The 45,817-nt window shown below is 74.4% G+C and carries 39 protein-coding genes, 1 other RNA gene, 1 pseudogene and 1 riboswitch (1 of these 42 running past the window's edge); of the genes and pseudogenes, 21 read left to right on the forward strand and 20 right to left on the reverse strand.

Translation table 11 applies throughout. The features are described from left to right. On the forward strand, positions 1 to 431 hold the final stretch of the coding sequence (locus AB0K65_RS17610) for a steroid 3-ketoacyl-CoA thiolase (RefSeq protein WP_365717354.1). It extends 739 nt beyond the left edge of the window; only the last 431 of its 1,170 coding nucleotides appear in the window; the start codon falls outside the window, past its left edge; it ends in the stop codon at positions 429 to 431. Positions 432 to 516: 85 nt separating this feature from the next. On the opposite strand, the gene AB0K65_RS17615 is transcribed toward AB0K65_RS17610, so the two are convergent. The 7 genes from AB0K65_RS17615 to AB0K65_RS17645 form a co-directional block, all read right to left on the reverse strand. Next, complete coding sequence (locus tag AB0K65_RS17615; RefSeq protein ID WP_365717356.1) at positions 517 to 918, reverse strand: transglycosylase SLT domain-containing protein; 402 nt, start codon at positions 916 to 918, stop codon at positions 517 to 519. Positions 919 to 1,205: 287 nt separating this feature from the next. Beyond that, a complete protein-coding gene (locus tag AB0K65_RS17620; protein WP_365717358.1) occupies positions 1,206 to 2,084 on the reverse strand; it encodes an ECF transporter S component in 879 nt (292 codons plus the stop codon). Next, positions 2,081 to 4,102: an ATP-binding cassette domain-containing protein gene (locus AB0K65_RS17625; RefSeq protein WP_365717360.1), complete on the reverse strand. Its 2,022-nt coding sequence runs from the start codon at positions 4,100 to 4,102 to the stop codon at positions 2,081 to 2,083. The genes AB0K65_RS17620 and AB0K65_RS17625 overlap by 4 nt, the downstream gene beginning before the upstream one ends. Continuing rightward, entirely contained in the window at positions 4,099 to 5,262 is a 1,164-nt protein-coding gene (locus AB0K65_RS17630) for an energy-coupling factor transporter transmembrane protein EcfT (RefSeq protein ID WP_365717362.1), read from the reverse strand. The genes AB0K65_RS17625 and AB0K65_RS17630 overlap by 4 nt, the downstream gene beginning before the upstream one ends. Continuing rightward, the gene (locus AB0K65_RS17635) at positions 5,259 to 5,909 is read right to left on the reverse strand and encodes an SCO2322 family protein (protein ID WP_365717441.1); all 651 of its coding nucleotides are present in this window, start codon (positions 5,907 to 5,909) and stop codon (positions 5,259 to 5,261) included. Before AB0K65_RS17635 ends, AB0K65_RS17630 begins: the two co-directional genes overlap by 4 nt. 41 nt (positions 5,910 to 5,950) lie before the next feature. After that, positions 5,951 to 7,213: a prenyltransferase/squalene oxidase repeat-containing protein gene (locus AB0K65_RS17640; protein WP_365717364.1), complete on the reverse strand. Its 1,263-nt coding sequence runs from the start codon at positions 7,211 to 7,213 to the stop codon at positions 5,951 to 5,953. Between the two features lie 97 nt (positions 7,214 to 7,310). Then, a riboswitch (cobalamin riboswitch) is annotated at positions 7,311 to 7,380 on the reverse strand. A gap of 309 nt (positions 7,381 to 7,689) precedes the next feature. Continuing rightward, the gene (locus tag AB0K65_RS17645) at positions 7,690 to 8,727 is read right to left on the reverse strand and encodes an MBL fold metallo-hydrolase (protein WP_365717366.1); all 1,038 of its coding nucleotides are present in this window, start codon (positions 8,725 to 8,727) and stop codon (positions 7,690 to 7,692) included. Between the two features lie 120 nt (positions 8,728 to 8,847). On the opposite strand from AB0K65_RS17645, the gene AB0K65_RS17650 reads away from it, so the two are divergent. Continuing rightward, the gene (locus AB0K65_RS17650) at positions 8,848 to 10,317 is read left to right on the forward strand and encodes an aldehyde dehydrogenase (RefSeq protein WP_365717368.1); all 1,470 of its coding nucleotides are present in this window, start codon (positions 8,848 to 8,850) and stop codon (positions 10,315 to 10,317) included. Further along, the gene (locus AB0K65_RS17655) at positions 10,317 to 10,550 is read left to right on the forward strand and encodes a ferredoxin (RefSeq protein ID WP_365717370.1); all 234 of its coding nucleotides are present in this window, start codon (positions 10,317 to 10,319) and stop codon (positions 10,548 to 10,550) included. The genes AB0K65_RS17650 and AB0K65_RS17655 overlap by 1 nt, the downstream gene beginning before the upstream one ends. Before the next feature lie 46 nt (positions 10,551 to 10,596). Here AB0K65_RS17655 and AB0K65_RS17660 read toward each other — a convergent pair whose 3' ends face one another. Next, positions 10,597 to 11,271: a TetR family transcriptional regulator gene (locus AB0K65_RS17660; RefSeq protein ID WP_365717372.1), complete on the reverse strand. Its 675-nt coding sequence runs from the start codon at positions 11,269 to 11,271 to the stop codon at positions 10,597 to 10,599. A 206-nt stretch (positions 11,272 to 11,477) separates the two neighbouring features. Here AB0K65_RS17660 and AB0K65_RS17665 point away from each other — a divergent pair, with 206 nt between their 5' ends. The 3 genes from AB0K65_RS17665 (at position 11,478) to AB0K65_RS17675 (ending at position 14,795) form a co-directional block, all read left to right on the forward strand. Beyond that, positions 11,478 to 12,806: a glycosyltransferase family 4 protein gene (locus AB0K65_RS17665; RefSeq protein WP_365717374.1), complete on the forward strand. Its 1,329-nt coding sequence runs from the start codon at positions 11,478 to 11,480 to the stop codon at positions 12,804 to 12,806. A gap of 160 nt (positions 12,807 to 12,966) precedes the next feature. Next, a complete protein-coding gene (locus tag AB0K65_RS17670) occupies positions 12,967 to 13,722 on the forward strand; it encodes a class I SAM-dependent methyltransferase (protein ID WP_365717376.1) in 756 nt (251 codons plus the stop codon). Beyond that, the gene (locus tag AB0K65_RS17675; protein ID WP_365717378.1) at positions 13,719 to 14,795 is read left to right on the forward strand and encodes a prenyltransferase; all 1,077 of its coding nucleotides are present in this window, start codon (positions 13,719 to 13,721) and stop codon (positions 14,793 to 14,795) included. Before AB0K65_RS17670 ends, AB0K65_RS17675 begins: the two co-directional genes overlap by 4 nt. 105 nt (positions 14,796 to 14,900) lie before the next feature. On the opposite strand, the gene AB0K65_RS17680 is transcribed toward AB0K65_RS17675, so the two are convergent. Then, positions 14,901 to 15,194 carry a hypothetical protein gene (locus tag AB0K65_RS17680; RefSeq protein ID WP_365717380.1) on the reverse strand — a complete coding sequence of 98 codons (294 nt, stop codon included), beginning with the start codon at positions 15,192 to 15,194 and terminating at the stop codon, positions 14,901 to 14,903. A 122-nt stretch (positions 15,195 to 15,316) separates the two neighbouring features. On the opposite strand from AB0K65_RS17680, the gene AB0K65_RS17685 reads away from it, so the two are divergent. Continuing rightward, positions 15,317 to 15,874 carry a hypothetical protein gene (locus AB0K65_RS17685; protein ID WP_365717382.1) on the forward strand — a complete coding sequence of 186 codons (558 nt, stop codon included), beginning with the start codon at positions 15,317 to 15,319 and terminating at the stop codon, positions 15,872 to 15,874. A 108-nt stretch (positions 15,875 to 15,982) separates the two neighbouring features. On the opposite strand, the gene AB0K65_RS17690 is transcribed toward AB0K65_RS17685, so the two are convergent. From AB0K65_RS17690 to AB0K65_RS17705, 4 genes are all read right to left on the reverse strand, one after another. Continuing rightward, positions 15,983 to 18,085 carry a pectinesterase family protein gene (locus AB0K65_RS17690; protein WP_365717443.1) on the reverse strand — a complete coding sequence of 701 codons (2,103 nt, stop codon included), beginning with the start codon at positions 18,083 to 18,085 and terminating at the stop codon, positions 15,983 to 15,985. A 102-nt stretch (positions 18,086 to 18,187) separates the two neighbouring features. Continuing rightward, on the reverse strand, positions 18,188 to 19,198 hold the full coding sequence (locus AB0K65_RS17695) for an LLM class F420-dependent oxidoreductase (RefSeq protein WP_365717384.1): 1,011 nt from the start codon (positions 19,196 to 19,198) through the stop codon (positions 18,188 to 18,190). A gap of 127 nt (positions 19,199 to 19,325) precedes the next feature. Next, on the reverse strand, positions 19,326 to 20,207 hold the full coding sequence (locus tag AB0K65_RS17700; RefSeq protein ID WP_365717386.1) for a DUF5336 domain-containing protein: 882 nt from the start codon (positions 20,205 to 20,207) through the stop codon (positions 19,326 to 19,328). Between the two features lie 90 nt (positions 20,208 to 20,297). Next, positions 20,298 to 21,164 (reverse strand): N-acetylmuramoyl-L-alanine amidase, encoded by an 867-nt coding sequence (locus tag AB0K65_RS17705; protein ID WP_365717388.1) that lies wholly within the window; start codon positions 21,162 to 21,164, stop codon positions 20,298 to 20,300. A 664-nt stretch (positions 21,165 to 21,828) separates the two neighbouring features. On the opposite strand from AB0K65_RS17705, the gene AB0K65_RS17710 reads away from it, so the two are divergent. Further along, a complete protein-coding gene (locus AB0K65_RS17710; RefSeq protein ID WP_365717390.1) occupies positions 21,829 to 23,376 on the forward strand; it encodes a hypothetical protein in 1,548 nt (515 codons plus the stop codon). A gap of 172 nt (positions 23,377 to 23,548) precedes the next feature. Here AB0K65_RS17710 and AB0K65_RS17715 read toward each other — a convergent pair whose 3' ends face one another. After that, complete coding sequence (locus AB0K65_RS17715; protein ID WP_365717392.1) at positions 23,549 to 24,181, reverse strand: class I SAM-dependent methyltransferase; 633 nt, start codon at positions 24,179 to 24,181, stop codon at positions 23,549 to 23,551. Between the two features lie 253 nt (positions 24,182 to 24,434). Here AB0K65_RS17715 and AB0K65_RS17720 point away from each other — a divergent pair, with 253 nt between their 5' ends. The 4 genes from AB0K65_RS17720 (at position 24,435) to AB0K65_RS17735 (ending at position 30,842) form a co-directional block, all read left to right on the forward strand. Continuing rightward, entirely contained in the window at positions 24,435 to 25,754 is a 1,320-nt protein-coding gene (locus AB0K65_RS17720; protein ID WP_365717394.1) for a phytase, read from the forward strand. Between the two features lie 92 nt (positions 25,755 to 25,846). After that, positions 25,847 to 28,015 carry an acyl-CoA dehydrogenase gene (locus tag AB0K65_RS17725; RefSeq protein WP_365717396.1) on the forward strand — a complete coding sequence of 723 codons (2,169 nt, stop codon included), beginning with the start codon at positions 25,847 to 25,849 and terminating at the stop codon, positions 28,013 to 28,015. An 18-nt stretch (positions 28,016 to 28,033) separates the two neighbouring features. After that, positions 28,034 to 29,227 (forward strand): lipid-transfer protein, encoded by a 1,194-nt coding sequence (locus tag AB0K65_RS17730; protein WP_365717398.1) that lies wholly within the window; start codon positions 28,034 to 28,036, stop codon positions 29,225 to 29,227. 145 nt (positions 29,228 to 29,372) lie between these two features. Then, positions 29,373 to 30,842 (forward strand): MFS transporter, encoded by a 1,470-nt coding sequence (locus AB0K65_RS17735; RefSeq protein WP_365717400.1) that lies wholly within the window; start codon positions 29,373 to 29,375, stop codon positions 30,840 to 30,842. A gap of 151 nt (positions 30,843 to 30,993) precedes the next feature. On the opposite strand, the pseudogene AB0K65_RS17740 reads toward AB0K65_RS17735, so the two are convergent. Next, positions 30,994 to 31,425 (reverse strand): annotated as a pseudogene (locus AB0K65_RS17740) (response regulator); the annotation flags it as partial. Between the two features lie 375 nt (positions 31,426 to 31,800). On the opposite strand from AB0K65_RS17740, the gene AB0K65_RS17745 reads away from it, so the two are divergent. From AB0K65_RS17745 to AB0K65_RS17755, 3 genes are read left to right on the forward strand one after another with little or no spacing between them, the layout of a single operon-like run. Next, positions 31,801 to 32,673 carry a MaoC/PaaZ C-terminal domain-containing protein gene (locus tag AB0K65_RS17745; RefSeq protein WP_365717402.1) on the forward strand — a complete coding sequence of 291 codons (873 nt, stop codon included), beginning with the start codon at positions 31,801 to 31,803 and terminating at the stop codon, positions 32,671 to 32,673. 23 nt (positions 32,674 to 32,696) lie between these two features. Beyond that, complete coding sequence (locus AB0K65_RS17750) at positions 32,697 to 33,773, forward strand: Zn-dependent alcohol dehydrogenase (protein WP_365717404.1); 1,077 nt, start codon at positions 32,697 to 32,699, stop codon at positions 33,771 to 33,773. 15 nt (positions 33,774 to 33,788) lie between these two features. Next, a complete protein-coding gene (locus tag AB0K65_RS17755; RefSeq protein ID WP_365717406.1) occupies positions 33,789 to 34,730 on the forward strand; it encodes a 3-oxoacyl-ACP reductase in 942 nt (313 codons plus the stop codon). A gap of 365 nt (positions 34,731 to 35,095) precedes the next feature. Here AB0K65_RS17755 and AB0K65_RS17760 read toward each other — a convergent pair whose 3' ends face one another. Continuing rightward, positions 35,096 to 36,199, reverse strand: a complete 1,104-nt coding sequence (locus AB0K65_RS17760) for a hypothetical protein (protein ID WP_365717408.1) — start codon at positions 36,197 to 36,199, stop codon at positions 35,096 to 35,098. 255 nt (positions 36,200 to 36,454) lie between these two features. Between AB0K65_RS17760 and AB0K65_RS17765 the strand changes: the two genes are divergently transcribed. The 3 genes from AB0K65_RS17765 to AB0K65_RS17775 are packed head-to-tail and all read left to right on the forward strand — an operon-like array spanning position 36,455 to position 39,494. Then, a complete protein-coding gene (locus AB0K65_RS17765) occupies positions 36,455 to 37,273 on the forward strand; it encodes a Nif3-like dinuclear metal center hexameric protein (protein WP_365717410.1) in 819 nt (272 codons plus the stop codon). After that, positions 37,270 to 38,013 (forward strand): C4-type zinc ribbon domain-containing protein, encoded by a 744-nt coding sequence (locus tag AB0K65_RS17770; protein ID WP_365717445.1) that lies wholly within the window; start codon positions 37,270 to 37,272, stop codon positions 38,011 to 38,013. The genes AB0K65_RS17765 and AB0K65_RS17770 overlap by 4 nt, the downstream gene beginning before the upstream one ends. A gap of 5 nt (positions 38,014 to 38,018) precedes the next feature. Beyond that, positions 38,019 to 39,494 carry a bifunctional RNase H/acid phosphatase gene (locus AB0K65_RS17775; protein WP_365717447.1) on the forward strand — a complete coding sequence of 492 codons (1,476 nt, stop codon included), beginning with the start codon at positions 38,019 to 38,021 and terminating at the stop codon, positions 39,492 to 39,494. A gap of 272 nt (positions 39,495 to 39,766) precedes the next feature. Here AB0K65_RS17775 and eda read toward each other — a convergent pair whose 3' ends face one another. Together eda and yaaA are read right to left on the reverse strand one after the other, a co-directional pair. Further along, complete coding sequence (eda, locus tag AB0K65_RS17780) at positions 39,767 to 40,414, reverse strand: bifunctional 4-hydroxy-2-oxoglutarate aldolase/2-dehydro-3-deoxy-phosphogluconate aldolase (protein WP_365717412.1); 648 nt, start codon at positions 40,412 to 40,414, stop codon at positions 39,767 to 39,769. Between the two features lie 86 nt (positions 40,415 to 40,500). Then, the gene (yaaA, locus tag AB0K65_RS17785) at positions 40,501 to 41,265 is read right to left on the reverse strand and encodes a peroxide stress protein YaaA (RefSeq protein ID WP_365717414.1); all 765 of its coding nucleotides are present in this window, start codon (positions 41,263 to 41,265) and stop codon (positions 40,501 to 40,503) included. 190 nt (positions 41,266 to 41,455) lie between these two features. On the opposite strand from yaaA, the gene AB0K65_RS17790 reads away from it, so the two are divergent. Then, positions 41,456 to 42,898 (forward strand): RNB domain-containing ribonuclease, encoded by a 1,443-nt coding sequence (locus tag AB0K65_RS17790; protein WP_365717416.1) that lies wholly within the window; start codon positions 41,456 to 41,458, stop codon positions 42,896 to 42,898. On the opposite strand, the gene AB0K65_RS17795 is transcribed toward AB0K65_RS17790, so the two are convergent. Both AB0K65_RS17795 and AB0K65_RS17800 read right to left on the reverse strand, forming a co-directional pair. Beyond that, on the reverse strand, positions 42,843 to 44,012 hold the full coding sequence (locus tag AB0K65_RS17795; protein WP_365717418.1) for a hypothetical protein: 1,170 nt from the start codon (positions 44,010 to 44,012) through the stop codon (positions 42,843 to 42,845). The genes AB0K65_RS17790 and AB0K65_RS17795 overlap by 56 nt on opposite strands. Then, the gene (locus tag AB0K65_RS17800) at positions 44,009 to 44,773 is read right to left on the reverse strand and encodes a MerR family transcriptional regulator (protein WP_365717420.1); all 765 of its coding nucleotides are present in this window, start codon (positions 44,771 to 44,773) and stop codon (positions 44,009 to 44,011) included. Before AB0K65_RS17800 ends, AB0K65_RS17795 begins: the two co-directional genes overlap by 4 nt. A 77-nt stretch (positions 44,774 to 44,850) precedes the next feature. On the opposite strand from AB0K65_RS17800, the gene rnpB reads away from it, so the two are divergent. Then, an RNA gene (gene rnpB, locus AB0K65_RS17805) (RNase P RNA component class A) lies at positions 44,851 to 45,251 on the forward strand. A gap of 149 nt (positions 45,252 to 45,400) precedes the next feature. Continuing rightward, positions 45,401 to 45,724 (forward strand): nuclear transport factor 2 family protein, encoded by a 324-nt coding sequence (locus AB0K65_RS17810; RefSeq protein WP_365717422.1) that lies wholly within the window; start codon positions 45,401 to 45,403, stop codon positions 45,722 to 45,724. Positions 45,725 to 45,817: the final 93 nt, after the last annotated feature.

Consider the following 45,817-nt stretch of genomic DNA (forward strand, 5'->3'; position numbering starts at 1 on the left):
CCGACGGCGCCTGCGCGCTGATGTGGGCCTCCAAGCGGATGGCCCGCGCCCTCAAGCTCCGGCCCCGGGCCCGGATCGTCGCCCAGGCACTCGTCGGATCCGACCCGCACTTCCACCTCGACGGGCCGATCGACGCCACCCGTGCCGTGCTGGGGAAGGCCGGGATGTCGCTCAAGGACATCGACCTCGTCGAGATCAACGAGGCCTTCGCCTCGGTGGTGCTGAGCTGGGCGCAGGTGTTCGACCAGGACCTGGAGAAGGTGAACGTGAACGGGGGAGCGATCGCGCTCGGTCACCCCGTCGGGGCCACCGGCGCGCGGCTCATCACGACCGCCCTGCACGAGCTGGAGCGGACGGACAAGGAGTTCGCGCTGGTCACGATGTGCGCGGGCGGAGCCTTGGCGACCGGCACCATCATCCAGCGGTTGTAGCGGACACGGGCAGACGCGGCAGGCCCCGCCCCTCCTTCGCGGAGGGCGGGGCCGTGCGGGACGCCGTCGTGGCGGCGGCGGTGGCTCAGTACCAGCCGTTGGCCTGCCAGAACGCCCAGGCGGCGTTCGGGCTGCCGTAGCGGTCGTTCATGTAGTCGAGGCCCCACTTGATCTGGGTGGCCGGGTTGGTCTTCCAGTCGGAGCCGGCGGACGACATCTTCGAGGCGGGCAGGGCCTGCACCAGGCCGTAGGCGCCGCTGGAGGAGTTCGTCGCGGTGTAGTTCCAGCCGGACTCGTGCGACACGATCTTGCTGAACGCCTGGTACTGCGAGGCGGGCACGATCTGCTTGGCGATCTCCTGCGGAGACGCAGCGGAGGCCGTGGCCGTCGTGCCCAGCACCGCTCCCGAGGCTCCCAGCAGCACGGCTGCGGAGACGGCGACGGTCTTCTTGCGGGCGGAGACACGAGTGGAGAGGGAGCGGAACAACGGAAGACACCTCACGTCGGGGACATGGTCCGCGCCGGGCGTTTCAGGCAAGCCGGAACCAGAGCCCGGGAAACCGGGAACCGGGGTAATCGGCTCGTCCGAGGAGCTGCGCTGAGCGCCGGCTGCCTGGCGACGTCCACCAGACAAGCAGGGCCGGCTCGGGCCGGCAACGACCCCCTGTACTACCCCCGATCGCACGTCCGGCGAACGTCCCGGGCCGACCGACCCGCACGTTTCCGCAGGTCGAAAGGGGCGTATGGGGTGAGGCGGGCGATCGCGCCCGTCTCCTATTCCGGGCCGTACGTGACGTAGGTCCTGTGGGGCGCCTCACGCTCGCGGGACCCGGAAGGGGCCTCGAACGTGACCTGGGCCTCGAAGTTCGCGCGTCTCGTCGCCCGCCGGAGCGCCTTGAGGAGGGTCCCGCCGACCGTGAGGGTGAGGACCACGGTCAGCGCGGCGCGGCCGAGGTCCCAGCCGAGCGAGGTGGCCAGGACGTAGACGACGAACCTCGCCAGGTTCTCGTGCACCGGATCCCCGGCGACGAAGGAGGCTCCCGAAGGCCCCGCCACGATCGGCCAGCCGTACAGGTTCATGACGGTGCCGTACGCGAACGCCGCCACGAACCCGTACGCGCAGAGCATCAGCAGCTCGCCGCGCCCCCGGAGGCGGTCCGGGCCCGGCAGCAGGCCCGCGCCCATCGCGAACCAGCCCATCGACAGCATCTGGAACGGCATCCAGGGGCCGACACCGCCCGTGAGCAGGGCGGACGCGAACATCGTCACCGAGCCGAGGACGAAGCCGAAGCCGGGCCCGAGGACCCGGCCGCTCAGCACCATCAGGAAGAACATCGGCTCCAGACCGGCCGTACCGGCGCCCAGCGGCCGCAGGGCCGCCCCGACCGCGGCCAGGACGCCCAGCATCGCGACCGCCTTCGCGTCCATCCCGCTGTCGGCGATGGTCGCGACCACGACCGCGACGAGGAGCGGCAGCAGGGCGGCGAAGAGCCAGGGGGCGTCGGCGGAGTGGGAGGTCACGGCAGCCGAGGAGTCGGCGAGCAGCGGCCAGCCGAACGCCAGGACGCCCACGACGGAGATCAGGACGAGCGCGGCGATCGCGCGGGGGCCGAGCCGCAGGGGGCGGGCGGGGGCCGCCCTCCGGGCGCTCACCTGGCCTCCCTCAGGTGCGGGGCGACCTGCTCGACCGTGAGCCACGGCTGGGGGGCGAGGATCTTCGCGACCTGCGGGGAGAAGGCGGGGGACGAGACCACGACCTCGGCCGTCGGGCCGTCCGCGACGACCTCGCCGCCCGCCAGGATCACCACCCGGTGCGCCAGCTCGGCGGCGAGCTCCACGTCGTGCGTGGCGAGGACGAGGGCGTGCCCCTCGGCGGCCAGCATCCGCAGGTGGGCGACCAGGCGGGCCTTGGCCGCGTAGTCGAGACCGCGGGTCGGCTCGTCGAGCAGCAGCAGCGGGGGGCGTCCGGTGAGGACCACGGCCAGGGCGAGCGCCAGGCGCTGCCCCTCGGACAGGTCGCGGGGATGCGTGTCGTCGGCCACGCCCGGCAGCAGCCCGGAGACCAGCTCGCGGCAGGTCCCCGGCGGGGCGCCCGCGTCCGCGTCGGCGGCGGCGCACTCGGCGGCGACGGTGTCGGCGTACAGCAGGTCACGCGGCTCCTGCGGTACGAGTCCGACCCGGCGGATCAGCTCGCCGGGCTCCGTCCTGTGCGGGACCAGACCGCCGACGCGCACGCTGCCCGACGTCGGCGGGACCATCCCCACGAGGCTTCCGAGGAGGGTGGACTTGCCGGCGCCGTTACGCCCCATGAGCGCGACGGTCTCCCCGGCGGTGACGCGCAGGTCGACGCGGCGCAGGGCCTCGACCCGGCCACGGCGGACGCCGAGCCCGTCGGCCTCGACGAGCAGCTCCCCGGGCCGCTTGCCGTGAGGGCCGACCGGGCCGGCCGCCCGCGCGCGACGCCTCCGCGAGAGGGGGAACACTCCATCCCACCACCCCCGGGCGGCCCCGGCCGCCTCGGGAACGGCGGCCGCCCCGGCTGCTCGCGGGGGCGGGATCCGGCGGATCGCTCGCGCACCAGTCGCCTCACCGGCCGTAGGCGTGACGGCTGTGTCGCCGGTCGCTCGCGCACCGGCCGTTCCGCTGGTCGCCGCGTTACCAGCCGCCTCCCCGGCCGCCACCGCACCAGCCGCCCCGTCTGCCGCCCGCGCCGCGGTCGTCTGCCCGCCAGTCGTCTCACCGGCCTCCCGCGCGACAGGCTCGTCCGCTGCCGCTGCCGCTGCCGCTGCCGCTGCCGCTGCCGCTGCCGCTGTCGCTCCCGGCGGGGCGAGCGCGGCAGCCGGTGCGCAGGGCGTCTCGGGGGCGCGGCCCTCCAGGCGGGTGCGCAGGTCGGCCGCGCGGCGGCGCGCGTCGCGGACCGTCAGCGGCAGGGGGGACCACCCCGCGAGGCGGCCCAGGGCCACCACCGGCGGGTGGACGGGGGACACGGCCATGATCTCGGCGGGCGGGCCCATGATCCCTTCCGGCAGCAGCAGGACCCGGTCGGCGTACTGCACCACCCGCTCCAGGCGGTGCTCGGCCATGAGGACCGTCGTCCCCAGGTCGTGGACCAGACGCTGGAGCACCGCCAGCACGTCCTCGGCCGCCGCCGGGTCCAGTGCCGAGGTCGGCTCGTCCAGGACCAGCACCTGGGGGTGCGGGGTGAGCACCGAGCCGATCGCCACCCGCTGGCGCTGCCCGCCAGAGAGCGTGGCGATCGGGCGGTCGCGCAGTTCCGCGAGCCCGAGCAGGTCAAGCGTCTCCTCCACCCGGCGCCGCATCACCGCCGGAGCCAGGCCCAGGGACTCCATCCCGTACGCCAGCTCGTCCTCGACCGTGTCGGTGACGAAGTGCGCGAGCGGGTCCTGGCCGACGGTGCCGACCACGTCCGCCAGCTCACGCGGCTTGTGGGTCCGGCTGTCGCGGCCCGCGACGGTGACCCGGCCACTGAGCGTTCCGCCCGTGAAGTGCGGGACGAGCCCCGACACCGCGCCGAGCAGTGTCGACTTGCCGACCCCGGAGGGGCCGACGAGCAGCACCAGCTCCCCCTCGGGGACCGTCACGTCCAGGTTCCGGAGGGTGGGAGCGTCGGCGTCCCCGTACGTCACCGAGACGTTCTCGAAGCGGATCACGGAACTCGGGACTCCTCGGACGCAGACACAGAGACGGGCGGGGACGCGGAAACGGGCGCGGAGTCGGGCGGGGACACGGAGGCGGGCACCGGGGCGACGAACGCCGGAACCAGACCCACCAGCACCGACAGCGCCGGCCACACCGGCAGGTACGGCGCCACGAGCGGGACGACCCCGGGGCGCAGCGCGTCGGGCGCGTAGGTGTCGGCGACGATCATCAGCGCCGCCACCACCGCTCCCGAACCGGCGACCAGCCAGGCGCGCGCCCCCCAGCGGTCGGGCCGGTAGCGGGTCCGTACGGTCCGCCGTCCGCCCAGCCACAGACCGGCCGCGGCCGCGGCGAGACCGACACCGACGAGCGGCAGCCCGTACCCCGCGCCCTCCGCCGCCAGCAGGCCGTACGAACCGGCGCACACCCCGAGCAGGCCGCCCAGCGTCAGCACGTTCGTCGTCCGCCGCACCGCCGCCGGGACCCGCGCCGTACGCCCGTACCCGCGCGCGTCCATCGACGCCGCCACGGCGACCGACCGTTCCAGCGCGCCTTCGAGGACGGGCAGCCCGATCTGGAGCACCGCCCGCGAGCCGCCGGTCGGGCGGCCGCGCAGCCGTCGGGCCGTCCGCAGCCGGACCACGTCGGCGACCATGTTCGGCGCGAACGTCATCGCCACGACGACGGCCACCCCGGCCTCGTACAGCGCGCCGGGCAGCGACTTGAGGAGCCGGGCCGGGTTGGCGAGCGCGTTCGCGGCGCCGACGCAGATGAGCAGGGCCGCCAGCTTCGCCCCGTCGTACACCGCGAAGACCAGCTGTTCGGCGGTGACCCGGCCGCCGATCCGTACGCCCTGGGCCCAGTCCGGCAGGGGCAGTTCGGGCAAGGTGACCAGCTCGTGGGTGCCGGGGATCGGCGAGCCGAGGACGACCGAGAACACCACCCGGACGAAGACCACGAACAGGCCGAGCTTCACGAAGGCGCCGTACGAGCGGGCCCAGGGCGCGTCGGTGCGGCGCGCCGCGACGACATAGCCGGCGACGGCGACGATCAGTCCGAGGAGCAGGGGATTGGTGGTGCGGGAGGCGGCCACGGCGAGGCCGAGCGCCCAGAGCCACCAGGCGCCCGCGTGCAGGGCGTTGGACCGGTTCGCCTCGGGGGCACGGATCATGCGCGGCGGCGAGCCTTCCAGACCGCCGCGCCGCCGAGGACGAGCACGGCCGCCCCGCCCGCGGCGATCCCGAGGGCGGGACCGCCGTCGCCGTCCTCCCCGCCGTCTCCGGCGGCCGTGGCCGTCGGGCCGCGCCCGTCCGGCTTCGCGGTCCCGGACGGCTCGGTCTGCGCCACCTGCTCGCCGCAGCCCTTCGCGGGGTAGCCGGCGATGCCGCAGAGCATCGCCGCGCTGTCGTACCGCAGCGGCTTCGCCACCGCCGCCAGCGCCTCCGCCCCCGTCGCGTCCTCGCGCACCTGCGCGCAGCCGACCGTGAGGGCGGGTACCGGGGGTGTCTCGCCGGGCGGGGCGTCCGACGGGCCGCCGAAGTCGACGACGACCGCGACCCGCTTGGTGCCGCGCTTCTCCGGCGTACCGGAGCAGACCGCCGCGAAGTCGGGGGCCGCGGAGGGCCGGGTGGCGTCCTTCGTGTCCTGGCTGACCGCGAAGCGGAAGCCGATCGCCTCCCCGTCGCCGGGCCTGGCGGTCGCCGGGCCCAGGCTCGCGTACGTCCACCGGTCGGCGCCTTCGCCCTCCCAGAAGGACCAGTACCGGTATCCGGCGGCCTGGGCGGGGCCGGCGGCGGCCGCGGTCAGGACGGCGGCCACCGCGGCGGTGGCCGCCGCGGCCGCGGAGAGACGCCAGGACCTCACTTCTTGCGGCCGCTCAGCAGGATGCCGATGCCGACGCCGACGACGGTGCCGATGCCGATGATCCACCAGATGCCGAACGAGCCGGAGTCCTCGCCGTCCTCGGCCTTCGCGTCGCTCGCCGATGCCGTGGCGGACGGCGAGGACTGCGGCGCCGGGCCGGTGGCGGCGAGCAGGCCGAGGAGGTCGGCGGAGCCGAAGGCGGTCGGGTCGACACCCATGGCGTTGGCGGCGAAGACCAGCTGGGCGTAGGCGGCCGGGCCGTTCTCCCGCGCCCAGGCGGCGGAGTTCTTCTCCAGCCAGGTCAGCGCCCCGGCCGCTTCCTCGGTGGCGCCGGTCGCCGCGAGGGCGACGACGGCGTCGGCGGTGTTGCCGTAGTCCGGCAGCGGGGCCGACTCGGCGGCGCCGGGCATGGGCGGCGTGTTCAGGTGGCCGGTCTTCGCCAGCGCGCCCGCCAGGTAGGAGGCGCCGTTGAGGGCGGCCCGCTCGACCGTCCGCTTGGGCAGGTCGGTACAGGTGGGCGTCTGCGCGGGCTTCACGCCGCGCGCGGTGATGCCCTTGCCGAGCCCGGCGAGCGTGGCGGCCGCGGTGGCGTCGGCGTTCGCGAGGAGCGTGCCGGTCTTGTCGGGCTGGTAGGCGAACGCGCCCGCCCCGTCCTTGGTGGCGCAGGGGACGGCGAAGCCGAGCAGCGCGTCGTACGGCGTCCTGCCGTCGGCGGACGTCACCTCGCCCGGCTTCTCGCCGAGCGCGGCGAGGGCGCCGATCACGATCGAGGTCGAGTTGGCGTCGCTGGGGCTGCCGGGGTTGTAGCCCCAGCCGCCGTCCTTGTTCTGGACGCCCTTCAGCCAGCCCGCGCCCGCCTTGGCGGCCTTGGCGAGCGCCTCGGGGTCGGCGCTGTCGCGCTTGACGCCGAAGAGGGCCTGGACGGCGACGGCGGTGGCGTTGGTGTCCAGCATGGTGGCCGGGGCGCACGGCTTGGCGGGGTCCGGGCGGTACGAGGAGAAGGCGCCGCTGTCGCACTGCTGCCGCTGGAGCCAGGTCACGGCCTGCTCGGCGGGCTGGATGCCGTTCGTGCGCTGGGCGATGAAGGCGAGCGACTGGCGCCAGACTCCGTCGTACGTCGGGTCCTTGGTGCCGTAGAGGCCGGAGGGGATCACCGGCGTGGGGGTGGGGGAGGGCGCGGCGGATGCGACGGAAGCCGTTCCGGTGCAGAGCAGCGCGGCGGCTGCGAACGCGGCGGCGCCGCGGCGGACGGTGGTCATGCGTGCTGGCCTCTCCTGCGGCCGGGCACCGGCACGCGCAAGGGCACCAGGCTCGGCTCCGTATTCCTCGACGGTGCCGGCGTTCACGTCCCGGACGGGGCATTCCGACTCACCACGCGGGGTGGCTCACGGTTGCGGGTCAGTGCCGGATTTCCACCGGCTTCCCCCCGTACGGGCATGATGACGACGGGCACACTCTACCGGCCCGTAGCCCGGGCGGCCGGGGAGTGCGAGGTGCCTCACACCCCGCGACCCCGGGGCGCGGCCGGCGGCGGAACCGCGAGGCGCCGGAGTGCCCGCCCACCGGCCTCGTGAGAGGGCCGGCGGCGGAACCGCGAGGCGCCGGCGTGCCCGATCGGGACGTACGGGCGACCGCCTTCCGCAGCCCCCGGCCGGCCGCCGGCTGCGCCAGGGGTGCGGTGGAACCCGCGGACGGCCGACCGGCCCCCGGTCAGACCGCCGCACCGGGACCCCGGTCAGACCGCCACGTACGCCACCGGGTCCGTGCCGGCCGCCGGTTCCGCGCGGCCCAGTTTCACCAGTCGGCGCAGATGCGCCTCGGCCTCGCTGACCGCGATGGTCCGGGAGCCGTACGGGATCCGTTCCCAGGGGCGGTTCCACTCCATCCGTTCGGCGAGCTGCCACGGGGTGAGAGGGGTGGCCAGCAGGGCGAGGAGGCCCGTCAGCCGCTCCTCGTGATGGTCGAGGAGCTCGCGGACCCGGCCGGCCGCGTCGGCGAAGGCGTACTGATGGGCGGGGAGCACCTCCGCGACGCCGAGGCGGCCGATCCGCTCCAGCGAGTCCAGGTAGTCGCCCAGCGGGTCGGTGACGGTGTCGTCGTCCGGGTCCTCGTAGAGACCGATGTGCGGCGAGATCCCGGGCAGCAGGTGGTCGCCGGAGAACAGCCGGCCGTGCCCAGGCAGCCCGGCCGGGTGGGCCTCCTCCAGATGCAGGCAGACGTGGCCGGGGGTGTGACCGGGGGTCCAGACGGCGCGCAGGCGCCGCCCCGCGAGGTCGAGGAGCTCTCCGGGGACGATCTCGCGGTCGGGCAGGGCCGAGCGCAGCCCGGGCAGGGTCCGCATCCGGCCGTTCCCCCGGGCGGCGAAAAGCGGGGCGGTGTGCTCCTCGGGGGCGCCGACGGCGGCGAGTTTGCGGGCGAGGTAGTCGAGCCACACCCCGGGCTCGGACGCGCGGGTGCGGCGGACGACGGCGGTGTCGGCGGCGTGCATCGCGATCCACGCGCCGGAGGCCTCGCGGACCCGGCCGGACAGGCCGTGGTGGTCGGGGTGGTGGTGGGTGATGACGACGCCGTGGACGTCGCGGACGGACGTGCCGAGCGCGGTGAGCCCGGCGGCGAGTTCGTCCCAGGAGGCCGGGTCGTCCCAGCCGGTGTCGATGAGGACGGGGCCGCGGTCCGTGTCGACGACATGGACCAGGGTGTGGCCGAGCGGGTTGTCCGGGATGGGGACGCGGAGGGACCAGACGCCTCCGCCGTGCTCGGTCACCTGGGTCATGGATCCTCATCTCTCCGCGACGGCACGGCATCCGTTCGAGCATTGCCGATGATAAGTAGAACTGGTATCAGTTCTGAAACACAGTCAGGTAACGTCGCGGGTTCCGGGAGGCAGTCGGTCATGACCGAGCTTGTGGAGCACGGAAAGCTGTACGTCGGCGGCCGGTTGACCGATCCCCTCGGCAGTGAGGTCATCGAGGTGATCTCACCCCACACCGAGGAGGTCGTCGGCCGCGTGCCGCACGCCTCCCGGGCCGATGTCGACCGGGCCGTCGCCGCCGCCCGCGAGGCGTTCGACCACGGACCCTGGCCCCGGGCGACGCTCGAGGAGCGGATCGGGGTCGTCACCCGGATCAAGGACGCCATCGCCGTCCGGCACGAGGAGATCGCCCGCTCGATCAGTACGCAGAACGGCTCCCCGTACTCCTGGAGCGTGCTGGCCCAGGCGCTCGGCGCGATGATGGTCTGGGACGCCGCGATCACCGTCGCCCGCGACTTCACGTACGAGTCCCGGCGTGACGGAGTCCTCGGGCCGATCATGGTGCGGCGCGAACCGGTGGGGGTGGTCGCGGCCGTCGTGCCGTGGAACGTCCCGCAGTTCACGGCGGCGGCGAAGCTGGGCCCGGCGCTGCTGGCCGGCTGCACGGTGGTGCTGAAGCCGTCGCCGGAAAGTCCGCTCGACTCCTACATCCTGGGCGAGATCGCGGCGGAGGCCGGGCTGCCCGAGGGGGTCCTGAGCATCCTGCCGGCCGACCGGGAGGTCAGCGAATACCTGGTCGGGCACCCGGGCGTCGACAAGGTCTCCTTCACGGGGTCGGTCGCGGCCGGGAAGCGCGTGATGGAGGTCGCCTCCCGCAACCTCACCCGCGTCACCCTCGAACTCGGCGGCAAGTCCGCCGCCGTCGTCCTGCCGGACGCGGACGTGGCGGCCGCCGTCGCCGGGATCGTCCCGGCCGCCTGGATGAACAACGGGCAGGCGTGCGTCGCCCAGACCCGCATCCTCGCCCCGCGCAGCCGCTACGACGAGATCGCCGAGGCGCTCGCCGCGGCCGCCGGCGCCCTCGTCGTCGGCGACCCGCTCGACCCGGCGACCCAGGTCGGCCCGCTCGTCGCCCGCCGCCAGCAGCGGCGCTCCCTCGACTACATCGGCATCGGCCAGGAGGAGGGCGCCAAGGTCCTCGCGGGCGGCGGCCGTCCCGCGGGCCGGGAGCGCGGCTGGTACGTCGAGCCGACGCTCTTCGGCGACGTCGACAACTCCATGCGGATCGCCCGAGAGGAGATCTTCGGACCCGTCGTCTGCCTCCTCCCGTACGGGGACGAGAGCGAGGCGCTCCGGATCGCCGACGACTCCGACTACGGGCTCAGCGGCAGCGTCTGGACCGGGGACGTCGAGCACGGCATCGACTTCGCCCGGCGGGTGCGCACCGGCACCTTCAACGTGAACACCTTCAGCCTGGACATGCTCGGCCCGTTCGGCGGCTACAAGAACTCCGGCCTGGGGCGGGAGTTCGGTCCCGAGGGCTTCGGCGAGTACCTGGAGCACAAGATGATCCATCTGCCGGCCGGGTACGAGGGGCCGGGTGGGGCGTGATGGGCGACCGCTGGCACGTCGAGGTCGACCGGGGGGTGTGCATCGGCTCGGCCATGTGCGTGAACCACGCCCCGGACGGCTTCCGGCTCGACTCGGCCCGTCAGTCGCATCCCACGCGGCCGGATGCGGACGCGAACGAGAGCGTGCTCGCGGCGGCCGAGGGCTGCCCCGTGGAGGCGATCCTGATCACCCTGCTCGACGGCGGAGAGCCGGTCTTCCCTCCGGAGGAGTAGGCGTCCCTCCCTGGCGGCCCTTCGGCGTGCCGCCGGGGGAAGGGCCTCAGCGCGCCGTCCCGGCCCGCCCGCGCGCCTTCGTGGCCGCGGGCGCGGCCGGGCCGCCCGCGGGGGCGGCGCCGCTCGGCGCGGTCAGGTCGATCAGCCGGCAGACCGTCTCGATGTCGATCTTCACCTGGGCGATCGAGGCCCGCCCGGACAGCCACGTGATCAGCGCCGAGTGCCAGGTGTGCTCGATCACCCGGACCGCCGAGAGCTGCTCCGGGGTCGGGTGCTCCAGCTCCATCGCGTCCAGGATGATCGCCGTCGTGAGCCGCGACACCGTGTCCACCTCGGGACTCACGCTCCGGTCCGCGAACGTCAGGGCCCGTACCATCGCGTCCGCGAGCTGTGGTTCCCGCTGGAGCGCCCGGAAGGCGCGCATCAGCGTCTCCGCTACCCGCTCCGCCGAGCTGTCCCCGGCCGGCGGCCGCTTCCGCAGGGTCGTGTGCATGTGCTGGAGCTGGTCCTGCATCGTCGCGACCAGCAGATGGATCTTGGAGGGGAAATAGCGGTACAGCGTGCCCAGGGCCACCCCGGCGGCCTCGGCGACCTCACGCATCTGTACGGCGTCGAAACCGCCCCGCCCGGCCAGCTGCGCGCTGGCGTGCAGGATGCGCCGGCGGCGCGCCTCCTGGCGTTCCGTCAGGGGCGGCGAGTCGGGTCTGTCTTCCGCGGTCATGGAGTCCCGTTCCGTGCGGTGGGGAGCGACAGTATGGCGGGGGCCCCGCCGTGGCGCGAATCACCTGATCCGGTTCTTACAGCGGGGCTACCTGCCGGTAGATTCAGTGCACCTTGAACGATCAAGAGCGATCAAGTCTGTAACTTGTTCTAGATTAGCGCGAGCGGTTACGCTCCCGCGAAACGCACGCTCGAAGGGGGCAGCGAGTGACCGCTGAGGCCATAGAGTCAGGCCCCCGCCAGGGCCTCACCGGCGACGGTGACCGTCCGTTGCGGATCGCTCTCCTCACGTACAAGGGCAACCCGTTCTGCGGAGGCCAGGGCGTCTACGTCCGGCACCTCTCCCGCGAACTCGCCCGGCTCGGGCACACCGTGGAGGTCATCGGCTCCCAGCCGTACCCGGTCCTCGACGAGGGACTGCCCGGGCTCACCCTCACCGAGCTGGCGAGCCTGGACCTGTACCGGTCGCCGGACCCCTTCCGCACGCCCCGGCGCGACGAGTACCGGGACTGGATCGACGCCCTCGAGGTCGCCACCATGTGGACCGGCGGCTTCCCCGAGCCCCTCACGTTCTCGCTCCGGGCCCGGCGCACGCTCGCCGCCCGCCGCGGCGACTTCGACGTCGTCCACGACAACCAGACCCTCGGATACGGACTCCTCGGCGGCCCGGACGCGATCGGCGCCCCGCTCGTCACCACGATCCACCACCCCATCACCGTCGACCGGCAGCTCGACCTCGACGCCGCCGACGACTGGAAACGGCGCGCCTCCGTCCGCCGCTGGTACGGCTTCACACGCATGCAGAAGCGGGTCGCCCGCCGGCTGCCGTCCGTGCTGACCGTCTCCGGAACCTCCCGCCGGGAGATCGTCGAGCACCTCGGCGTACGCGAGGACCGCATCCGGGTCGTCCACATCGGCGCCGACACCGCCCTGTGGTCCCCGGACCCGTCCGTCGCCGAGGTCCCCGGCCGGATCGTCACCACCTCCAGCGCGGACGTGCCGCTCAAGGGGCTCGTCCACCTCGTCGAGGCGCTCGCCAAGCTCCGTACCGGCAACCCCGCCGCGCACCTCGTCGTCGTCGGCAAGCGCGCCGAGGACGGGCCGGTCGCCCAGGCCATCGAGCGGCACGGGCTCCAGGACGCCGTCGAGTTCGTCAAGGGCATCACCGACGCCGAACTCGTCGACCTGGTCCGCTCCGCCCAGGTCTCCTGCGTGCCGTCGCTGTACGAGGGGTTCTCGCTGCCGGCCGCCGAGGCCATGGCCACCGGGACCCCGCTCGTCGCCACCACCGGCGGGGCGATCCCCGAAGTCGCCGGCCGCGACGGCGAGACCTGTCTCGCCGTGCCCCCGGCCGACCCGGACGCGCTGGCCGAGGCCCTGCGCCGGGTCCTCGGGGACGCGGAGCTGAGGGCCCGCCTGGGCGCCGCCGGGCGCCGTCGCGTCCTGCAGAACTTCACCTGGGCGCGGGCCGCCCAGGGCACCGCGGAGCTGTACCGCGAGGCGATCGCCCGGCAGGGCCGGACGGCCCGCAGGTGACCGGACTCCGGCGCCGCCCCCGGGCGCATCCGCGCGCCCGAGGAGCGGCGCAGCCCCCCGCCCGCCGCGCGGCACACCTCCGTGCCCGCCGCGCGGGCACGACTCACGGCCGCCCAGCGGCCCCATCCGTGGACCACCCCGACCGCGAAGGCAGGCACTCGTGCTGACCGTCGACTTCACCCGCTTCCCGCTCGCCCCCGGCGACCGCGTGCTCGACCTGGGCTGCGGTGCGGGCCGGCACGCCTTCGAGTGCTACCGGCGCGGCGCCCAGGTCGTGGCCCTCGACCAGAACGGCGAGGAGATCCGCGAGGTCGCCACCTGGTTCGCCGCGATGAAGGAGGCCGGCGAGGCCCCCGTCGGCGCGACCGCCACCGCGATGGAGGGCGACGCGCTCAACCTGCCCTTCCCCGACGAGTCCTTCGACGTCGTCATCATCTCCGAGGTGATGGAGCACATCCCGGACGACAAGGGCGTGCTCGCCGAGATGGTGCGCGTCCTCAAGCCGGGCGGACGCATCGCGATCACCGTCCCGCGCTACGGCCCCGAGAAGGTGTGCTGGACCCTGTCCGACGCCTACCACGAGGTCGAGGGCGGCCACATCCGTATCTACAAGGCAGACGAGCTGCTCGGCAAGATCCGGCAGGCGGGCCTCAAGCCGTACGGCACCCACCACGCGCACGCCCTGCACTCCCCGTACTGGTGGCTGAAGTGCGCCTTCGGCGTGGACAACGACAAGGCGCTGCCGGTCCGCGCCTACCACAAGCTCCTGGTCTGGGACATCATGAAGAAGCCCGCGCTCACCCGGGTCGCCGAGCAGCTCCTCAACCCGGTCGTCGGCAAGAGCTTCGTCGTCTACTCGACCAAGCCCCATCTGCCCAAGGCGGATGCCGGGACCTCCGCGGACGTCGCCAAGTGACCTCTCCCGAAAGCATCGCCGAGCACCTGCTGCTGCCCGGTGTCCTCACCGCGGATCAGGCCGCCCGGACCGTCGCCGGGATCCTCGCCGTCCAGCGCGAGGACGGGGCGATCCCCTGGTTCCGCGGCCACCACCTCGACCCGTGGGACCACACCGAGGCCGCCATGGCCCTCGACACGGCCGGCGAACACGCCGCCGCGGCCCGCGCCTACGAGTGGCTGGCCCGCCACCAGAGCGGCGACGGCTCCTGGTACGCCGCCTACCAGGACGGCGACCCGCACGACGTCACCGACCGCGGCCGGGAGTCCAACTTCGTCGCGTACGTCGCCGTCGGCGTCTGGCACCACTACCTCTCGACCGGCGACGACGCCTTCCTCGACCGGATGTGGCCCGTCGTCTTCGCCGCCGTCGAGTTCGTCCTCGCCCTCCAGCAGCCGGGCGGGCAGATCGGCTGGAAGCGCGAGGCCGACGGCACGGCCGTCGAGGACGCGCTGCTCACCGGCAGCTCCTCGATCCACCAGGCGCTGCGCTGCGCGCTCGCCATCGCCGAGGAGCGCGAGGAGCCGCAGCCCGACTGGGAGCTGGCGGCGGGCGCGCTCGGCCACGCCATCCGCAGCCACCCCGAGCGCTTCCTCGACAAGTCGCGCTACTCCATGGACTGGTACTACCCCGTCCTCGGCGGCGCCGTGACGGGTGAAGCCGCCAGGGCCCGGATCCAGGCGCGCTGGGACGACTTCGTCGTGCCGGGCCTCGGCGTGCGCTGCGTGCTGCCCAATCCCTGGGTGACCGGCGGCGAGAGCTGCGAACTCGCCCTCGCGCTCTGGGCGATCGGCGAGTCCGACCGCGCCCTGGAGATCCTCCAGTCCATCCAGCACCTGCGCGCCGAGGACGGCATGTACTGGACGGGGTACGTCTTCGGGGGCGAGCGCGCCGTCTGGCCTGAGGAGCTGACGTCCTGGACCGCCGGCTCGCTGCTGCTCGCCGTCGCGGCCCTGGGCGGCGACGAGGCGACGGTGGCGGTCTTCGGCGGCGAGCGGCTGCCCCGGGGCCTGGAGCCCGACTGCTGCGCCTGACGGGAGACCGCCGCGCCTGACGGGAGACCTGGAGCCCGACGCCGCGCCTGAGGAGGTCGGAACGGGGCCGCCGCGCCGGAGCGGCCCCGTCGCGCCCGAACGACGTCAGTGGCGGCGCAGCAGCCGCCCCGCCACGGCGTGTCCGACGACGAGGTAGACCACGGCGGCGAGACCGTAACCGGCCACCACCCGGGCCCAGGCCTCGTCGAAGGTGAAGAGGTCGTGCGACCAGCCGGCCAGCCAGCGGGCCGCGTCCTGGACGAACTCCACCAGGCCGTTGCCGCGGTTGGCGCCGAGCAGGTACATCAGGATCCAGAGGCCGATGATCGCGGCCATGACATCGGCGACGACACTGATCACCCTCGCCGCCTGCGTGGTGTTGCTCCGTCCGGAAGTCATAGGCTCCGCGTTACCCCGCGTGGCCGTTCGAAACCCGTTCGGAGTCGGTCGGCTGGCGGAGTGTCGGACCGGGGGCGAGGCTGACGCCCGTGGACTCGCCCGAGTCCCAGGGAGGTCCGGCCGTGTCCCCACCCGTCCCGGCGCGCCTGCGCCGCGCCGTCGTCGCCCTTCTCCTGTCCTGCGCGCTCCTGGCGACCACGGCCGCCTGCGGCGGTGACGACACCCCGAGCGCGAGCGGCAGCGCGAGCCCGACGAGCAGCGGCACCTTCGAACAGCAGCGGCTCGCCAAGACCCGGTTCGTCGCCAACGCGGGCCTCGCGGCCGGTGCCACGTACCAGTGGATCGTCAAGCCGTACCGCGAGGGCAGGTTCACGAAGGGCGCGGACGGTCGGACCTTCGCCCTGGTCAAGGCGGGCCTCGCGGGCACGTTCGCGTACAACAGGCTCAAGGCGGCGGTGAACAACGCCAAGGGCGACCCGCTGCTCTCGAAGGCGGTGGCCCCGCTGACGGCCGGCATCGAATCGCTGAGGGAACTCGGGACGAAGCTGCGGAAGGGCGAGGCGAGCGACGCCGACGTCGGCACCTTCGAGGACGTCATCACCAGCGTCAAGGACGCCGGCCGGAGCGCGGGCGCCGAGGTGACCGACCAGGTGCCCAGCACCTCCCAGCTCGGCGGCTGAGCCGGCCCCGGCCCCGCACGACGGCGTCCGCGCTCCGGACCGCGCGCCGGCTTCCGACCGCCTCACGGACGCGGGCTCCTCACCCCGCGACGGCGCCCGCGGTCGTCGTCAGGAGAGGGCGGGCACCCAGTCGCCGAGCCAGTCCCGCACCTCCTGGTCAGCCGCCTGCGCGTCCGTCAGCTGCGGGCGGTCGCCGCTCGCGCCGCCCGCGCCGGGGCCGGTGTTCCGGTACTCCGCGAACCGGTCGCCCTTCCACGAGAAGCCGCCCATGTCGGTCCAGGGCGTGCTCCTGACCGCCGCGCTCAGGCTGGTGTCGCGGACCGTGGTCTGCGGGTCGACGGCCGGGTCGCCTCCGGGGTGCCAGTTCCGGCCGAGGAAGAAGCTGCCCGCCGCCACGTCACCGGTGACGGCCGAGCGGTGGATCAGGATGCCCTTGCGGCCGGCGGGGGTGCTCGGTGCCGTGACGTAGCCGGCGGAGGTGCCGTTCCAGCGCTTCTTGACCGTGATGACCGACCTGTCGATGACGGCCGTCGCCCGGCCGAAGACGAAGTCGACGTTCCCCGTGACGTACGAGTTCGTGACGTAGACGCGGCCGGGCCTGTCCTTGGCGGCGGTCTCCAGCTCCAGGGTGTCCTGATCGCCGTTGACGATCACTCCGTCCAGGACGATCCGGTCGGCCGCGGTCAGCAGGGCCACCGCCTGCTGGGCGATGTCCTGGTGGCGCGCCTCGTCGAAGTCGTTGGTGACGGTCAGGTTGCGGACCTGCGAGTCGTCGGACCGGACGGCGAGGGTGGCGCTGCCCGGGGTGCCGTAGGGGCCCGAGCCGTCGGGCCTGGTCATCCCTGCCGCGTTGCCGTACACGATGACCGTGTCCTTGCGGCTCGCGCCCGCACCCTGCAGCGTGACGTGCGGCTTGTCCGCCGGGATGACGACCGTCTCGCGGTACGTGCCGGGCCGCACGGAGACGACGACCCGGGCGGGGTTGTCCGCCGGGACGGCGTCCACGGCCGCCTGGACGGTGCGGTACGCGCCGGAGCCGTCCTTGGCCACCGTCAGGGTCGTCACGGCCGCCCCCGCCCGCGGCGCCGTCGCCGTCGCCGTCGTGCCGAGCGAGGCGCGCGGCCCCGCGCCCGACCTGAGCAGGGCGGGGACGTCCGCGGCCCTGTCGGGGGTGTAGGGGTAGGACGACCGTGGGTCGAAGGCCGTGCCGCCGCTCTCGTTGCGCCCGCGGGTGCCGGAGAAGACGTTGCCGCGCTGGACGAGGGACGCGGTGGCGTCCTTGACGACGGGGTTGTTCACGCCCTGGAAGTAGCTGTTCTCCAGGAGCATCCTCGTCGCGCCCCGGGAGTAGTTGCCGTACGCGGACGTGACGGCGGTCCCCGGGTCGTCCTGGAGGTAGTTGTTGTAGAGATGCGCCCGCGCCGCGTTGTCGGTGGACGGGTTGCGCTGCTCGGTCTCGCGTAGCCAGTTGTGGTGGATCGTGATGTCGGTGACGACCTGGGGGGTCCAGCCGATGCCGAACGCCTTGTTGCCGTTGCTCAGCCGGTTCCAGGACACCGTCACGTAGGTGCTGTCCTTGCGGACGTCGATGAGCCCGTCGGCCATGTGCCGCAGATCGTTGTGGTCGATCCACACATGGTGGGCGCCGTCCATCTGCACGGCGTCGAAGTCGTGCTCCTTGTCGTTCCAGACGCCTTGGTACGTGTCACGGATGGTCAGGTTCCGGATGATCACGTTGTGGACGCCCGGCCCGAGGAAGAAGCCGCCCCCGACGATGTGTCCGGCCGTCCCCGAGCCGATGATCGTCTTGTCGGAGGCGACCTTGATCTCCCTGCCGACGGGGTTCACGGTGATGGTCCCGGCGACCACGATGACGTACGGCTCCGGGGCGGTGGCGTACTTCTCCAGGTCGGCGAGGGTCCGCACGGTGACGGTCCGGCCGTCCCGGCCTCCGTAGGTGCCCTTCTGGCCCAGGGCGTCGACGGACGCGAAGCCGTCGGCGACGGCGGTGGCCCAGGCCGGCGCGGCGGCGGGCGCGGCGGCGGGCGCGGGGGCGCCGGCGGCGGACGCCTGGGGGCGCGCGGCCTCGCCCGGCAGGCCGAAGGCGGTGCCGTACGCCATGACTCCGGCGGCGGTCAGGGCCAGCGGGACTCCGACGGTCCACGCCGTCCGCCGCCTGCGGTGCCGTGCCGTGCTGCGGCTGCGGTTCATGCTCACGGGTGCGTCCGTTCGTGTGGGGGATCCTTACGCACCCCGGTCGCCGCCGCGCGGGGAAAGGTTGCCGTCGCGCCCGACGCGCCCCCGGAGGAACCGTCAGATGACGAGTTCCGCGAGGACCCGCAGGGTGGCCGGGTCCGGCGCCGTGACCAGCAGGTCGGTGACCGGACCCGCGCGCCACAGCTCCAGACGTTCGGCGATCCGCGCCTTCGGCCCGACCAGCGAGACCTCGTCCGCGAAGGAGTCCGGCACGGCGAGCACGGCCTCCTGCCGACGGCCGGCCGCGAACAGTTCCTGGATGCGCCGGGCTTCGTCCGCGTACCCCATGCGCCCCATCAGGCCGGCGTGGAAGTTGCGGGCCGCGTGTCCCATGCCGCCGATGTAGAAGCCGAGCATCGCCTTGACGGGCAGCAGCCCTTCGGCGGGATCGTCGCAGAGCCGGGCGTGCACCATCGGGGCGACGAGGAAGCCTTCCGGGAGCCGCTCCGGCAGCGCGTACACCTCGGTGTGGCGCGTCGGCGACCAGTAGAGGGGCAGCCAGCCGTCGGCGATCCGCAGTGTCTGGGCGATGTTCTTGGGTCCCTCGGCGCCGAGGAGCACCGGCAGGTCGGGGCGCAGGGGGTGGGTGATCGGCTTGAGCGCCTTGCCGAGTCCCGTGCCGTCGGCGCCCGTGTACGGATGGGAGTGGAACCGCCCGTCGAGCGTGACGGGCCCCTCGCGGCGCAGCACCTGACGGATCACGTCCACGTACTCGCGGGTCGCGGTCAGCGGGCTGCGCGGGAAGGGGCGGCCGTACCAGCCCTCCACGACCTGCGGCCCGGAGAGACCGAGGCCGAGCATCATCCGGCCGCCGGAGAGGTGGTCGAGCGTGAGCGCGTGCATGGCGGTGGCGGTCGGGGTCCGCGCGGCCATCTGCGCGACGGCGGTGCCCAGCCTGATCCTGGTGGTGTGCGCGGCGATCCAGGTCAGCGCCGTGAACGCGTCGGAGCCCCACGCCTCGGCGGTCCACACGGAGTCGTAGCCGAGCCGCTCGGCCTCCCGGGCGAGGTCGAGATGGGTGGGTGAGGGGCCGCGCCCCCAGTAGCCGAGGGCGAGTCCGAGCCGCATGGCCCCCACCAACCTTTCTGACGAATCGTCAGTTATGGATGGGGGGACTGTACGCCGACGGCCCCTCGCCCGGAAGGGATCCCGGGGGAGGGGCCGCTGGAACGGTGCCGGTGCGCGGGCCGGGCGGTCAGCCGCGCTGGATGCCGGTCGTGTCCTGGAGGACGCCGCGACGGCCGTCCTGCGTCTGGGCGACGAGGCCGGGGCCCCGCTGCTCGACCGCCAGGTACCAGGTGCCGGGGGCCAGTTCGGCGATCGGCGTGGGGGAGCCGTCCTCGGCGTACAGGGGGCGGGCGACCGGGACCGCGAACCAGAACGGCGCGAAGTCGGACGCGGGCTGCTGGCCCTGCCCCTGTGCGGGAGCCTGACCCTGCGCCGGTGCCTGCGCCTGGGCCTGACCCTGCGCCGGCCCGGGCTGCGGGGCGTGCCCGGCGGCCTGGGGGTCGGGCTGCTGCTGTCCGCCGAACGGCTGGTGGGGCTGCGCGCCGTATCCCTGCTGGGCGCCCGGGTAGCCGTAGCCGCCGGGGACGCCCGGCTGGCCGTGCTGGCCGGGCTGCATGCCGTACGGCTGCGCGGTCTGCGGCTTCGGCGCGCTGAGCAGCGGGGCCTTGAGCGCCGGCACCAGCGGAGCGGCGACGGCGGCGCCGGCCAGGACCAGCGCGGCGATCAGGCCGAGGATGAGGCCCGCACCGGCGTTGTTGGACTCGAACATCCACATCAGGAGGTTCCAGGCGGAGGCGATGGCGAACGCGGCGCCGACCTGCCCCAGCTCGAGGCCGGCGACCTTCCGCGGCTGCGGAAGCAGGTGGGAGAGGACGACCAGGGCGCCACCCGCGATGCCGAGGAGGAACGCGCCCCAGCCCAGGGGCGAGAGCTCCCACGAGTTCGTGGATTCGATGTTGTCGCAGAAGTCGCCTTCACAGCCGGCGATGCCGAGGAACGAGGCGATGAACAGCACCACCGCTGCACCGATCACCACGCCATCGCCTCGAGTGAGGGAGCGGATATTCACGTAAGAGTCCTTCGTCGGGTCGTCTCGTAGGGGTGGCGCGAAGCACGGGGGCGGCCCCATCGTACGGAGCGAATCTATCGCCCGCGGGTTCTACCCCTTGAGGTAGGTCCTGATGCCGTCCGCGATTCCGCGCGCCGCTTTCTGTCGCCACGCCGCGTCGGTGAGCAGTGCGGCGTCCTTCGGGTCACGCATATTGCCGCATTCGACGAAGACCTTGGGGACGGTTGAGAGATTGAGTCCGCCGAGATCGTCGCGGACGTCCAACCCCGTGCCCGCGCCGAGGTAGTTGGCGGGCGCGGTCCCGGTCGAGCGGGCGAAGTGCCGGGCGATGCCCTCGCCGAGGGTACGGGAGGGCCCGACGATCTTCGTGGTGTCGGCCCCGCCGGCGCTCACCCGGGCGGGCAGGATCACGTGGAACCCGCGGTTGCCGGTCGCCGAGCCGTCGGCGTGCACGGAGACGACGGCGTCCGCGCGGGCGGCGTTGCCGGTCCTCGCGCGCTCGTCGATGCAGGGGCCGAAGGGGCGGTCGGCGTCGTGGGTGAGGACGACGCGTGCCCCCTGGGCCGCGAGGAGATCGCGGAGACGGTGTGAAACATCGAGGGTGAACGCGGCCTCGGTGTATCCGGCGTTCGTGGACGTCCCGGTGGTGTCGCATTCCTTGCGGTTCGTCCCGATGTCGACCTTCTGGTTGATCTCCCGGGCGTGACGGAAGTTGCCCGGGTTGTGCCCGGGGTCGATGACCACGGTCCGCCCGGAGAGGGGCAGCGTCCCGCCGGCGGCCGACGGAGCGGGGGTGGCGCCGGCCCCGTCGCCCGGCCGCGCCGACCCGGGCGGGGCGGCCTGCCCGTGCCGCGTGGGCGGCGCCGCGCTCCCGGCGGTGGCGCCGCACCCCGCGAGCGTGACGCATCCGAGCAGGGCGAGGGCGGGGGCGAGGATCTTGCGGTGGTCGTACGGCACGTCGCGACTCTAGTGCGAGGCGGGGCGGACTCAGGCCGAATAGTCCGTTGACGCGGAGAGTCTGTGTGGGGAGTGTGGCGGGTAGGGAGAGAGTGCGCCGGTGACCAGACACCGCGCACGGACCACGGGGGGCACTGTGGCGGGGCAGGAACCGAACGACGCGCCGAACCGCGCGGGGCACGACGATCCACGGGACGCGGGGGACGGAGCGGCGCACGAGGACCCGCGGGGCGGGACGCGTGCAGCGGGCCCCGACGGCCGTCCGGGCGCTCAGGCGCCGGGCCGGGGCGCCGGAGCACCCCCGGGCTTCGGACCGCCCGCGGACCCCAGGGTGACCGAGACGCCCTGGGCGTACGGCGGACCTGGAACGACTCCGGGGGCGCCGGGAGGACCTGCTTCCGGGGGGCCGGGTGCCGCCGGAGGACCTGCCGCCGCGGGGCCCGGTGCGCCCGAGGCTCATGGGCCCTCCGGGGGCCCCGGAGCTTCCGGGGGACCGGCTGCTTCCGCGGGACCGGGCGCCTCCGCAGGGTCGGGCGCGTCCGCCGGCCCCGGTGCGGACGGTGCCTTCGGTCCGGCGGCCGGCGCTCCGGCCCCGCCGTACGGTGCTCCCGAGGCGCCGTACAGCGCCCCCACCCCGGCGTACGGCGCGTGGGGCGGGGGGCCGGTGCCGCCGCCGCCCGTCGGGCCGCCGCGGGTTCCCCCGCCGCCCGCCGAGGCACACCCGGCGCAGGCCGCGCTGGCCGGACTGCTGAACCTCTCCTGCCTGGGCCTCGGGTACGTCCTGCTCAGGCAGTGGGCCCTGGCCGCCGTCTGCTGGGGCGCGACGGCCGCCCTGCTCTTCGTCGCCCTCCCGGCCGACGTCGACGGCGTGCCCACCGGCTTCCTCGTCGGCTACGGCGTGTTCCTGCTGGCCGCCGCCGCGGACGGTGCCCGGCGCGGACTGCGTGCCCCCCGGCGCGCCCTCGCGCTCCCGGCGGCGCTCCCCGTGGCGCTCGCCCTGGCCCTGCTGGTCGTGCCCGTGGGCGGCACGCTCGCCTACGGCTCGGCCCGCGACGAGGCCGTGGAGCAGTCGCTCCTCGACCGCCTCGCCGCCGCCGACGCCTTGGTGAAGTCGGCCGAGGGCCAGAGCTTCAGCAGCGCCGAGGCCGACTACCGCGAGGCGCTCCTCACCTACCAGGACCTCGGTTCCCGCCGGGCCGGCTCCCGCGCCGGGCGCCTCGTTCCCGACCGCCTCGACGCCTACTACGCGGCCGTCTCCGCGCCCTACGACGCCAAGAACTACTGCGAAGCCGTTCCCCGCCTCCAGCACCTGCGCGGCCTGCCGGGGACCGTGGACCGCTCGCTCCTCGGCGACCTGGCCGGCAAGGCCGACGAGCCGCTGGCCCACTCCTGGTACGAGTGCGGCACGAGCCGTATCGGCGTCGCCGGCGCCGAGACGACCGCGGGGGAGCACCTCAACGCCCTGCTGTCGACGTTCCCCCAGTCCCCGCACGCCCAGAAGATCGAGGCCGCCGTCAAGGAGACGATCCGCAGCCGCGAGGCCGCGCTGACCGGCGCCGGAGCCGACCCGTGCGGCAAGGTGACCGAGCTGCGCCGCGTCGGCACCACCGTCGACCTGCTGCCCAAGCCCGCCTTCGCCGCCGTCTCGCGGGCGAACGGCGACGCGGTGCGCAAGGGCGACTTCGCCTGCGGGGTCCGGCACTTCGAGGACAAGGAGTACACCGACGCCGTCCGGACGATGACGGAGTACGCCACGCAGTACCCGAACAGCCCGCAGCTGGCCCACGCGCGCTCCATAGCGATCGCCGCCGAGATCGCCGAGGAGGAGCCGGCGGCGGGGAAGCGACTTCCCCCGGCCACCGCGCCGGGCGGCTCGCGCATGGTGATGGTGGTCTCGAACGACGGCCCCGGAGAGGTCGAACTCCTCTACACCGGGCCGGTGACCGGACGCGTCACGATCAAGGCGTGCGGCACCTGCAAGGCCTACCCGGGCAGCCTCGCCCGCAACGCGCCGAAGATCAAGGCGTGCTCCGGACCGTCGTCGAAGTACCCCAAGACGACGATCACGCTCCCCGCCGGTAATTACCACTTCCTGCAGAAGCGGGACGGGACGGGCTCGTCCTCCGCCGTGAACAAGTCGAGCACGGCGAAGATCGAACCCGGCTACAGCTATACGAACTGCCTCTACGTCACCTCGGGCTTCGGCCTCTAGGGCGTGTTTCGAAAGTCCCGCCTGCCCCGCGACGCCTGGCACGCACGCTCGCCGCGTTGTCGGGATCGTCCACGTGCGTCCAGTACGAGGGCGACCCTCCGCCCTGCGATCGCACACAGGATCCGCCGCGGGGCCCGCCCTCCGGGCGGACGGCGGGACTTTCGCACCACCCTCAGCGGCGCCGCAGGACCCGGAGGGAGTCGGTGACGGAGATCTCCTCGAAGTCGCCGGACTCCAGGGCCCGGAGATAGATGCGGTACGGAGCCTGGCCGCCGTCCTCCGGGTTCGGGAAGACGTCGTGGATCACGAGGACGCCGCCGGCGGCGACCTTGGGGGCCCAGCCCTCGAAGTCCGCCGTCGCGTGCTCGTCGGTGTGACCGCCGTCGATGAAGACGAGGCCGAGCGGGCCCGCCCACACCTTCGCGACCTGGGGGGAGCGCCCGACCACCGCGACGACGTGCTCCTCCAGGCCGGCGGCGTGCAGGGTCCGGCGGAACGTCGGCAGCGTGTCCATCCGGCCGACCTCGGGGTCGACGACCGTCGGGTCGTGGTACTCCCACCCCGGCTGCTGCTCCTCGCTGCCCCGGTGATGGTCCACGGTCACGGCGACGGTCCCGGCCGCGCGGGCGGCGTCCGCCAGCAGGATCGTGGAGCGCCCGCAGTACGTGCCGACCTCCAGGAGGGGCAGCCCGAGGCCGGCGGCCCCGGCGGCGGCCTCGTACAGCGCGAGCCCTTCCTTGACGGGCATGAAGCCCTTGGCGGCCTCGAAGGCGGCAAGGATCTCGGGGGCGGGCTCGGCGGCCATGGGCGGGTCCTCCTACTGGCGGGTACGTTCGTGCGAGCGCCATCGTGCCCTACGCGCCCGGTACGGACCACACCGTCCGCCCGGCGCCCGACCACACCGTCCGCCCGTCCGCCCGTCCGCGCGGACCGCCCCACCGCGCCGATCGCTGAACCCGTTCAGCTGACGGGTCATCCGATGTTCACGGCACTGTCCGTCCCCGCTCACCCCCGGGGTCTAACGTCGCGCGGGTCCGCTTCCCTGACCGAGGAGAACCGTGAGCGCATCCGCCGTGTCGGCCCTGGCCGCCGCGTTCCTGCTGGTGTCCGGCGCCCCCGCCCAGCCCGGGCCGGTGACCGTCACCGCATCCGTCGAGACACCCGCCGTCTACGACGACGAGGCGGGCGGCAACGCCGACGCCGACGACCCGGCGGTGTGGGTCGACCCCACGCGCCCGGGCCGCAGCATCGTGATCGGCACGCTGAAGGAGGCCGGCCTCGATGTCTACGGTCTCGACGGCCGCCGCCTCCAGCACATAGCCGCGCCGGCGGCGCCCGGTGAGGACGCCGCCCCGGGCCGCTTCAACAACGTCGACATCGTCTACGGCTTCGAACTGAGGGGCAGGAAGACGGACCTGGCGCTCGTCAGCGACCGGGGCCGCGACCGGGTCCGCGCCTTCGCGATCGACCCCGCCGCCGTCGCGGCCGGAAGGCCGCCCCTCACGGACGTGACGGCGCCCGACGTCAGGCCGGTCTTCGCCGCCGACGAGGGCGCGGTGGACGACCAGCGCACGGCGTACGGGCTCGCCGCGTACAGCGACGGCGACGAGGCGTACGTCGTGGTGTCCCAGCGGGAGGAGACCCGTCTGCGGCTGCTCGAACTCGAGGACCGGGGCGGGAAGGTGGGGTACCGGACCAAGGACACCCTCGACCTGCCCGGGGCCTTCGCGCTGCCCGACGGGACGACCTGGTCGCCGTGCGCCGATCCCGGGGAGCGCCCGCAGGTCGAGGGCATGGCCGTGGACCAGGAGGAGCACGTCCTCTACGCGGCCCAGGAGGCCGTGGGGCTGTGGCGCGTCGACCTCGACGACGAGGAGTTCGGGCGGCCCGAGTCGATCGACCGCGTCCGCGAGTACGGCACGCCGTGGACGTACGACCCCGCCGAGGAGGAGTGCGTCCTCGACACCGCCGCCGACCCCGGCTTCGGCGGTGAGCACCTGAGCGCGGACGCCGAGGGCGTCACGGTCTACCACGCGGCGGACGGCGCCGGCTATGTGCTCGCCTCCAGCCAGGGGGACGACGCCTTCGCGGTGTACGGGCGCGAGGGAGACAACGACTACATCGGCTCCTTCACCATCGCCGACGGCCCCGCCGTCGACGGCGTGCAGCACTCCGACGGTTCCACCGTGGTCAACGTCCCCCTGGGGCGGGCCTTCCCACAGGGCCTGCTGGTCACCCACGACGGCGAGACGACCCCGGCGGACGGGGAGCGTGAGGGCACCGGCTTCAAGCTGACGCCGTGGGAGGCGGTGGCCACCGCGTTCCCGGAGCCGCTCACGGTCGACACGCGGTCGTTCGACCCGCGCGACACGGACTGACCCTCCCGGCCGCGTTCTCCAGCCGGCCCCGGACGCATCCGGCCTCCATCTGACCTTCCGTCAGATTGAAACGTGTTCTAGTGTGCCCTGTCATGGGCATCGCCATCACGCAAGAACAGCGGGAGCTCGCCCGATCCGTCCGTGGCTGGCTCGCACGGGCCGTCCCGCCCCAGGGGGTCCGCAAACACCTCGACGTCCCCGGCGCCGCCGCCGGGCGCCCGGACTACTGGGACGCCGCCGCCGGACAAGGACTCCTCGGCGTGCATCTGCCCGAGGAGTGCGGCGGCGGGGGCGGCGGCCTCGTCGATCTCGCCGTCGTGCTGGAGGAGGCCGCGCGGGCGTCGCTGCCGGGGCCGTATCTGCCGACCGTCCTCGCCGCGGAACTCCTGGTCCGCGCCGGGCGGCTCCCGCTCGCCGGCGAGCTCGCCGCGGGACGCCGCGTCGCGGCCGTCGGCCTCGCGCCCGGCGGGCTCACCGGCGTCGAGACCTCCGGCGGGCTCGTCCTCGACGGCAGCGCCCCGCCCGTGCTCGGCGGCGCCCAGGCGGATCTGCTGATCCTGGCGGCCACCACCGCCCGCGGTGACGTCTGGGCGGCCGTCGACGCCGACGCCCTGTCCGTCCGGCTCCACGAGAGCGCCGACCCCACCCGTCCGACCGCCGAGGTCACCGCCGCCGGGGTCCGGATCCCCGCCGAACGGGTCCTGGGCGTCGACTCCGCGCTCGTCCACGACCTCGCCGCCGTGCTCTTCGCCGCCGACGCCTGCGGCACCGCCGCCCGCGCCCTGGAGAGCGCCGCCGAACACGCCCGGACGCGCGAACAGTTCGGGCAGCCGATCGGACGGTTCCAGGGGATCAAGCACCTCTGCGCCGACATGCTCGTACGCGTCGAGCAGGCCCGGGCCCTCACCTGGGACGCCGCCCGCGTGACGGCCGGCGAACCCGACGACGTACGGTCCCTGGCCGCCGCGCTCGCGGCCGCCACCGCCCTGGACGCGGCCTACGGCTGCGCCAAGGACTGCGTCCAGATCCTCGGCGGCATCGGCTTCACCTGGGAGCACGACGCCCACCTGTGGCTGCGCCGCGCCCTCGTCGCCCGCCAGCTCCTCGGCCCGGGCGACCACCACCGGGCCCGCGCCGTCCGGCTCGCCGTCGGCGGCACCCGGCGCGAACTCCGCCTCGAACCGCCCCCGGAGGCGGACGCCCACCGGGCCCGGGCCCGCGAGGCCGTCGCCCCCGCCGCGGGGCTCGACCCCGCCGCCGCCCGCCGCCTGCTGGCCCCCACCGGCTACGCCGCCCCGCACCTCCCACCGCCCTACGGACTCGGTGCCGGGCCGCTCCACCAGCTCGCCGTCCAGCGGGAGACCGCCGACGCGGGCGTGCGGCTCTCCGGACTCGGCATCGCCACCTGGGTCGTCCCGTCCCTGCTCGCGTACGGGACCCCCGGGCAGCAGGCCCGCTTCCTCGGTCCCACCCTGCGCGGGGACCTGCTGTGGTGCCAGCTGTTCTCCGAGCCGGACGCCGGCTCCGACCTCGCCTCCCTGCGGACCAGGGCCGAGCGCACCGACGACGGCGGCTGGCGGATCAACGGCCAGAAGGTGTGGACGAGCGCCGCCCAGTGGGCCGACTTCGGCATCCTCCTCGCCCGCACCGACCCCGACGCCCCCAAGCACCAGGGGCTGACGTACTTCGTCGTCGACATGAAGAACACCCCCGGGATCGACATCCGGCCGCTGAGGGAGATCACCGGCGACTCGCTCTTCAACGAGGTCTATCTCGACGACGTGCCGCTGCCCGCCGACGCCGTCGTCGGCGAGGTGAACGACGGCTGGCGGGTCGCCCGCAACACCCTCGGCAACGAACGGGTGCACATGGCCGACCAGGTCGCCTTCGACAGCGGCCTCGAAGCGCTGATCGCGCGGGCGGCCGACGCCGACGGCGACGTACGGGTCCGGATCGGGGCGCTCGCCGCCGAGGCCCACGCCCTGGCCTGCATCGGCCTGCGGACCACGATGCTCCAGGTCTCGGGGCTCGAACCGGGTGCGGGAGCCAGCGTTCGCAAGCTCGTGCAGACCGTCCACCAGCAGAAGGTCGCGGAGCTGACCCTCGAACTGCTGGGCCCGGCGGGCGCGGTACGGGAGGGGGCGGGGGAGCGGGCCGTGCACGGGCTGCTGATGTCCCGCTGCCTGACCATCGCCGGAGGCACCACACAGGTCCAGCTCAATGTCGTCGCCGAGCGCCTGCTCGGCCTGCCGCGGGACTGAACCGAAGGGAACGTGACCATGGGGAAGGCGTACATCGTCGGCGTCGGGATGACGAGGTTCGAGAAGCCGCAGACGCGTGACTGGCAGTACTGGGACATGGCGCGGGAAGCGGGGACGGCCGCCCTCACCGACGCGGGGATCCCCTACGGGCGGGTGGAGCAGGTGTCCGCCGGCTACTGCTTCCAGCCGTCGACGGCCGGACAGCGCGCCGTCTACGAACTCGGCCTGACGGGCGTGCCCGTCTACAACGTCAACAACAACTGCGCCACGGCGTCGACGGCCCTGATGACGGCGCGCCAGTTCGTGGAGGGCGGGGTGTCCGACTGCGTGCTCGCGCTCGGCTTCGAGAAGATGGCGCGCGGCGCGCTGGGCGGCGGCTCCGGGGCGGCCGACCTCAGCACCTCCCCGGTGGCCCGGCACTACGGCGTCATGGCCGCCGCCCACGGCTTCGAGATGTCCCCGCCCACCGCGCAGATCTTCGGCAACGCCGCCCGCGAGCACATGGACCGCTACGGCACGACCGAGGCGCAGCTCGCGGCCGTCGGCGCCAAGAACCACCGCCACTCGGCGGACAACCCGAACGCCCAGTTCCGCGACGTGTACTCGGTCGAGGAGATCCTCGCCGCCAAGACCGTGCACCGGCCGCTGACCCGGCTCCAGTGCTCGCCCACCTCCGACGGCTCGGCGGCCGCCGTGGTCGTCTCGGAGCGGTTCCTGGTCGAACACGGGCTGCACGACAAGGCCGTGGAGATAGCCGGGCAGGCGATGACGACCGACACCGAGGAATCCTTCGCCTCCGGCTCCTGCATCGACGCGGTGGGCCTGCCCATGTCCCGGGCGGCGGCCCGGCAGGCGTACGAGCGTTCCGGTCTCGGCATCGAGGACGTGGACGTGGTCGAGCTGCACGACTGCTTCTCCGTCAACGAACTGCTGACGTACGAGGCCCTCGGCATGTGCGAGGAGGGCGCGAGCGGGAAGCTCGTCGAGTCGGGGGCGACGACCTACGGCGGCCGGTGGGTCGTGAACCCCTCGGGCGGTCTGATCTCGAAGGGGCACCCGCTGGGCGCCACCGGTCTCGCCCAGGCCGCCGAACTGGTCTGGCAGCTGCGGGGCGAGGCCGGCCCCCGTCAGGTGCCGGGCGCGCGGGTCGGCCTCGCGCACAACATCGGCCTGGGCGGCGCGGCCGTCGTGACGATGCTGCGGAGGCCGTGAGCGCCCCCGAGCGCGAGCGCGGGGGCCGGGTGGGAGGCAGCGGGTGGGGGTGTGCGGACGGCGGTCGGGCGGCAGGTCGTAGGACCCGGGTCCGGGAGTCCGTACATCCCTCGCAGCATGTACGGACCACTGCGGCTCTGCGACCATGACATGCATGGTTCACACCGAGTCGGTCGCCGAACAGTCCGCGCCCCTACGATCCGACCGCCGCGCCTGGCTCGTCGTGCTGGCCGCGTGCGCGGGCCAGTTCCTCGTCGTCCTCGACGTGTCGGTGGTGAACGTGGCCCTGCCGTCGATGCGGGCCGACCTCGGGCTCTCCTCCACCGGTCTGCAATGGGTCCTCAACGCGTACTCGATCGCCTTCGCCGGCTTCATGCTGCTCGGCGGACGGGCGGCCGACCTCTTCGGCCGGAAGCGCATGTTCCTCCTGGGGCTCGGTCTCTTCACCGCCGCCTCCATAGCCGGCGGCCTCGCGCAGGAGGGGTGGCAGCTGGTCGCCGCCCGCGCCGTTCAGGGCCTCGGCGCCGCAGTCCTCGCGCCCGCGACGCTCACCCTCGTCACCGCGGCCGTCCCCGAGGGGCCCGCGCGGACCCGGGCCATCGGCACCTGGACGGCGGTCGGCGCGGCCGGCGGCGCGGCGGGCGGGTTCGTCGGCGGTGTCCTGGTGGACCTGCTCTCCTGGCGCTGGGTGCTCCTCATCAACGTGCCCGTCGGCGTCCTGGTCCTCGCGGGCGCCCTGGTGTGGCTGAGCGAGAGCCGGGCCCCGGGCGGCCGCCGGCTCGACCTGCCCGGCGCGGTGCTCGTCACCGGCGGCCTGGCGTCCGTGGCGTACGGCATCGTGCAGACGGAGGAGGCGGGCTGGGGCGACCCGGTCACCCTGGCCCCCCTGCTCGGCGGCGTCGCGGTCCTCGGCCTCTTCGTCGCCGTCGAGGCCCGTACGGCGGCCCCGCTGATGCCGCTGAAGGTCTTCCGGTCGCGGGCGGTCACCTCCGCCAACGTCACGCTGCTGCTGTGCGCCTCGACCTCGTTCGGCATGTGGTTCTTCATGACCGTGTACGCCCAGAACGTCCTCGGCTACACCCCGCTCCAGGCCGGTCTCGCCCTCGTCCCCAGCTCGATCAGCGTGATCGTGGGCTCCAAGCTGGCGCCCCGTCTGATGCCCGTGGCCGGCGCCCGCAACCTCGCCGTCATCGGCGCCCTCGTCGCCGCGACCGGCTTCGGCTGGCAGTCGGCCATGACCACCGACGGGACCTTCCTGTCGATCATCCTCGGCCCCGGCATCCTGATGATGGCCGGCATGGGCCTGCTGATGCCCCCGCTCGCCACCCTCGCCACCTCCGGCGCCGCGCCCGGCGACGCGGGCCTGGTCTCCGGCCTCGTCAACACCTCCCGCACCATGGGTGGCGCGCTGGGCCTGGCCGTCCTGTCCACCGTCGCGGCGGCGCGGACGGCGGGCGGCACCACCCCGGAGGCCCTGACGGAGGGGTACGCCTCCGCGTTCCGCACGGCGGCCGGCGTCCTCGTGGCGGCCGCGGTCCTCATGCTGCTGTGGCTCCCGAGGCCGGAGCGCCGGAAGGGCGAGGAGTCGCTCCCGGGCGCCGTCGGGACGCCGTAGGGAGGGCCGTCGGGACGCCGTAGGGAGCGCCGTCGGCTCGTCTCCGGGGCCGCGGGGCCGGGCCTCGCGCCGAGAGCCGTATGCGTCGGACGCCACGGGCCGGGGGGAGACCCGCCCGCAGGCCCTACAGAGCCGTGTCCGGGTCGGGGTCGGCCGCCGCCAGGGCCGGGTCGATCACCGTCTCGCCGCGCAGAGCCCGGCGGACCGCCTCCGCGAGGTCCTCGACGGGGCCGTCCCTGAGCAGCAGTCCGGCCGCGCCCGCCTCCCTCGCGCGGCGCAGCAGGCCGGGACGGGCCGAGGTCGTCAGGATCAGGACCCGGCAGTCCGGGACCTCGTCGCGCAGGTCGGCGGCCGCGTCGAGGCCCGTCCGGGCCGGCAGATCGAGGTCGAGCAGAGCCACGTCCGGGCGGCGGACCAGGGCCGTGGCCACCACCTCGTCACCGCGGTCGACCTGGGCGACCACCTCCATGTCGGGCCGCATGCCGAGCAGCAGTCCGAGCCCGCCGTGCGTCGTGCCCCGGTCCTCGGCGAGCAGGACGCGAATGGACGTGGCCGGGCGGATGTCCCGGGGCATCTCGTTCACCGTGCCAGCGTAGGTGCCCGCCCCGCCCGCCGCCGGGACCCCGGCCCGCGCGTTCCCGCCCGCGCGGCCCTGTGCGGGCCGCCGTCCTCACCGCTTCATCTGACGCGCCGTCAGGAGGGTTCACAACTCCCACGGGCTCGGCTATACATGAGCATCACCGACCTAGAACGCGTTCTAGAACGGCGGGCGCGTACGGGCCGGTCCCCGCACGGCCTCGGTGCGGCCGACGGTGCGGACGGTCGCGCCGAGGTCTTCTCCCTTCCCCGATCCCCACCGATCCCCGGACACGCACGGTTCTCCCCGGACACGCACGGCACCCGCCGATCCCACCGGTCCGCACGGACCGCCACCGGATCACCAAGGAGCAGCAGCCCGATGCCCATTGACGCCGCACAGGCCGTCGCCGCCGACCCCCGCAGCGCCGAGATCGCCTGGGACCACAAGGACGTCCAGCTCTACCACCTCGGCCTCGGGGCCGGCTCCTTCCAAGGCAAGCCGCACCCCGCCACCGACCCCGACGAGCTCCGCTACACCCTGGAGTCGAAGCTCCACGTCCTGCCCAGTTTCGCCACCGTCGCGGGCGGCGGCACGGGCGTCGTCGGAGGCCTGTCCGCCCCCGGCATCGACGTGAACCTCGCCGCCGTCCTGCACGGCGGACAGACGATCACGCTCCACCGCCCCCTCCCCGTCCAGGGCCGGGCCGTCACCACCTCGCGCGTGGCCGCCGTCTACGACAAGGGCAAGGCCGCCGTCCTCGTCCTGCGCTCCGAGACGGCCGACGACGACGGACCGCTGTGGACCAGCGACGCCCGGATCTTCGTCCGGGGAGAAGGCGGCTGGGGCGGCGACCGCGGCCCGTCGGAGCGCGTCGAACTCCCCGACCGCGCACCGGACAGGACCGTCGAGCGCGCCGTAAGGGAGGACCAGGCGCTGCTCTACCGCCTCTCGGGCGACTGGAACCCCCTCCACGCCGACCCCGAGTTCGCCAAGCTGGCCGGCTTCGACCGGCCGATCCTGCACGGGCTCTGCTCGTACGGCATGACCCTCAAGGCGGTGGTCGACACGGTCCTCGGCGGGGACGTCGCCCGTGTCCGCTCGTACCGCACGCGTTTCGCGGGAGTCGTCTTCCCCGGCGAGACGCTGCGCATCCGGATGTGGACCGGGGACGGCCGCGTCCAGGTGTCGGTGACGGTGGTGGAGCGGGACGACGCTCCCGTGCTGGCCGACACGCTCGTCGCACACTCGTAGACCATCCCGAAGGGAGCCGCACCATGCGCGCAGCCGTGCTGCACGAGATCGGCCAGGACAAACTCGAGGTCGTCGACGACGTCGAGGCGGTGGGGTTCGGGCCCGGGAAGGTGCGGATCCGTGTCAGGGCCACCGGTCTGTGCCACTCCGACGTCTCCGCCATGGGCGGCGTCCTTCCGCAGCCCGCCCCCTTCGTCCCCGGCCACGAGGGCGCGGGAGAGATCATCGAGGTCGGCGACGGCGTCACCGGCCTCGCCCCCGGCGACCGGGTGCTGATCTGCTGGCTCCCCGCCTGCGGCGGCTGCGCGGCCTGCAAGCGCGGCCAGACCCAGCTGTGCCTGGCCGGCTTCATGAACGCCGGCACCCCCAACTTCCGGCGCCCCGGCGGGGACGTCTTCGGCTTCGCGGGCACCGGCACCTTCGCCGAGGAGATCGTCGTCGACGCGGGCTGCGCCGTCCCGATCCCCGACGACGTGCCCTTCGACATCGCCGCCCTCATCGGCTGCGGAGTGACCACGGGCCTGGGAGCGGCGGTCAACACGGCCAGGGTGGAGACCGGTTCCTCGGTCGCCGTCATCGGCTGCGGCGGCGTCGGCATCTCCGCGATCCAGGGCGCCCGCCTGCGCGGCGCCGCCCAGATCGTCGCCGTGGACCCGGTCGCGTCCCGCCGCGAGGCGGCCCTGCGGTTCGGCGCGACGGAGGCGGTCGCCCCCGACGCGCTCGCCGACGCGAAGCAGCGGGTCACGGCGGGCGAGGGCTTCGACTACGTCTTCGAGGTCGTCGGCAAGTCCGTCACCGCGCGCACGGCGTACGAGACGACCCGGCGCGGCGGCACCCTGTGCGTGGTCGGGGCGGGCGCGCTGGACGACTTCCTCCAGCTCAACATGTTCGAGCTGTTCTTCGACGAGAAGCGGATCCTGCCGTCGATGTACGGGGGCGGTGACGTGCTGCGCTCGTACGAACGGGCCATCGCGCTCTGGCGGGCCGGCCGGATCGACCTGGAGTCGCTGATCACCCACCGGGTGCCGCTGTCCGGGATCAACGAGGCGCTGGAGCAGATGCGCACGGGTGTGGCCCTGCGCACCTGCATCGAGATCTGAGAGGACTGCCACGAGATGTCACTCCCCCTTGCGGGCCTGTCCGCGATCGTCACCGGCGCCGGACGCGGCCTCGGCCGGGCCGAGGCGCTGGAACTCGCCCGGCTGGGCGCGGCCGTCGTCGTCAACGACCACGGCCGGCCGGGTCGCGACGGATCCGGCGCCGCCTCGGCCGGCCCGGCCGAGGCGGTCGCCGAGGAGATCCGCGCGGCGGGCGGCCGTGCCGTCGCGCACCTGGGCGACGTCGCCGACTTCGAGACGGCGCGGGACCTGGTCGGCCTGGCGGTGAGCGCGTTCGGGAGACTGGACGTCCTGGTCAACAACGCGGGCATCCTGCGGGACCGGATGGTCTTCTCGATGAGCGAGGACGAGTGGGACGCGGTGATACGGGTCCATCTGAAGGGCCACTTCAACACCACGCACTTCGCGGCGGTGCACTGGAGGGGGCGGGCGAAGGCGGGGGAGCCCGGGGTGTACGGCCGGATCGTCAACACCTCCTCGGAGGCGTTCCTGGCCGGCTCGGCCGGTCAGCCGAACTACGCGGCGGCGAAGGGCGGGATCGTGGGCCTGACGACGTCCACGGCCCTGGCGCTCGCGAAGTACGGCGTCACCGCGAACGCGATCTGCCCGCGGGCCCGGACCCGGATGACGGAGGACGTCTTCGCGGGCTTCGCGGAGCCGGCGGCGGGCGAGCCGGACCCGCTGGCGCCCGAGCACGTGGCCCCGCTGGTGGGGTACCTCGCCTCGCCGGCGGCGGCGGGTGTGAACGGGCAGCTCCTGGTCGTCCACGGCGGCATGGTCGCGGTCGTGGACCGGCCGAGGGTCGCGGCGAAGTTCGACACGTCGAAGGACGCCTTCACCTACGAGGAGCTGGACGGGCTGCTGTCCCCGTACTACGCGGGGCGCCCGGCGGGGGAGACGTTCGCCGCGGCCGAGGTGCTGGGCCTGAAGAAGGGCTGAGCCGCCCCGCGCGGGAACGTGCCCCGGAAGCGAACGGGTCCCGTCGGGGAACGGGCTCACGCGGGAGACGCATCGTGGAAGCGAACGGGCCACGCGGGACACGGGCCCCGTCGGGGAGCCATGCACACGCGGGGCACGTGCCGTGGAAGCGAACGGGCCCCGGGGGATTCCCCCGGGGCCCGTTCGCCGTCACCGCTCTTCCGGGTCGCGGCGGTGGCGGCCGTGTGCGGAGGACGTCGAGTCCTCCGACGGCGCCGCCTCGCCACGGTGCCTACCGGAGCCGTGCGGCTCCATCCCGTCCCCGCGTGCTTCCGACATGGTGGAACTCACCCCGTACCGATCGCTGTTGCCATGCGGCCGTGATTCTAACCAGCCGCTTTGCGGTCGGTGAGGGGTGCCTGCTGCAAGGGGACCGGGCGGCACACGACCGGCTGCGGGGGCGTCGGCTCCGGATCGGCCGGCACCTCCAGATCGGCCAGCCCGCACCGCACCTCGTCCGTCGCGAACGGCAGCCGGAGGACACCCTGAGGCGTCCAGAACCCGGCCCCCGCCGGCCACCCCGCCGGCGCCGCGAGGTGGTGCATGCGGCGGCCCGACGGGCGCCACACGCCCACCCGGCTCCCCGCCGCCGCGTCGATCCGCAGCGCCACCGCACAGCTCTCCGGCATCAGCACCTGCCCCGGCTGCACGGCGAACGGCGTCACGGCAGCGTCGTCCAGGCGCAGGCACTCGGGGAAGCGGACGGGCAGCAGACTCCCGAGCACCCCCCACCCCAGCCGCTCGTGCCCCGGGGAGGGCGCGTCGGAGCGGATCAGCAGCAGACCGCTGTCCGGGTCCGCCATCAGCAGCCGGTCGGTGCTCTCCTCGGTGATCTGGAGCAGCGGCGTCACCTCGCCGCCCCGCTCCAGGTCGACCGTCACCGCCTTCACGGGGCCGCCGTCGAGCCGCCGGTCGAGGGCGAGTATCCGCCCCGTGCGGTCCAGCCAGACCCCGCCCGAGCAGCGGCCCCTGACCTCCGCGACCCGCTCGGGGCCGAACGCCCCGCCCGCCACCAGCCACAGCGTGGTGGTGTCCCGGCCGACGCACATCGCGTACGCGCAGATGCCGTCCGGCGACGGCGGAAGCAGCGTCAGCTCCTCGGCCTCGACCGCGCCCAGCGACAGCTCGCCCGTCCCCGGGCCGGTCGGGTACAGCAGGGAGAACGTGTGCCGGTGGCCGTCCACCCGGCGTTCGATCAGCACCCGGCCGTCCGCCAGCGGCAGCAGCCGCGCGCTCGGCTCCTCGGGCTGGTCGAGGGGGAGCGGTACGGCGTACGGCTCCGGCCCGTCGAGCGTCCACCGCTCCGCGTACAGGGCGTCCCCCACACCCGCGAGCCGCGCCGCGTACGCCCCGTTCGCCGTGATCGTGAACCTCGTCGGCCACATCGCGCCGTCGTCCTCCGCCGCGGTCTCGATGGCACAGACTGTCATCGACTCGTCACCTCCGGCCACCGAAGCTAGTTTTCGCACTTCCAGCCGAACAACACGACCCCGCCCGCTTCACACGTAAGGATGGCCGGGTGCCGGTTCGGCTGAGCGGGCGCCGGGCGTTGTGCTGCGGAGGGCCGGGAGGCGTGCGGCGCGACCGGCCGCCCCGGCCCTCCGGGAAGCGGCCCGGGAGCAAGCGGAATCATCGCTGCCCACAGGCAGGACGGCAGGGCGCGCAGGGCAGGTAGCCTTTCCCCCGTGCCCCGTCTGTCTGAAGTCATCGCCGAACTCGACGCCCTCTGGCCGCCCGAGCGGGCCGAACAGTGGGACGCCGTCGGCACGGTCTGCGGCGACCCGGACGCCGGCGTCCGCCGCGTCCTGTTCGCCGTCGACCCCGTCCAGGAGATCGCCGACGAGGCGATCCAGCTGGGCGCCGACCTGATCGTCACCCATCACCCGCTCTATCTGCGGGGTACGACGACGGTCGCGGCCTCCCACTTCAAGGGCCGGGTCGTGCACGGCCTGATCAAGCACGACATCGCCCTGCACGTGGCGCACACCAACGCCGACACCGCGGACCCGGGCGTCTCCGACGCCCTCGCCGGCGCCCTCGACCTGCGGGTCACCGGCCCCCTGGTCCCCGAGAACAACCTCGGCCGGATCTGTGAGCTGGACCACCCCGAGACGCTCGGCGAGTTCGCGGCCCGCGCCGCGAAGCGGCTGCCCGCCACCGCGCAGGGCATCCGCGTCGCCGGTGACCCCGACATGACCGTGCGCAGGGTCGCCGTCAGCGGCGGGTCCGGAGACAGCCTCTTCGACGCGGTGCGGGCCGCCGGCGTGGACGCCTTCCTCACCGCCGACCTCCGCCACCACCCGGTGTCGGAGGCGACCCAGCACTCCCCGCTGGGGCTGGTCGACGCCGCCCACTGGGCCACCGAATGGCCCTGGTGCGAGCAGGCCGCCGCCCAGCTCGACGCCATCTCCGACCGCCACGGCTGGGACCTCAGGGTCCACGTCTCGACGACGGTCACCGACCCCTGGTCTTCCCACCACACCTCCCCTGGAGCCCCCAACTGAACGCCGCGCCCGCCGACCAGATCCGACTTCTCGACGTCCAGGCCCTGGACGTCCGCCTGCAGCAGCTCGCCCACAAGCGCAGGTCCCTGCCCGAGCACGCCGAGATCGAGTCGCTGACCAAGGACCTCACCCAGCTGCGCGACCTGCTCGTCGCCGCGCAGACGGAGGAGAGCGACTGCGCACGCGAGCAGACCAAGGCGGAGCAGGACGTCGACCAGGTGCGCCAGCGCGCCGTGCGCGACCAGCAGCGCCTCGACTCCGGAGCCGTCTCCTCCCCGAAGGACCTGGAGAGCCTCCAGCGGGAGATCGCCTCGCTCGCCAAGCGCCAGGGCGACCTCGAGGACATCGTCCTGGAGGTCATGGAGCGCCGCGAGTCCGCGCAGGAGCGGGTGGCCGAGCTGACCGAGCGCGCCTCCGCCGTCCAGGCCAAGACCGACGACGCCACCGCCCGGCGCGATGCCGCGCAGAGCGAGCTCGACGCGGAGGCCGCGACCGTCGGCAAGGAGCGCGAGCTGGTGGCCGGCTCGGTCCCCGCCGACCTGCTGAAGCTGTACGAGAAGCTGCGCCAGCAGCAGGGCGGCATCGGCGCGGCGCGGCTGTACCAGCGCAGGTGCGAGGGCTGCCACATCGAACTGAACATCACCGAGCTGAACGAGGTCCGCGCGGCCGCGGCCGACACGGTGGTGCGCTGCGAGAACTGCCGCCGCATCCTCGTCCGCACGGCAGAGTCCGGCTTGTAATGACGGTGAGGGAACTGATCGTCGAGGCGGACGGAGGCTCCCGGGGCAACCCGGGGCCCGCCGGTTACGGCGCGGTGGTCCTCGACCCTGTCACGGGTGAGACGCTCGCCGAGGCAGCCGAGTACATCGGCGTGGCCACCAACAACGTCGCCGAGTACAAGGGCCTGATCGCCGGTCTGAAGGCGGCGCGCGAGCTGTTCCCCGACGCGCTGGTGCACGTGCGGATGGACTCCAAGCTGGTCGTCGAGCAGATGTCCGGCCGCTGGAAGATCAAGCATCCCGACATGAAGCCCCTCGCCGCCGAGGCGGCCCGGATCCTCCCGGCGGCCCGGGTCCGCTACGAATGGATCCCGCGCGCGGAGAACAAGCACGCCGACCGCCTCGCGAACGAGGCCATGGACGCGGGCAAGCGGGGGCAGCAGTGGCAGCCGTCGGCGTCCGCGGCGGCCCTGGACGCGCGCGCGGCGCGCAACGCGGCGACCCCGCCCCCGGCCGGTCCGCCCGGAGACGCCACGGCGGGCGCGGCCCGCGCCCGGGCGGCCCTGTCGGGCGCCACGGGCTCCGGCGCGGGCGGCGGGACGGCGAGCGGTCCCGCCACGGGCCGGGGCGCGGGCGGCGATGCGGCCGCCCCGTCCGACGACGGGCTGTTCGCGGCCCACGAGGCCATCGCGGTCCAGGCCCGTGCCTCGCTGGCCGCCGCGGGCACGGCCGAGCGTGACACGAGCGGCGGCGCCTCCGCCGTGGCGAGCGGCGACTTCGAGGCAGAGGCGGGCGTCCTGGCGCACACGGGCCGGGGCGACGCCGGACGGTCCGCCACGGCCGAGCCGTCCGCGCCCGGATGGGGGGCACCCGACATGGGGACTCCCGCGACCTTCGTGCTGCTGCGGCACGGCGAGACGGCGCTGACGCCCGAGAAGCGGTTCTCCGGAAGCGGCGGGACCGACCCGGAGCTGTCGGCCGCCGGGATGCGCCAGGCCGAGGCGGTGGCCGCCGCTCTCGGCGCGCGCGGGACCGTCCAGGAGATCGTCAGCTCGCCGCTCAAGCGCTGCCGGCAGACCGCCGAGACCGTCGCCGCCCGCCTGGGGCTCGGCGTGCGTGTCGAGGACGGGCTGCGCGAGACCGACTTCGGCGCCTGGGAGGGACTGACCTTCGCCGAGGTGCGGGAGCGGTACGCCGAGGACCTCGACGCCTGGCTCGCCTCCCCGAGGGCCGAGCCCACCGGCGGGGGCGAGAGCTTCGCCACCGTCGCCCGGCGCGTGTCGGCCGCCCGCGACCGGCTGACCGCGGCCCACGCGGGCCGTACGGTGCTGCTGGTCACGCACGTCACGCCGATCAAGACCCTGATCCGGCTGGCGCTCGGCGCCCCGCCGGAGTCGCTGTTCCGGATGGAGCTCTCGGCCGCCTCGCTGTCGGCGATCGCGTACTACGCCGACGGCAACGCCTCCGTGCGGCTCCTGAACGACACCTCGCACCTGAGGTGAACCCCCGCGAGAGGTGAGGGGCGGGGCCCGGACGAGCCGTGGCCCCGCCCCGAGCGCTCGGGACGGTGGCCTGCCGATCCTGCCGGGAGCGCGCCGGCCCGATCCGGCCTGGTCGCCGGCACGCTCGGGACGGTGGCCTGCCGATCCTGCCCGGCCCGATCCGGCCTGGTCGCCGGCGCTCCCCGGCCACCCCCAGTGCCGTCGACGCCATGACCCGGCGCCTCACCGGGGACGCCGAGGCGTTTCGCGCCGCCGCGCCCACGGGCGAGCGGTCAGGCCCTCGTGAGACCCGTTCCGCCCGCCGTGGGCGCCAGCCCGGCCGCCTCTCGTGCCAGGGACTCGACCCGGGCCCAGTCGCGGGCGGCGAGGGCGTCGCCCGGCAGCATCCACGAACCGCCGACACAGCCGACGTTCGGCAGGGCGAGGTAGGACGGGGCCGAGGCGAGCGAGATCCCGCCGGTGGGGCAGAAGCGGGCCCGGGGGAGCGGACCGGCGAGCGACTTCAGGTACGGAACGCCGCCCGCCGCTTCGGCCGGGAAGAACTTCATGTCGGTCACGCCCCGCTCCAGCAGGGCGACGACCTCCGACGTGGTCGAGACGCCCGGCAGGAACGGCATTCCCGACGCCCGCATCGCGTCCAGGAGGCCGTCCGTCCACCCCGGGCTCACCAGGAAGCACGCCCCGGCCGCCACTGCGTCCGCGACGCCGGAGGGAGAGATGACGGTGCCCGCGCCGACCACCGCCTCCGGGACCTCCGCGGCGATCGCGTGGATGGCGGCCGGTGCGGCGGGGGTCCGCAGGGTCACCTCGATCGCGGGCAGCCCGCCCGCGACCAGGGCGCGGGCGAGGGGCACGGCGTCGGCCGCGTCCTCGATCACGACGACGGGGACGACGGGGGCAAGGTCAAGCACGCTCGGCATGGCGCCCATCCTGACGGCGGTGAGCGTTCCACGCAACGAGCGTTGCATATGATGCAATGGGAGTCGAGTGCCGAGGGGACCGGCGGTCAGTGGACCTCGTCCACCAGCACGTCCAGGACGCCGGCCTTGCCCTCCTCCACGACATGGCCGAGGTCCCGCAGCGCCTCCACCAGCTCCTCCCGCCCCTTCGGCTCCGCCCCCGCCTCCAGCAGGCTCCGTACGATCCGGCCCTTCGTCGCCTTGTTGAAGTGGCTGACGACCTTCCGGGTCGGCGCGTGCAGCACCCGTACCGTCGCCGTCCGCGCCGCCACCTCGCCCTTGGGCTTCCACGCCGACACGTACGCCGACGAGCGCAGGTCCAGCACCGGCCCGTCCCCCGCCACCTCCGGCAGGACGGACGCCATCGCCCCGCGCCAGTGCGCGCCCAGCGCGCCCAGGCCCGGCAGCTTCACGCCCATCGAGCAGCGGTACGACGGAATCCGGTCGTCCACCCGGACCGCGCCCCACAGCCCGGAGATGACGAGCAGCGACCCCCGCGCCCGCTCGCGGGCGGCCGCGTCGAGCGAGGCCAGACCGAGCGCGTCGTACAGCACGCCCGTGTAGATCTCCCCGGCCGGGCGGGCACCCGCCGTCCGCAGCTCGGCGTTCTTGGCGACCTCGCCGCGCAGCCCCTCGCTCAGACCGAGCACCTCGCGCGCCTTCTCCTCGTCGGCCACGCACAGCTCGACCAGCTCGTCCATGACCGCCGCCCGCGCTCCGGCCAGGCCGGGCAGCGAGAGCGACTCCGGCTTGAGCGGCGCACCGCGGCCCGAGGAGGCCTTTCCTTCGGAGGGCGGCAACAGCACGAGCACGGCGGTTCTCCTTCGTACGTACGGGGGTGGGGGTGCGGCCCCGACTGTTCAGCCTACAAAGCCGGCGCCCCGCCCCCGACCGCCCGCGCCCCGCCCCCGACCGCCGCCGACCACGTGCGACCCGCCGCTCCCGGCGCGCGGCCCGGCCATCCGACGTGCCGGGCCCGGCCCCCGCCTCTAGGCTCGGTCCATGCCCCGCCGCCCCATTCACGTGACCGGCGCAGCCGAGGCTCCCTTGCGGGCCGCCCTGCGCGCACTCCGTACCGAGCCGGCGATCCCGCAGGCCTTCCCGCCCGCCGTCCTCGCCGAAGCCGAGGCCGCGGCGAAGGCCCCGAGACTTCCCGGGCACGACGCCACCGACCTCCCCTTCTTCACCCTCGACCCGCCGGCCTCCACCGATCTCGACCAGGCCATGCACCTGGCCCGCCGCGCCGACGGCGGCTACCGCGTCCACTACGCCATCGCCGACGTCGCCGCCTTCGTCACCCCCGGGTCGGCCCTCGACGCCGAGGCGCACCGCCGGGTCCTCACCCTCTACCTCCCCGACGGCAGGGTCCCCCTCCACCCGACCGTCCTCTCCGAGGGCGCCGCCAGCCTTCTGCCCGGAGAGACCCGCCCCGCGCTGCTGTGGCGGATCGACCTCGACGCCGAGGGCCGCCGCGTCGCCACCGACGTGCGCCGGGCCCTGGTCCGCAGCCGTGCCAAGCTGGACTACGCGGGCGTCCAGGCGCGGATCGACGCCGGCACGGCCGAGGAACCCGTCGCCCTCCTGCGCGAGATCGGCAGGCTCCGCGAGGCGCTGGAGACCGAGCGCGGCGGGATCTCCCTCAACGTCCCCGAGCAGGAGGTCGTCCTGCGGGACCACACCTACTCCCTGGAGTACCGCGCCCCGCTCCCCGCCGACGGGTGGAACGCCCAGATCTCCCTCCTCACCGGCATGGCCGCCGCCGACCTCATGACGGCCGCCGGCACCGGGATCCTGCGGACGCTGCCGACCGCCCCCGACGGCGCCGTGGCCCGGCTGCGCCGCTCCGCGCACGCCCTCGGGGTCGACTGGCCGCACCACGTCTCGTACGCGGACGTCGTCCGCTCCGTCGATCCCGCGAACCCGCGGCACGCCGCCTTCCTCCAGGAGTGCACCACCCTGCTGCGCGGGGCCGGCTACACCGTCTTCACCGACGGAGCCGTCCCGTCCCCGGCCGTCCACGCCGCCGTCGCCGACGAGTACACCCACTGCACCGCACCCCTGCGGCGGCTCGTCGACCGCTACGCGGGCGAGCTGTGCCTCGCCGCGGTGGCGGGCGAGGAGCCCCCGGCATGGGTGCGGGAGGCGCTCGACGCCCTGCCGGGCGAGATGGCGGAGGGCTCGCGGCGGGCCAACCGCGTCGAGCGCGAGACCGTCGACATCGTCGAGGCCGCGCTGATGAGCGGGCGCGTCGGCGAGGTCTTCGACGCCTACGTGATCGACGTGAAGGAGCGCGAGCCGGGCGTCGGCACCGTCCACCTGGACGACCCCGCGGTCGTCGCCGGGATCGAGGGCGGCGAGGCCCGGCTGCCGCTCGGCGAATGGCTCCGGGTCAGGCTGACCCAGGCCGATCCCGGGAGGGCGAAGGTGCTGTTCGCGCCCGCGTGACGGCCTCGAGGAAGGCGCGGGCGTCGTCCGCGTGACAGCGCACGACCCGCACCTGCCGGGGCGCGCCCAGGAAGCGGGGCACGTCGACCGGTTCGGTCAGCTCGAAGGTGAGGGAGGTCTGCGAGCCGACGGCGAGGTTCAGCTCCCCGTCCGTCTTCGCGTGCGAGAAGAGCAGCTCGTGACGGACGGCGGCGATGTTCTCCAGGGAGATCGTCAGGTCGACGTGCGCGGCCTGCCGCAGCCGGAGGACGCCGGGGGCGAGGACGTGCGGGCGGGTGACGGAAGCGGCGTGCAGACCGAGGACGAACAGCACCGTGTAGACGTCGAGCACGAGGACGACGGCGTGCGCCACCGGCCAGTCGACGAGCAGGTACGACATGCCGACGGTCTCGACGAGGCAGACGAACGCGAAGCCGTACAGGAGGGCGGCCTGGTCGCGCGCGTGCGGGAAGGCCCGCGCTCCGGCGGGGACGCCGTGCCGGCGCCGGGCCGTCCACAGCCCCAGGCTCACCATGAGCCGCAGCTCGTGTCCGGCGAGCCGGAGAACGGGCTCGGGCACCAGCTCGCCCCCGGCCTGGCGGGCGGAGAGCCCGCTGCGCCGGAGCCGTACGTACGCGCCCGCCGTCGCGGCGCCCAGCGCGAGGACGGCGACCTCGGTGCCCAGGAGGACGGGACCGGGCGGGCGCACCCCGGCGACGAGACAGACGGCGAGGAGCACCTCGGCGGGCAGCAGGGCGTACGCGACGGCCCGCAGGACCCGCGTCGAGCGGCTCCGCAGCGGACCGGACGGCCGGGAGGCCGGCGGACGGTCGTGCGTGGTGTCGCTGTCCGGGGGGCCGGCGACCGGGCCCCGCGGGATCGACGGGCGGTCCAGCGTGCTGCCGCGGGGCGTTGTGGGGAGAGGCTCGCGGTCCCGCGCCCCGGCGATCGGGTGCCCCGAGGGCGGCGGGTGGTCCTGGGCGTCGTGCTCCGGTGGTCCGGCGACCGGGTGCCGGGGGGACGGCTCGCGGTCCGGATCCCGGCCCGGCGGCCCCGGAGCAGGGAACTCCCCGGGACCCGAGCGCCGTCCGGGCGCGGTGGTGCCGGCGGTGCCGGGGTGCGGGGTGGAAGTCATCTCGTACGCTCCTGGACGAGGCGCAGCGCGTGGCGGACGGCGGCGGCCTGGGCGGGTGACATGTCGGCGAGGAAGGCGTCCGCGAAGCCGCCCTCGGGCAGCTCGGCGGTGCCGAGCCGGGCGACGACCTCGTCGGGCAGGCAGTCGGCGAGGGCCTGGGCCGCCCCCACCACCCGGGGGTCGTCCTCGGCGGCCTCGGCGAGCGCGTCGAGCCGTGCGTAGACGGCGTGGGCGCGCTCCAGCGCCCCCGGAGCCTCGGTCATGCTCCGCATGGCGCCGATGAGGCGGTCGCGCTCCCCTGCGGGCGCGACCGTGTCGAGCAGGGCGAGCAGCTCGCGGTCCTTCGCCGCCATCGGCGAGGCGGGGACCTCGCCCAGACCCGCGAAGAGTCCGGCCAGCTCCGCCGAGACGGGGCCCTCGGCGGTGAGCCGGCCGGCCCGTGCCTCTCCGAGCAGCTCGGCGAGGCGGGCCCGCCGCTCGCGGATCAGGGCCTCCTGCCGGCCGAGGTCCCGGTCCAGCTCCTCCAGGACCTCCACCAGCTCCCGCCCCTCGTCGTCGGCCAGCACGTCCCGCACCTCGTCGAGACCGAGCCCGAGTTCGGCGAGACGCCGGATCCTCGCGAGCAGCACGGCGTCGCGGATGCCGTACTTCCGGTAGCCGTTGCTCCGCCGTGCGGGCTCGGGCAGCAGCCCCAGCCGGTGATAGTGCCGCACGGCCCGTGGAGTGACCCCGACGAGCGCGGCGATCTCGCCGATGCGCATGAGCCCAGTACAAACCCTGACGCTGCGACAAGGTCAAGCCGGGCCGACACGGCGGGTAGCATGGTCGGCACGGCAGACGAGCCGGGCGGGCGGCCGCGTGGGGATCCTCGGATCCCCCCGAGGAACGTCCGGGCTCCACAGGGCAGGGTGGTGGCTAACGGCCACCCGGGGTGACCCGCGGGACAGTGCCACAGAAAACAGACCGCCGGGGACCTCGGTCCTCGGTAAGGGTGAAACGGTGGTGTAAGAGACCACCAGCGCCTGAGGCGACTCAGGCGGCTAGGTAAACCCCACCCGGAGCAAGGTCAAGAGGGGTCGTCCTCGGACGGCTCTGCGCGAACGATCGAGGGCTGCTCGCCCGAGTTCGCGGGTAGACCGCACGAGACCGGTGGCAACGCCGGTCCTAGATGGATGGCCGTCACCCCGACGACCGCGAGGTCCAGGGGTACAGAACCCGGCGTACAGCCCGACTCGTCTGCCCCTTCGGGGGATCCCGCCCCACAGAGCCTCCGACGGCTCACGCCCCGTGCCTCCGCTGGCCCAGGTGGCCCAGTCCGTCCTCCGCGCGTGCCGCGTCCCCGGCCCGGATCCGCCGTCACGGGTGCCGGCCGGTGTACGGGTAGGCCCATGACCATCCCCGTGGACAAGCTCAGCGACCCCGCCGTACGCGCCTTCGTGAGCGCGCTCAACGCCAACGACCAGGCCGCCTTCCAGGCCGCTCTGGCGCCCGGCGCCACCATGTCCGACGACGGGTCCGACCGCGACCTCGCCGAGTGGACGGAGAAGGAGATCTTCGCCTCGCGCGGACACATGGAGATCGAGTCCGTCAAGGAGGACGGACACGCCCTCGTCGCCCGGTTCCGCAACGACACCTGGGGCGAGATGCGCACCCGCTGGCGCTTCGTCGTCGAGAACGGGAAGATCATCCGCTTCGAGACCGGCCAGGCCTGAGGGCCCGGCCGGCGTCCGCCCGGAGGGCGCGGGCACGACGCTCCTGACGTGCCCCCGCCCCCCCCCCCCCCCCCCCCGCCCCCCCGGCCCGGG

Origin of the sequence: Streptomyces sp. NPDC053755 (assembly GCF_040677675.1) — a bacterium.
Taxonomy (GTDB): Bacteria; Actinomycetota; Actinomycetes; order Streptomycetales; family Streptomycetaceae; genus Streptomyces.

Excerpts from the sequence above, each read along its gene's own strand:
- AB0K65_RS17630 (WP_365717362.1), bottom strand. The coding sequence starts at position 5,262 with ATGATCCGTGCCCCCGAGGCGAACCGGTCCAACGCCCTGCACGCGGGC.
- AB0K65_RS17640 (WP_365717364.1), bottom strand. The coding sequence starts at position 7,213 with ATGACCACCGTCCGCCGCGGCGCCGCCGCGTTCGCAGCCGCCGCGCTG.
- AB0K65_RS17645 (WP_365717366.1), bottom strand. The coding sequence starts at position 8,727 with ATGACCCAGGTGACCGAGCACGGCGGAGGCGTCTGGTCCCTCCGCGTC.
- AB0K65_RS17650 (WP_365717368.1), top strand. The coding sequence starts at position 8,848 with ATGACCGAGCTTGTGGAGCACGGAAAGCTGTACGTCGGCGGCCGGTTG.
- AB0K65_RS17655 (WP_365717370.1), top strand. The coding sequence starts at position 10,317 with ATGGGCGACCGCTGGCACGTCGAGGTCGACCGGGGGGTGTGCATCGGC.
- AB0K65_RS17660 (WP_365717372.1), bottom strand. The coding sequence starts at position 11,271 with ATGACCGCGGAAGACAGACCCGACTCGCCGCCCCTGACGGAACGCCAG.
- AB0K65_RS17680 (WP_365717380.1), bottom strand. The coding sequence starts at position 15,194 with ATGACTTCCGGACGGAGCAACACCACGCAGGCGGCGAGGGTGATCAGT.
- AB0K65_RS17690 (WP_365717443.1), bottom strand. The coding sequence starts at position 18,085 with ATGAACCGCAGCCGCAGCACGGCACGGCACCGCAGGCGGCGGACGGCG.
- AB0K65_RS17695 (WP_365717384.1), bottom strand. The coding sequence starts at position 19,198 with ATGCGGCTCGGACTCGCCCTCGGCTACTGGGGGCGCGGCCCCTCACCC.
- AB0K65_RS17715 (WP_365717392.1), bottom strand. The coding sequence starts at position 24,181 with ATGGCCGCCGAGCCCGCCCCCGAGATCCTTGCCGCCTTCGAGGCCGCC.
- AB0K65_RS17725 (WP_365717396.1), top strand. The coding sequence starts at position 25,847 with ATGGGCATCGCCATCACGCAAGAACAGCGGGAGCTCGCCCGATCCGTC.
- AB0K65_RS17730 (WP_365717398.1), top strand. The coding sequence starts at position 28,034 with ATGGGGAAGGCGTACATCGTCGGCGTCGGGATGACGAGGTTCGAGAAG.
- AB0K65_RS17735 (WP_365717400.1), top strand. The coding sequence starts at position 29,373 with ATGACATGCATGGTTCACACCGAGTCGGTCGCCGAACAGTCCGCGCCC.
- AB0K65_RS17745 (WP_365717402.1), top strand. The coding sequence starts at position 31,801 with ATGCCCATTGACGCCGCACAGGCCGTCGCCGCCGACCCCCGCAGCGCC.
- AB0K65_RS17750 (WP_365717404.1), top strand. The coding sequence starts at position 32,697 with ATGCGCGCAGCCGTGCTGCACGAGATCGGCCAGGACAAACTCGAGGTC.
- AB0K65_RS17755 (WP_365717406.1), top strand. The coding sequence starts at position 33,789 with ATGTCACTCCCCCTTGCGGGCCTGTCCGCGATCGTCACCGGCGCCGGA.
- AB0K65_RS17760 (WP_365717408.1), bottom strand. The coding sequence starts at position 36,199 with ATGACAGTCTGTGCCATCGAGACCGCGGCGGAGGACGACGGCGCGATG.
- eda (WP_365717412.1), bottom strand. The coding sequence starts at position 40,414 with ATGCCGAGCGTGCTTGACCTTGCCCCCGTCGTCCCCGTCGTCGTGATC.
- AB0K65_RS17790 (WP_365717416.1), top strand. The coding sequence starts at position 41,456 with ATGCCCCGCCGCCCCATTCACGTGACCGGCGCAGCCGAGGCTCCCTTG.
- AB0K65_RS17795 (WP_365717418.1), bottom strand. The coding sequence starts at position 44,012 with ATGACTTCCACCCCGCACCCCGGCACCGCCGGCACCACCGCGCCCGGA.
- AB0K65_RS17800 (WP_365717420.1), bottom strand. The coding sequence starts at position 44,773 with ATGCGCATCGGCGAGATCGCCGCGCTCGTCGGGGTCACTCCACGGGCC.
- AB0K65_RS17810 (WP_365717422.1), top strand. The coding sequence starts at position 45,401 with ATGACCATCCCCGTGGACAAGCTCAGCGACCCCGCCGTACGCGCCTTC.